The 57,671-nt window shown below is 62.1% G+C and carries 50 protein-coding genes and 3 pseudogenes (2 of these 53 running past the window's edge); 25 read left to right on the top strand and 28 right to left on the bottom strand.

The genetic code is table 11. From position 1 onward, the window contains the following. On the bottom strand, positions 1–223 hold the start of the coding sequence (locus tag PQR32_RS00770) for a M20 aminoacylase family protein (RefSeq protein ID WP_408221675.1). 968 nt of this gene lie to the left of the window's left edge; only the first 223 of its 1,191 coding nucleotides appear in the window; it begins with the start codon at positions 221–223; its stop codon lies beyond the left edge, outside the window. Positions 224–356: 133 nt separating this feature from the next. Between PQR32_RS00770 and PQR32_RS00765 the strand changes: the two genes are divergently transcribed. After that, a complete protein-coding gene (locus PQR32_RS00765) occupies positions 357–1,265 on the top strand; it encodes a LysR family transcriptional regulator (RefSeq protein WP_408221674.1) in 909 nt (302 codons plus the stop codon). Between the two features lie 6 nt (positions 1,266–1,271). On the opposite strand, the gene phnN is transcribed toward PQR32_RS00765, so the two are convergent. The 3 genes from phnN to phnF are packed head-to-tail and all read right to left on the bottom strand — an operon-like array spanning position 1,272 to position 3,306. Beyond that, complete coding sequence (gene phnN / locus PQR32_RS00760) at positions 1,272–1,826, bottom strand: phosphonate metabolism protein/1,5-bisphosphokinase (PRPP-forming) PhnN (RefSeq protein WP_408221673.1); 555 nt, start codon at positions 1,824–1,826, stop codon at positions 1,272–1,274. Between the two features lie 2 nt (positions 1,827–1,828). Further along, the gene (locus PQR32_RS00755) at positions 1,829–2,551 is read right to left on the bottom strand and encodes a DUF1045 domain-containing protein (protein ID WP_408221672.1); all 723 of its coding nucleotides are present in this window, start codon (positions 2,549–2,551) and stop codon (positions 1,829–1,831) included. Beyond that, a complete protein-coding gene (phnF, locus tag PQR32_RS00750; RefSeq protein WP_106304879.1) occupies positions 2,548–3,306 on the bottom strand; it encodes a phosphonate metabolism transcriptional regulator PhnF in 759 nt (252 codons plus the stop codon). Before phnF ends, PQR32_RS00755 begins: the two co-directional genes overlap by 4 nt. A 181-nt stretch (positions 3,307–3,487) precedes the next feature. Between phnF and phnG the strand changes: the two genes are divergently transcribed. From phnG to PQR32_RS00715, 7 genes are all read left to right on the top strand, one after another. After that, a complete protein-coding gene (phnG, locus tag PQR32_RS00745; protein WP_408221671.1) occupies positions 3,488–3,985 on the top strand; it encodes a phosphonate C-P lyase system protein PhnG in 498 nt (165 codons plus the stop codon). Continuing rightward, positions 3,985–4,608, top strand: a complete 624-nt coding sequence (phnH, locus tag PQR32_RS00740) for a phosphonate C-P lyase system protein PhnH (RefSeq protein WP_408221670.1) — start codon at positions 3,985–3,987, stop codon at positions 4,606–4,608. Before phnG ends, phnH begins: the two co-directional genes overlap by 1 nt. Beyond that, entirely contained in the window at positions 4,608–5,750 is a 1,143-nt protein-coding gene (locus tag PQR32_RS00735) for a carbon-phosphorus lyase complex subunit (RefSeq protein ID WP_408221669.1), read from the top strand. The genes phnH and PQR32_RS00735 overlap by 1 nt, the downstream gene beginning before the upstream one ends. After that, entirely contained in the window at positions 5,747–6,679 is a 933-nt protein-coding gene (locus PQR32_RS00730; protein ID WP_408221668.1) for an alpha-D-ribose 1-methylphosphonate 5-phosphate C-P-lyase PhnJ, read from the top strand. Before PQR32_RS00735 ends, PQR32_RS00730 begins: the two co-directional genes overlap by 4 nt. Continuing rightward, positions 6,676–7,446, top strand: coding sequence for a phosphonate C-P lyase system protein PhnK (gene phnK, locus PQR32_RS00725; protein ID WP_408221667.1), 771 nt, complete (start codon positions 6,676–6,678; stop codon positions 7,444–7,446). The genes PQR32_RS00730 and phnK overlap by 4 nt, the downstream gene beginning before the upstream one ends. 8 nt (positions 7,447–7,454) lie before the next feature. Next, on the top strand, positions 7,455–8,219 hold the full coding sequence (phnL, locus tag PQR32_RS00720) for a phosphonate C-P lyase system protein PhnL (protein WP_408221666.1): 765 nt from the start codon (positions 7,455–7,457) through the stop codon (positions 8,217–8,219). Positions 8,220–8,313: 94 nt separating this feature from the next. Continuing rightward, positions 8,314–9,447, top strand: a complete 1,134-nt coding sequence (locus PQR32_RS00715; protein WP_408221665.1) for an alpha-D-ribose 1-methylphosphonate 5-triphosphate diphosphatase — start codon at positions 8,314–8,316, stop codon at positions 9,445–9,447. Between the two features lie 61 nt (positions 9,448–9,508). On the opposite strand, the gene PQR32_RS00710 is transcribed toward PQR32_RS00715, so the two are convergent. From PQR32_RS00710 to PQR32_RS00690, 5 genes are all read right to left on the bottom strand, one after another. Continuing rightward, positions 9,509–9,955 carry a lytic transglycosylase domain-containing protein gene (locus PQR32_RS00710; RefSeq protein WP_132382234.1) on the bottom strand — a complete coding sequence of 149 codons (447 nt, stop codon included), beginning with the start codon at positions 9,953–9,955 and terminating at the stop codon, positions 9,509–9,511. 18 nt (positions 9,956–9,973) lie between these two features. Then, complete coding sequence (locus tag PQR32_RS00705) at positions 9,974–10,366, bottom strand: hypothetical protein (protein ID WP_408221664.1); 393 nt, start codon at positions 10,364–10,366, stop codon at positions 9,974–9,976. An 11-nt stretch (positions 10,367–10,377) separates the two neighbouring features. Beyond that, a complete protein-coding gene (locus tag PQR32_RS00700; protein WP_408221663.1) occupies positions 10,378–10,686 on the bottom strand; it encodes a hypothetical protein in 309 nt (102 codons plus the stop codon). A 406-nt stretch (positions 10,687–11,092) separates the two neighbouring features. Beyond that, on the bottom strand, positions 11,093–12,907 hold the full coding sequence (locus PQR32_RS00695; protein WP_408221662.1) for a diguanylate cyclase domain-containing protein: 1,815 nt from the start codon (positions 12,905–12,907) through the stop codon (positions 11,093–11,095). Then, entirely contained in the window at positions 12,907–14,055 is a 1,149-nt protein-coding gene (locus PQR32_RS00690; protein ID WP_408221661.1) for an extracellular solute-binding protein, read from the bottom strand. The genes PQR32_RS00695 and PQR32_RS00690 overlap by 1 nt, the downstream gene beginning before the upstream one ends. A 481-nt stretch (positions 14,056–14,536) precedes the next feature. Between PQR32_RS00690 and PQR32_RS00685 the strand changes: the two genes are divergently transcribed. The 3 genes from PQR32_RS00685 (at position 14,537) to PQR32_RS00675 (ending at position 17,317) form a co-directional block, all read left to right on the top strand. Further along, on the top strand, positions 14,537–14,779 hold the full coding sequence (locus tag PQR32_RS00685) for a hypothetical protein (RefSeq protein ID WP_408221660.1): 243 nt from the start codon (positions 14,537–14,539) through the stop codon (positions 14,777–14,779). 379 nt (positions 14,780–15,158) lie between these two features. After that, the gene (locus PQR32_RS00680) at positions 15,159–15,941 is read left to right on the top strand and encodes an ABC transporter substrate-binding protein (RefSeq protein ID WP_408221659.1); all 783 of its coding nucleotides are present in this window, start codon (positions 15,159–15,161) and stop codon (positions 15,939–15,941) included. Positions 15,942–16,201: 260 nt separating this feature from the next. Next, positions 16,202–17,317 (top strand): succinylglutamate desuccinylase/aspartoacylase family protein, encoded by a 1,116-nt coding sequence (locus PQR32_RS00675; RefSeq protein ID WP_408221658.1) that lies wholly within the window; start codon positions 16,202–16,204, stop codon positions 17,315–17,317. A gap of 120 nt (positions 17,318–17,437) precedes the next feature. Here the strand turns inward: PQR32_RS00675 and PQR32_RS00670 are convergent, their stop codons facing one another. Beyond that, entirely contained in the window at positions 17,438–18,244 is an 807-nt protein-coding gene (locus PQR32_RS00670) for a MetQ/NlpA family ABC transporter substrate-binding protein (RefSeq protein ID WP_408221657.1), read from the bottom strand. Between the two features lie 295 nt (positions 18,245–18,539). Here PQR32_RS00670 and PQR32_RS00665 point away from each other — a divergent pair, with 295 nt between their 5' ends. After that, positions 18,540–19,706: a porin gene (locus PQR32_RS00665; protein WP_408221656.1), complete on the top strand. Its 1,167-nt coding sequence runs from the start codon at positions 18,540–18,542 to the stop codon at positions 19,704–19,706. Between the two features lie 11 nt (positions 19,707–19,717). Here PQR32_RS00665 and PQR32_RS00660 read toward each other — a convergent pair whose 3' ends face one another. Beyond that, complete coding sequence (locus PQR32_RS00660) at positions 19,718–19,957, bottom strand: hypothetical protein (protein ID WP_408221655.1); 240 nt, start codon at positions 19,955–19,957, stop codon at positions 19,718–19,720. A gap of 41 nt (positions 19,958–19,998) precedes the next feature. Here PQR32_RS00660 and PQR32_RS00655 point away from each other — a divergent pair, with 41 nt between their 5' ends. After that, positions 19,999–20,814 carry a class II aldolase/adducin family protein gene (locus PQR32_RS00655; RefSeq protein ID WP_408221654.1) on the top strand — a complete coding sequence of 272 codons (816 nt, stop codon included), beginning with the start codon at positions 19,999–20,001 and terminating at the stop codon, positions 20,812–20,814. Positions 20,815–21,043: 229 nt separating this feature from the next. Here PQR32_RS00655 and PQR32_RS00650 read toward each other — a convergent pair whose 3' ends face one another. Beyond that, positions 21,044–21,616, bottom strand: coding sequence for an OsmC family protein (locus tag PQR32_RS00650; RefSeq protein ID WP_408221653.1), 573 nt, complete (start codon positions 21,614–21,616; stop codon positions 21,044–21,046). Between the two features lie 472 nt (positions 21,617–22,088). Here PQR32_RS00650 and PQR32_RS00645 point away from each other — a divergent pair, with 472 nt between their 5' ends. From PQR32_RS00645 to PQR32_RS00635, 3 genes are all read left to right on the top strand, one after another. Continuing rightward, positions 22,089–23,591, top strand: coding sequence for an efflux transporter outer membrane subunit (locus PQR32_RS00645; RefSeq protein WP_408221652.1), 1,503 nt, complete (start codon positions 22,089–22,091; stop codon positions 23,589–23,591). Between the two features lie 132 nt (positions 23,592–23,723). Then, positions 23,724–24,875, top strand: coding sequence for an efflux RND transporter periplasmic adaptor subunit (locus PQR32_RS00640; RefSeq protein ID WP_408221651.1), 1,152 nt, complete (start codon positions 23,724–23,726; stop codon positions 24,873–24,875). A 12-nt stretch (positions 24,876–24,887) separates the two neighbouring features. After that, the gene (locus PQR32_RS00635; RefSeq protein ID WP_408221650.1) at positions 24,888–27,965 is read left to right on the top strand and encodes an efflux RND transporter permease subunit; all 3,078 of its coding nucleotides are present in this window, start codon (positions 24,888–24,890) and stop codon (positions 27,963–27,965) included. Between the two features lie 10 nt (positions 27,966–27,975). On the opposite strand, the pseudogene PQR32_RS00630 reads toward PQR32_RS00635, so the two are convergent. The 14 genes and pseudogenes from PQR32_RS00630 to PQR32_RS00565 all read right to left on the bottom strand — a co-directional run. Continuing rightward, a pseudogene (locus PQR32_RS00630) lies at positions 27,976–28,341 on the bottom strand (alkaline phosphatase family protein); the annotation flags it as partial. Between the two features lie 543 nt (positions 28,342–28,884). After that, a pseudogene (locus tag PQR32_RS00625) lies at positions 28,885–29,952 on the bottom strand (TAXI family TRAP transporter solute-binding subunit); the annotation flags it as partial. A gap of 325 nt (positions 29,953–30,277) precedes the next feature. Beyond that, positions 30,278–30,868: a PqiC family protein gene (locus PQR32_RS00620; RefSeq protein ID WP_408221649.1), complete on the bottom strand. Its 591-nt coding sequence runs from the start codon at positions 30,866–30,868 to the stop codon at positions 30,278–30,280. Continuing rightward, a complete protein-coding gene (locus PQR32_RS00615) occupies positions 30,865–32,481 on the bottom strand; it encodes a PqiB family protein (protein WP_408221648.1) in 1,617 nt (538 codons plus the stop codon). Before PQR32_RS00615 ends, PQR32_RS00620 begins: the two co-directional genes overlap by 4 nt. Then, on the bottom strand, positions 32,474–33,739 hold the full coding sequence (locus PQR32_RS00610; RefSeq protein ID WP_408221647.1) for a paraquat-inducible protein A: 1,266 nt from the start codon (positions 33,737–33,739) through the stop codon (positions 32,474–32,476). Before PQR32_RS00610 ends, PQR32_RS00615 begins: the two co-directional genes overlap by 8 nt. Further along, positions 33,736–35,235 carry an efflux transporter outer membrane subunit gene (locus tag PQR32_RS00605; protein ID WP_408221646.1) on the bottom strand — a complete coding sequence of 500 codons (1,500 nt, stop codon included), beginning with the start codon at positions 35,233–35,235 and terminating at the stop codon, positions 33,736–33,738. Before PQR32_RS00605 ends, PQR32_RS00610 begins: the two co-directional genes overlap by 4 nt. Before the next feature lies 1 nt (position 35,236). Beyond that, the gene (locus tag PQR32_RS00600; RefSeq protein WP_408221645.1) at positions 35,237–38,452 is read right to left on the bottom strand and encodes an efflux RND transporter permease subunit; all 3,216 of its coding nucleotides are present in this window, start codon (positions 38,450–38,452) and stop codon (positions 35,237–35,239) included. Positions 38,453–38,465: 13 nt separating this feature from the next. Beyond that, on the bottom strand, positions 38,466–39,707 hold the full coding sequence (locus tag PQR32_RS00595) for an efflux RND transporter periplasmic adaptor subunit (protein WP_408221644.1): 1,242 nt from the start codon (positions 39,705–39,707) through the stop codon (positions 38,466–38,468). A gap of 17 nt (positions 39,708–39,724) precedes the next feature. Then, complete coding sequence (locus PQR32_RS00590) at positions 39,725–40,132, bottom strand: hypothetical protein (protein ID WP_408221643.1); 408 nt, start codon at positions 40,130–40,132, stop codon at positions 39,725–39,727. 29 nt (positions 40,133–40,161) lie between these two features. Then, on the bottom strand, positions 40,162–40,638 hold the full coding sequence (locus tag PQR32_RS00585) for a YMGG-like glycine zipper-containing protein (protein WP_408221642.1): 477 nt from the start codon (positions 40,636–40,638) through the stop codon (positions 40,162–40,164). Between the two features lie 88 nt (positions 40,639–40,726). Further along, positions 40,727–41,296, bottom strand: a complete 570-nt coding sequence (locus PQR32_RS00580) for a lipid-binding SYLF domain-containing protein (protein WP_408221641.1) — start codon at positions 41,294–41,296, stop codon at positions 40,727–40,729. 150 nt (positions 41,297–41,446) lie between these two features. Beyond that, positions 41,447–41,833, bottom strand: a complete 387-nt coding sequence (locus PQR32_RS00575; RefSeq protein ID WP_408221640.1) for a response regulator transcription factor — start codon at positions 41,831–41,833, stop codon at positions 41,447–41,449. A gap of 163 nt (positions 41,834–41,996) precedes the next feature. Further along, positions 41,997–42,632 carry a response regulator transcription factor gene (locus tag PQR32_RS00570; RefSeq protein WP_408221639.1) on the bottom strand — a complete coding sequence of 212 codons (636 nt, stop codon included), beginning with the start codon at positions 42,630–42,632 and terminating at the stop codon, positions 41,997–41,999. Further along, a complete protein-coding gene (locus PQR32_RS00565; RefSeq protein WP_408221638.1) occupies positions 42,629–44,431 on the bottom strand; it encodes a two-component system sensor histidine kinase NtrB in 1,803 nt (600 codons plus the stop codon). Before PQR32_RS00565 ends, PQR32_RS00570 begins: the two co-directional genes overlap by 4 nt. Before the next feature lie 710 nt (positions 44,432–45,141). Here PQR32_RS00565 and PQR32_RS00560 point away from each other — a divergent pair. From PQR32_RS00560 to PQR32_RS00545, 4 genes and pseudogenes are all read left to right on the top strand, one after another. After that, a pseudogene (locus PQR32_RS00560) lies at positions 45,142–45,342 on the top strand (acetoacetate decarboxylase family protein); the annotation flags it as partial. 552 nt (positions 45,343–45,894) lie between these two features. Continuing rightward, a complete protein-coding gene (locus tag PQR32_RS00555; protein WP_408221637.1) occupies positions 45,895–46,191 on the top strand; it encodes a hypothetical protein in 297 nt (98 codons plus the stop codon). A gap of 47 nt (positions 46,192–46,238) precedes the next feature. Then, positions 46,239–47,111: a DUF2092 domain-containing protein gene (locus PQR32_RS00550; RefSeq protein ID WP_408221636.1), complete on the top strand. Its 873-nt coding sequence runs from the start codon at positions 46,239–46,241 to the stop codon at positions 47,109–47,111. An 11-nt stretch (positions 47,112–47,122) separates the two neighbouring features. Continuing rightward, positions 47,123–47,914, top strand: a complete 792-nt coding sequence (locus PQR32_RS00545; RefSeq protein WP_408221635.1) for a hypothetical protein — start codon at positions 47,123–47,125, stop codon at positions 47,912–47,914. A gap of 181 nt (positions 47,915–48,095) precedes the next feature. Here the strand turns inward: PQR32_RS00545 and PQR32_RS00540 are convergent, their stop codons facing one another. Further along, on the bottom strand, positions 48,096–48,380 hold the full coding sequence (locus tag PQR32_RS00540) for a hypothetical protein (protein ID WP_408221634.1): 285 nt from the start codon (positions 48,378–48,380) through the stop codon (positions 48,096–48,098). 242 nt (positions 48,381–48,622) lie between these two features. On the opposite strand from PQR32_RS00540, the gene PQR32_RS00535 reads away from it, so the two are divergent. Continuing rightward, on the top strand, positions 48,623–49,663 hold the full coding sequence (locus PQR32_RS00535) for a transporter (RefSeq protein WP_408221633.1): 1,041 nt from the start codon (positions 48,623–48,625) through the stop codon (positions 49,661–49,663). 51 nt (positions 49,664–49,714) lie between these two features. Here the strand turns inward: PQR32_RS00535 and PQR32_RS00530 are convergent, their stop codons facing one another. Then, complete coding sequence (locus tag PQR32_RS00530) at positions 49,715–50,476, bottom strand: bestrophin-like domain (protein ID WP_408221632.1); 762 nt, start codon at positions 50,474–50,476, stop codon at positions 49,715–49,717. 355 nt (positions 50,477–50,831) lie between these two features. On the opposite strand from PQR32_RS00530, the gene PQR32_RS00525 reads away from it, so the two are divergent. The 4 genes from PQR32_RS00525 to PQR32_RS00510 form a co-directional block, all read left to right on the top strand. Beyond that, the gene (locus PQR32_RS00525; protein ID WP_408221631.1) at positions 50,832–53,348 is read left to right on the top strand and encodes a dermokine domain-containing protein; all 2,517 of its coding nucleotides are present in this window, start codon (positions 50,832–50,834) and stop codon (positions 53,346–53,348) included. Positions 53,349–53,722: 374 nt separating this feature from the next. Next, positions 53,723–54,313 (top strand): hypothetical protein, encoded by a 591-nt coding sequence (locus tag PQR32_RS00520; RefSeq protein ID WP_408221630.1) that lies wholly within the window; start codon positions 53,723–53,725, stop codon positions 54,311–54,313. A 431-nt stretch (positions 54,314–54,744) separates the two neighbouring features. Beyond that, positions 54,745–57,510, top strand: a complete 2,766-nt coding sequence (locus tag PQR32_RS00515; protein ID WP_408221629.1) for an MGH1-like glycoside hydrolase domain-containing protein — start codon at positions 54,745–54,747, stop codon at positions 57,508–57,510. Between the two features lie 109 nt (positions 57,511–57,619). Then, positions 57,620–57,671, top strand: the start of a protein-coding gene (locus tag PQR32_RS00510) for an SDR family oxidoreductase (RefSeq protein ID WP_408221628.1). 809 nt of this gene lie beyond the right edge of the window; the window shows 52 of its 861 coding nt (coding positions 1–52); its start codon is at positions 57,620–57,622; the stop codon falls past the right edge of the window.

The raw sequence follows: 57,671 nt of genomic DNA, 5'->3' as shown, positions 1-57,671 counted from the left end.
GCTTGCCGTCGCCCACCTTCAGCGTGCCCACCACGCCCGTCTGGCCGACCCCGCGCGTGACCTGCCAACCCCATTGCTCGAGCTTGTCGGCGACCAGCGCGCTCGTCTGGTGTTCCTCGTAGGCCAGTTCCGGATGGTGGTGGATGTGATGGCGAATCTCGCGCAGGCTCTCGGCGGCGGGCGCCAGGTCGGACACTTCGGTAAAACGCGCGGCTTCGCTCATCTCTAGGGCTCCATGGATTCAGGCCGCATGAAAATGCGGCAAACAGGCGAGCACTATAGCCACGCCGTTTTGTTCGAATAAGATGCTGTTTTTTTCACCCCGATTAACAACCGTTATATACGGGATTACCCCAATGAAGCTGCAGCAGTTGCAAGCGTTCGTCGCCGCCGCCCATCATCGTAGTTTGCGCGCCGCCGCGCGCGAGCTCGGTGTGACGCAACCGGCCGTCACGCATACGATCCGCGAACTCGAAAGCGCGCTGAATGCCGAGTTGATGGTGCGCAGCGTGCGCGGCATCGAATTGACGGCATGCGGGCTCGCTTTGCTGCCGCGCGCCGAGCAGTTGCTGGGCGATATGCGGCGCACGGTCGAAGCCGTCGAACAGGTGAAGGGAGAACTGGCCGGCAAGGTGAGCGTGGGCACCATGCCGTCGATCGCGCTCACGGCGCTACCGCATGCGGTCTCGAAGTTTCGCCGGGCGATGCCGCTCGTCAATCTGCATCTGGAAGAAGTGACGATCCCGGACGCCGTCGCGCGTTTGCGCAACGGCGCGCTGGATATCGCGGCGATCCATCACGTGCAGGCGCTCGACAGCGATCTGGTGCAAGCGCCGCTCTACTCGACGCAGTTTGTCGTGGCCATGCGCGCGGGGCATCCGCTTGCCAATGTGACGCGCCTGCATGAGTTGCTCGACGCGGAGTGGATCGTGACCGTGGGCGCCGATCACTTTCCGCACAGCGTGATGATGGCAATGTTCAACGCGCACGGCTTGCCGGTGCCGAAGCGGCTGGTGCGGGCGCCGTCGTCGTTCGCGGTGACGCTCGGCCTGGTGTCGCAAACCGATGTGATCGGCTGCTTCACGCGGCCGCTTGCGCAGATGGTCGCGCCGCTCGGCATTCGCGTCGCGCAGATCGAGGAGGCGCTGCCGAGCTACGATCTCAGCATCATTTCGCGGCGCGATCTGTTGCCGACGCCGGCCGTGCTGCAGTTCGTGTCCTGTCTACAGGAGGCGACGCGCGAGCACATGGCGGCGGCCGGATAGTACGGCTTACTGAACGTCGGCTTCCGCCTTCAGGAACGCAATCAACGCATGCCCGGCTTCGTCCAGCTCGCCTGAATTGTCGATCGTGGTGCAGCGCACGCCATCCGGCAACGAGAACGGCGCGCGGCGCGCGAGCCGCGCCGCCACCTGTTCCGCCGACTCGCGCGCCCGCGCGCCGAGCCGGGCTTCGAGAATATGCGGCGCGGCGTCCACGTGCACGACCTCCGTGTTCGGATAGCGCGCCAACGTGTGCTGCAAATGCTGGCGCGAGCCATTGACGACCACCGTGCAGCCGCGTGCAAGCCACGCATCGAGTTCGATACCGATGCCATAGCGCAGCGAGTGGCTCGACCATTCGAGCGCGAACAGGCCGAGCACGGAACGCGCCGCGAACTCTTCGACGCTCAATGCCACATGCGCCTCACCATTGCCGCTCGGCCGCGTGATGTAGCGATGCGCGAACAGAATCGGCTCGCCCATCAAGTGCTTGCGCGCGAACTCCAGCAACGAATCCTTGCCCGCGCCGGACGGCCCCATTACGTAGATCAAACGACCTGTCATTGTTATTTCACCTCGTCGGTCCGGAACGGCACACGTTGCCACAATACGAACGGCTCGCCGGGCGCCGGTTCGACGAAGAGCGCGGCGTGATCGACAAGCAACGGCCCGAGCGCGGACATTCGCGCTTGCCACCATGCGACCAGCGTGGCGCGCTCCTGCGCATCGGCGAGCGAACTGGAGAGCGTCATGTGAAAACGGAATTCGTCGAACACGTACGGATAACCCCATTCGATCAGCAGCGCGCGTTGCCGTTCGCTGAGCGGGGCCGCCAAACGGCGCGCCAGGTCGGCCGCGGATTGCCGCGCGCGTAAGGCATCGAGCGTTTGCAACGCACTCGTGGCCACGTCGCGAATGCCGGCTTCGCCTGGCGCATCGGCAGGCCGCAATGCAACGAAATCGCCGAGCGTCGCGGCTTCCACCGGCAACGCGAATGCGCTTTGCGTCTGCGCCCATTCACGCGTGGCTTGCAATACGTGTGCCTGCGTCACGCCGTCGGCGAGTCGAAACGGCGCGACCAGTGTGCCGTGCCAACCGTAGCGGCGCGGCGCTTCGGTGAGTTCTGCGAGGGGACGCGTCAAGTCGGGAGGTTGCGGCGCTTCGCACCGCTCGCCGCTCTCCGCGTCGCGCGCTAGCCACGCCGACCCGGCCTGCCACCACGCCGATTCACGCGACGGCGCGTAATACACAGCGAAACGAGCCTCGGCGCTCCATTCCACGCCGCTCATAAGTCGTGCTCCACCAGCAGTTGCACGCGGTCGGCGGCAAAGTGCGTGAAGCCGTATTTGACCGGCGTGCCTTGCAGATCGACATCGACGTTTTCGACCCACAGCACCGGTTGCTGACGGTTGATATTCAAACGCCGCGCCACCTCCGGCTCGGGCAACACGCTGCCGATACGGCTCCACTTGCGCAGATAGTCGTTCACGCCGAATTCCGCCATGGCCTTGGTGATGCCGCCGGTGCGCTCCAGCACTTCCGGCAGATCCGCGAAACGCGCCGCGGGATACCAGTTGCGCGCGAACGTAAGCGGCACGCCGTCGGATTCATGCAGCGATTCGATCCGATAAACCGAAGCACCGGCGCGCAGACTCAGCGCCTTCGCGACGCTCGGCTCGGCCTTCACGCGCGCGGCCGACAACATCGTGCCCGCCGCCGCGTGATGCTGCTGGCGCAAGTTTTCTGTAAACCGCGTGCGGCGGCCAATCGTATAGTCGATGGCGCCGGGTTGCACGAAGGTGCCGCGCCCCTGCTCGACGCTGACGAGGCCTAGCGCCGCAAGACCCAGCATGGCCCGGCGCACGGTATGCCGGTTCACGTCGAAGCGTTTGGCGAGTTCGCCCTCGCTCGGCAGGCGCCCTTCTTCGCCGAAGCCGCTGGCGGCGATTTCCGCCGCCAGGATCTGCTCGATCTGCCGCCACACGGCAACGCCCGCGCCGCGTTCGAGCATCGTGCCCGGCGTCGCGTTGTCGTTCGATGTCATGGTGCTGTCATTCCCTTGGGTTCAAATATTCGCTATGACGTGCATTGTAGTGCGCAAGCCGTGATGGAAATATGAAACGGCCGTCATGCGCTACACGGCTCGACAAGCATACCCCTAAACGTCTAGACGTTTAGATGAATAGATGGTCAAATGTCTACTCGCTGGATCAACAGGAAATTCGATGAGTGCCACTTCCGCCTCGCCTTCCTCCGCTCCGCCATCGGCTGTCCGGCGCGCATGGATGGCCGTCCTGGCCCGCACGCCGCGCGCCGATCTCGAAGCCGGGTTAGCGCGCGCGCTGCATAACATCCCCACACCGACATATGACTGGCTGCGGCCGCCCGAGATCGGCCTCGCGATGGTGCGCGGGCGCGTCGGCGGCAGCGGCGATCCGTTCAATCTCGGCGAAGCCACGGTAACGCGCGCCACCTTGCGGCTGCGCGCGTCGGGCGACGCTGCCGCGGCGGTCGGCGTGGCGTGTCATCTGGGCCGCGACCGCCGGCGCGCCGAACTGGCTGCGCTCGCGGACGCGCTCCTGCAAATGCCTGAGCATCACGCCGTCTTGCATAAGCAACTGATCGAGCCGTTTGCCGCGCAGCAAGCCGCGAAACGTGCCGGGCGGCAACAGGACGCCGCGGCCACGCGCGTCGAATTCTTTACGATGGTCCGGGGCGACTGATGGAAAACACACAGATTGCATTGTCTACCGCGTTATCCACCTTAGCACCGGGTTTCGCCGACCCGGTGCACGACACCCAGGCGGTGTTCCGCACCCTGCTCGACGCGCTGTCGCGGCCGGGCACGGTCGGCGTGGTCGAGAACGTTCTGCCCGAAGTGCGGGCCACGCGCGCCGAACTCGCCGGCTTCGCCGCGCTGCTCGCACTCTGCGACTACGCGACGCCCGTGTGGCTCGCACAACCCGATACGGCCCTGGGTTCGGCGTTGCGCTTTCATACCGGCGCGCCGCTCGTCGACGAACCGGGACAAGCCGCGTTTGCCTATATCCACGACGCCGGCGCGTTGCCGCCGCTGGAGAGCTTCGCACTCGGCGCCGCGGAATCGCCCGAGCAATCGGTCACGCTGCTGATTCGCGTCGAAGCGCTGACGGGCGGCGCGCCGGTCGTGCTGAGCGGCCCGGGCATCCAGCACACGGCGACGATTGCGCCCGTCGGCCTGCCCGGGCATTTCTGGCGCGAACGTGCCGCGCTCGCGCCGCTCTTTCCTTGCGGTGTCGATTGTTATCTCGTCTGCGGCGCGCGCCTGATCGGCCTGCCGCGCACAACTCAAGCGAAGGTGAACTGATGTACGTTGCCGTCAAGGGTGGAGAACGCGCGATCGAAGCGTCGTGGCGTCTGCTCGACAAGGCTCGCCGCGGGGACACGCGGCTGGCCGAACTCAGCGTCGCGCAGATTCGCGAACAATTGCGCCTCGCAGTGGCGCGTGTGATGACCGAAGGCTCGGTCTACGATGAAGAACTCGCCGCGCTCGCCATCAAGCAAGCCGCAGGCGACCTGGTCGAAGCGATCTTTCTGCTGCGTGCGTATCGCACCACGCTGCCGCGTTTCGGCTACACGCAGCCGATCGATACCGAAGCGATGCAGGTAGAGCGCCGCATTTCGGCGACCTTCAAGGACGTGCCCGGTGGACAGTTGCTGGGCGCGACTTACGATTACACGCAGCGTCTGCTGGATTTCGCGTTGCTCGCTGACGGCCATGCCGATGGAAATGCGGCAGTGAGCGTGGCGCCGTCGTCTTCGAGCCAAACCACCGCGCCTGAATCAGAAGCAATGCCGCGCGTCGTCAGCCTGCTCGACAAGGAAGGGCTGATCGAACAGGAACGTCCCACGCCGAACGCGCCGGAGCCCGGCGACCTGTCGCGCGAGCCGCTCGCCTTTCCCGCGAGCCGCGCCACGCGCCTGCAAAATCTTGCGCGCGGCGACGAAGGCTTTCTGCTTGCGATGGGTTACGCGACGCAGCGCGGCTACGCGCACTCGCATCCGTTCGCGGGCGAGATCCGCTTCGGCACGATCGCCGTGGAAATGGAACTCGACGAGCTAGGCGAAACGGTCGAAATCGGCGACATCGACATTACCGAATGCCAGATGATCAACCAGTTCGCCGGCAGCGGCGATGTCCCGCCGACGTTCACACAAGGCTACGGCCTCGCGTTCGGCCACTCGGAACGCAAGGCAATGGCGATGGCGCTCGTGGATCGCGCGTTGCGCGCCGAAGAACTCGGTGAAACGCTTGCCTCGCCGACGCAGGATATCGAATTCATGCTCTCGCATAGCGACAACGTCGAAGCGTCCGGTTTCGTGCAACATCTGAAGCTGCCGCACTACGTCGACTTTCAGTCGGAGCTGGAACTCGTGCGCCGCTTGCGCGCCGAGCACGCTACGCAGAGTGAGGATCAACCCAACGCTCAGCAGGAGCAGGCAGCATGAACGCGCCCGACACATCTCTCGCCATCGCGTCTACCGCGTCATACGACAGCGCCGCCGATGGCTACAACTTCGCGTACCTCGACGAACAGACCAAGCGCATGCTGCGCCGCGCCTTGCTCAAGGCCGTTGCGGTGCCGGGTTATCAGGTACCGTTCGCCTCGCGTGAAATGCCGCTGCCGTTCGGCTGGGGTACCGGCGGCATTCAGGTGACCGCGGCGATCATCGGCAGGCAGGACACGCTGAAGGTGATCGACCAGGGCTCCGACGAAACCACCAACGCGGTCAACATCCGCCGCTTCTTCGCGCGCACCACCGGCGTGGCGACCACGCGCCGCACGGTCGACGCGACGATCATCCAGACCCGTCACCGCATTCCCGAAGCGCCGCTCACCGACAAGCAGATTCTCGTCTATCAGGTGCCGATGCCCGAGCCGCTCTTTCGCCTGGAACCGCGCGTCGCCGAATGCAAGAAGCTGCATGCGCTCGCCGATTACGGCCTGATCAGCGTGAAGCTCTACGAGGATATCGTGCATCACGGCAGCATCGCGACCACCTACGACTACCCGGTGATCGTCAACCATCGCTACCTCGCTTCGCCCTCGCCGATTCCGAAGTTCGACAACCCGAAGATGCATATGAACCCCGCGCTGCAATTGTTCGGCGCCGGCCGCGAACGGCGCATTCACGCGATTCCACCGTACACGCCGGTGCGCAGCCTCGACTTCGACGATCATCCGTTCGAAGTGCAGAAGTGGCAGCACGCGTGCGCGCTGTGCGGATCGACGGAGAGCTTCCTCGACGAAATGATCGTGGACGACGCCGGCAAACGCATGTTCGTCTGCTCCGATAGCGACTACTGCCACGAACGCCGCGGCGACGCGGACCTCGATCTGCCGTCGCGCGAAGCACGCAAAGGAGAGCCCGCATGACGCCGCTCCTGAGCGCCCGCTCGCTCACCAAACAATACGGCGGCCGCAACGGCTGCAGGAACGTCAGTTTCGATCTGTATCCGGGCGAAGTGCTGTGCATCGTCGGTGAATCCGGCTCGGGCAAGACCACGCTGCTCAACACGCTCGCGCTGAAAACCGCGGCCGACAGCGGCTCGCTTCACTACACGGCCACGCATGGCGACCAGCTCGACCTGCTCGCGCTGTCCGAACCGCGCCGCCGCTTGCTGATGCGCACCGAGTGGGGCTTCGTCCAGCAGAATCCGCGCGACGGACTGCGCAGCGGCGTCTCGGCCGGCGCGAATATCGGCGAGCCGTTAATGGCCGTCGGCGCGCGCCACTATGGCGATATCCGTTACGCGGCCACACAGTGGATGGAGCGCGTCGAACTCGACGCCTCGCGCATCGACGAATTTCCCGGAGCGTTTTCAGGCGGCATGCAGCAACGCCTGCAGATCGCGCGCAATCTCGTCACCAGTCCGCGGCTCGTCTTCATGGACGAGCCCACGGCCGGTCTCGACGTGTCGGTGCAGGCGCGTCTGCTCGATCTGCTGCGCACGCTGACGTCCACGCTGCATCTGTCGGTGCTGATCGTCACGCACGATATCGGCGTCGCGCGTTTGCTCGCGCATCGATTGATGGTCATGCAGGGCGGCGAAGTCGTCGAGGCGGGGTTGACCGATCAGGTGCTCGACGATCCGCAGCACCCGTACACGCAAACGCTGGTTTCCTCGGTTCTGCCGGTTTGAGGCTCACAATGCGATCCATTGAAACAAGCAGTGAAGGGCGCGCCGGCGAGCGCGCGTTCATCGACAACGCGGCGCTGATGCTGCGCGCGGTCGGCATCGGCAAGACGTTTATTTTGCATGGCCAGGGTGGCGTGCAAATCGAAGCGCTCGCGGACGTCTCGCTCGAGGTCGAGCGCGGCGAGTGCGTGGTGCTGGTCGGGCCATCGGGCGCGGGCAAGAGCACGCTGCTGCGCTGCCTGTACGGCAATTATCTGGCGAGCAGCGGCTCGATTGCGATTCGCGATGCGGCGAATGACGGCCAGCCCGTGCCGATCACCGGCGCCGAACCGCACGACGTGTTGCGCCTGCGCCGTGGCGTGGTCGGTTACGTGAGCCAGTTTCTGCGCGTGATTCCGCGCGTGGCGACACTCACGCTCGTCGCCGAGCCGCTGCTCTCGCGCGGCGTGCCGGAAGACGAAGCGCGTTCGCGCGCCGCCGCCTTGCTGGCCAGATTGAACGTGCCGGAACGTCTGTGGTCGCTCGCGCCCGCTACGTTCTCCGGCGGCGAACAGCAGCGCGTGAACATCGCGCGCGGTTTGATCGCGGAGCATCCGCTGCTGTTGCTCGATGAACCGACGGCCTCGCTCGACGCGGAAAACCGCGACGTGGTCGCCGATCTGATCGTCGAAGCGCGTGAGCGCGGTGCGGCGATCGTCGGCATCTTTCACGACGAAGATACGCGCAACAAGGTGGCCACGCGCCGCCTGGAACTGCAGCCGCCGCTGCGTCACTAAGCAACACGAAACAGCACTACACTGACGCATGCGGCGTCAATGCGGAAACACCCACACAGCCACACTCAAGTCTGACTGACTACGGAGCAAGTCGATGTTGATCAGGAACGCTCGCATCGTGACGCGAGACGAAGTATTCACCGGCGTGCTACGCGTCGAAGACGGCGTGATTCGCGACGTCGAGCGCGGCACGACCACCGCGCTTGAAGCCGAAGATTGGGACGGCGACTATCTGTTGCCCGGCCTGATCGAACTGCACACGGACAATCTCGAGAAGCATCTCGCGCCGCGTCCGGGCGTGCAATGGAATACCGATGCCGCCTTCGTGATCCACGACGCGCAGGTGGCCGCGGCCGGCATCACCACCGTGTTCGATGCGCTCGCCATCGGCTCGCGCACGAACGTGGGTCTGCGGGGCCGCGATCTGCAGACGCAGTGCGCCGCATCGCTGACGCGGTTTTCCGAGCGCAAGCTGCTGCGCGCCGAACACTTTCTGCATCTGCGCTGCGAAATCGCCACCGCCGACGTGGTGGAAGTGTTCGACTCGCTGTGCGCGCATCCGTTGCTGCGGCTTGCCTCGGTGATGGATCACACGCCGGGTCAGCGTCAGTGGCACGACCGCGAGCAATGGCGCCGCTTCCAGGAGCGCAACGGCAAGCTGAGCGACGAACATGTCGCGACCGCGCTAGCAGAACTGTCGGTCGAACAGGCGCGTTACGCCGATGCGCACCGCCGCGAGATCGTCGCGCGCTGCAACCGCCTCGGCATTCCGGTGGCCAGCCACGACGACACGCTGATCGAACACGTCGAACAGGCCAAGCAGGAAGGCATCGTGCTCGCCGAATTCCCGACCACCCGCATCGCCGCCGAGGCCGCGCGCGAGCACGGCATTTCCACCATCATGGGCGCGCCAAACATCGTGCGCGGCGGCTCGCATTCGGGCAACGTGTCGGCGCTCGAACTGGCGCGAGCCGGCTTGCTCGATATCCTGTCGTCGGATTACGTGCCGTCGAGCCTGATGACCGCGGTGTTCGAACTGGTCGACAAAGCCGGCTGGAGCTTGCCGCGCGCGATGGCGACGGTCTCCGCCGAGCCGGCGCGCACCGCCGGTTTGCACGACCGCGGCGCGATCGAAGCGGGTTTGCGTGCTGACTTCGTGCGCGTGACGATGCTCGATAAGTTGCCGGTGCCGCGCGCGACATATCGCGGCGGGGCACGAATCGTTTGAAGGCTTTTTTATAGGGCTTTTATCGCTCGCCGGGCGCGCGGTGCGCACCTCGCGAGCATCCTCAAGGCGTGGACGGCAACTGCCCCCACGCCACCAGCACCTTCTGAATTCCACGCGCGTAGGCATCGCGCTGTTTCGGCGTTTCCGAGTGGTACGCGCCGATCGCGCGCCACGTATTGCCGTGCTTGACCATCTTCTGCTTCAGCAGCCAGGCCGCCACGTACACGTTCACGCACGGATCGATCAGCGCGCGATGCGGCACGCCTTCGCGCGCGAGGTCGTCGAAGTGAATCGAGTTGATCTGCAACTGACCTACATCGATCGAGCCATTTGCGTTCTGCCGTATCGCGCTCGCGTCACCCTTCGATTCGTACCACGCAAGCGCTCGCAGCACCCAAGGATTGACGCCTTGATAAGCTGCGGCTTCGTTGAAGCAGTCGTCGGCTGCTTGCGCGACGCCGCACACCGACAGGCAGGCGAGCGCAATAAGGAAGATCTTCAAGGACATGACGCATCCTTCCGCCAGTTAGCGAAAAAGAGTGGCGAGCGTCGGGTCGCCGCCAGATTGACGGGTCAGCGCCTGATCGATCTGTCGTTGCACGGAGTCGAGATAGGCACGTGAGGCGTCCGACACGACGATGCGCACGACCGGGCCCGGCGGACTTCTGTGCTCCTGCGCCTGACCCGTCACATGCGGCTTCTTTCGATGCGTAGCGGGCTTGAGCGGCAAGTCGTCGTCGCCCGCGGCTGGCGGCGGGAGCATCGCGAGCGATGGCAACGGCGGATAAACCTTGTCCGCCGCGGCAGGAAATGCGGCGGGAAATGCGCCGGCGGATTGCGGGTCCGCGCCCGGCTGGCCAGCGAAGGCCGGCGCGCTCAGGAGCGTGGCCAGCGCGAGCAGAATGATACGAACCGTCACGGTGCCCTCCTTCATTGAACCGTCCTGATCGACACGCTATACGGCTGGCCCAAACCGGCGGTGCGGTTCTCGAAGTTCACGCGCGCCGTGCGCTGCGAGGGCACGCCCTTCCACACCGCCTGATTCAGGTACGCAAAGTCCTGCCCCAGCGCGGTCACGAGAACGACCGTTGGCTGCGACTGCGCCGCCGCCAACGCGCCCGCTTTGGCGAGCACGGCGGTGAGTTGCGGATCGCGCGCGCCGAGCGCGTCGGGCGGAATGTCGAAACTGATCACCTCGTTCGGCGCCTTGTCCGTATGGGCCGCAGTCGGCGGAGGCATCTGGGCGCATCCGGCGAACGCGAAAACGGCAGCCAATAACCCTATCTGTCGCTTCACGGAAGTCTCCCGTCAAATCCGTTGCTATATCGGAGTTTTCGGCAGGCACGCGCCAAAGTTGATATGGCGGAAACGCTTCGGCGCAAATCAAAAAGACTTGCCTCAAGATCGGCGCAAACGATTGCTTCGACTCTCGGCGAAGCGGGGATCGAGGCAAAGTTGCCTCGCGATTTTTGGAGGGAGTGAGACGCGGGTGGCCTGATCGGAAAGCCATTTGCAAGCAGGCAGGAAGCTCCTGGTGAGGTTGAAAGCGCGGAACCAGCCGTAGCAAGCGCGCTCGGCGCATCGGCCGCATCGGCCGCATCTGGCGGATCAAGCGGATCAGGCGCATGAGACGCATGCGCCGCCCTCACGCCGTCGGCTCGGCCTCGCGCCCTTCCGTTGCGCCAACGCCTGACTGCGCGTGCGCCTGCTCGAACTGTTCGCGGCGACGCATTTCGAGCACATCGTGATAGCGCATATAGGCGCAGCGTCCGCCGGATTTGGCCGCGTACATCGCGGCGTCGGCGTTGAGCAGCAGTTCTTCGGCCGTGCCGCTGTCGTCGGGGAACTGGCTGATGCCGATGCTCGCGCCCACCGTCATGCCCTGCCCGTCCACCCGCAGTTCTTCGTTCAACGTCACCATGATCCGCGATGCGATCGCGGGCGCCGCCTCCGCCGAACGCGGCCCCTCGATCAACACGATGAACTCGTCGCCGCCCAGACGCGCCACCACGTCCGCGGAACAGAGCAGCTGCTTCAGGCGGCGCGCCACCGCGACAAGCACCTTGTCGCCGACGGCATGGCCGAACTGATCGTTGATCTGCTTGAAGTGGTCCAGGTCGACGAACAGCACGGCCAACCCTTCCTCACGGCGCGTCGCTTCGTCGATTGCGCTTTCGAGCTTCTCCATGAACAGCACGCGGTTCGGCAGTCCGGTCAGCACGTCGTGCGTGGCGAGATGCACGAGTTCGCGCTGCTTGGTGTGCAGCACATCCATCTGCGATTTGATCTCGCGGCGCAGCCGGTCGAAGCAGCGCGCCAGCACGCCGATCTCGTCGGTCCGTTTGAGCGGCAGCGTTTCCATGGCGTGCTCGGCGAACAGATGCGTCGCCGCGTACGCAAGAATGTGCAGCGGCTTGGTCAGCGCGCGCGCGAAGAGAACGGCGAGGAACAGCGCCAGCACACTGAATATCAGCACCATGCGCACGATTCTGTTGCCAAGCAGATTCGCACCGGACAAGACGTCCTCGAGCGGCTTGGCAAGACCGAGCACGATGAAGCGGTTGCCCTCCAGATCGCCGAACGGCCTGCGCACGAAAGCGAGCACCTGGCCGGCGGCCTGCTGTGGCCGCCCAAGGCCGTTGACCAGCACCTCGCTTTGCGTCTGTTCGAAAAGCGGCTTGGTGACGGAGAAACTGTCCTGCATCAGCACGCGCCGGCCGCGATCGAAGCCGAAGGTTTTCGACGCATCTGGATTAACGAGGAAATCGCCCCACTCGTTAGCCAGATAGACCTGATAGTCGCTCGGCAAATCGCTTTGCAGGCGCTTGAACAAACTCGCCAGATCGATGTCGATGACGATCACGCCCACCACCGCGCCATTGGCGTTCGACACCGGCGTGCCGAGCCGCAAGGTCGGCTTGCCCTCCGCGGCATGCGTGCCGTACTCGTGGTTGACGGAGATCGGCGAGGTGTAGATGCGGCCCGGCGAAAACGCCAGCGTGTCGAACACGTACGCGAACTGGCCTTTCTCCTGCAGCTGGTTCCCTTCGACCCGCACGAGGCCGTCCGCGTCGCGGTCGAAGCGAACCAGTTCGAGCCCATAGTGCTGACGCGTGATCAGACGGACCTGCAGGTACTCGGGGTGATGCACCATGAAACTGGAATACACCTGCGCCAGCCGTTCGCGCGCCACGTTCGGGCCGACGCCGTCGTCGGTCTGCGCAACCTCCGCCGTGGACGGCATGCTCGCGAGCACCAGCGCGTCGGCGGCGACATCGTCGATCGAGGTGGAAAAGCGCTGGCCGAGCAATTCCGTCGACGTGAGCAGGCTGCGCTCGGCTTCGTTCACGAGCATCGTGCGGTTGGCGCGATACGCGTAATAGCCGGTCGCGCCGGACGCGAGCACGCCGATGCACGCAAGCAGCACGGATAGTTTGAAGGTCAGCCCCGGGCGTATCATCAAAAACGCTCCGACCGGTCCCCGGACACGATTCTGGCCCACAGCTCCTCGCGCCGCTGAATATCTTCGACCGGGCCGATCCACACGATACGCGCGTTATCGCTGTTTTCCGCAGGCGCCGTCAACGTGTTGGCGAGTCCCTGGCGTTGCGTCAGCAAGGCGCTGACGTCCGGTTCGAGCATGTAATTGATCCACGCGAGCGCCAGCGGCTGGTCGGCCGCCGCGCGCGTCATCGACCAGCAATCCAGCCACGCGAGCGCGCCTTCGTCGGGAATCACGTAGCCGACGTCGGCGCCCGCGCGGCGCAGCAATTCGACCTGCTGGGTGCCGTAGTTGCCGAACATCAGCGCAGCCTTATGCTGGATGAAAAACGCGGTCGCCTCCTCGGGCAACGTGTAATAGGTCAACAGATTGCGGCGCAGATCGACGAGCTTGTGCGCAATCTCGCGCATCTGCCCGGCATCGAGTTGAAAAGGATGGGGGTAGCCCAGCGCCAGCGCCGTGAACGAGAAATTGTGCTGCGCGCTGTTGAAGTCGAGCACCTTGCCGCGGTAGCGCGGATTCCATAATTCGCGCATGGAGCGCGGCGCCACGGCGACCTGCTTGCGGTCGTAGATCAGACCCATCGACGAATACGTGAACGGAATGGCGTACGCCTTGCCGCCCGACGTGAGCCCGCCGATCGACGCGAGCGCCTGAAAGCGCGGCAATTGTTTTTTGGTGTTCGGCAAGCTGGCGAGATCGAGCGGCGCCAGTAGATTCGCCTGCGTGTAGCGCTGGATTTCCGCGGTATTGGCGGCGAGCACGTCGAAAGGCGGCGCGTTTTTGACGTGCATCTGGGCCCACAGCGCCTCGTCGGAATCGACCAGCGTCACTTCCACTTTGGCTTGATAACGCGCCTCGAAATTCCTCACGACGTCGGCGTCCGCGTAACCGGGCCATGCCAGCACGCGCAGAATCTTTTCATCGGCTTTAACCGGCGAGGCCGAAAAAACGCCCAGGCAGATAACCGCGCCGATCAGAAATGTTAAAAATCCCGGACAAACGCCGCGACACGACAACCGTGCGCGCGCCAGGGCGGCAGCGATTCGTGGATGGAAGAATCGTTTACAAAAGCGCTTTTCATCTGCCGTCAACATCATGTGCATAACCAACACCGTTTAGCAGAAGGCCTTTCCGACGAACGCAAACACGCGGACTCGATCCGCGGACGGGGTGCTCGATGACTTTCTTCAGACAGATACGCTCGATGCTGCGTGTAGCGGAGCGCGAGGAGCATCGATGATAGCGCTAAGGAAACCATTTTTGGTTTTTGGCTCAGCCAGAGCCAAAAAAATATCCGGTCGGACGTGATGCAGCAAACCCGCTCATCTGCATTTAACGGCACTTGATGCGGAAACTTTAACTCGCCGCTGATCGATTGAAATGCGCGCAAGCGCTGTAATAGCGCTTGATAGTCCGCGCTTAATATCGCGAATTCGGACGTCGCCAGCGCCGCTTCTAAAGAACCCCCGCGCGGATGCCGATAAACTCTCTTGCCCAGTCCGCCGCCGGCGGTCGACGGCAGCGTCGCCGGATGCCGCGCGGCCTGTCTTCCGGGCAGTCGAAGAGTTGGACAAGAAACAGACAATGCGCTTGAGCAAAACAGAGTGGATGTGGGTGGCCGTCGCGGCCGGATCGATTGCGTGCTTCGGCAGTTGGCTTCAGGGTGAACTGAACCGGGCCGCGCTCGCGCGCACTGAAAGCGAGACGCAGGACATGCGCGGCACCTGCGCGGGCATGTCCGCGCAAGACGCGCAGAGGATGGACAAAGGCGAACTATGGTGCGGCGAGGTCGGCGCCGGGCGCGCGGATCCGCTGGGTAAGGAGTAAATAAGGAGTAAATCGCCGGTTTTTAGTCCGCCCGCGCCCGAGCGCCTTGAATCGCGCATCATTCGGCCGACCACCGTAATACGGACGCAATTAGCCAACTTCATTACTACGCGATTACATTGCGAGGCGCGCGGCCATCCATCCAATACGCATCGCAGCCGCTTTTGAATCTCCACCACATTCGGGCTTTAAAAGCTATCCTCACGCGCCATCCGGTGTTTCACTAGCTACCCAATCTTTTTGAACTGATAAGCTTGGCGCGCGCTGCTGGCCGCCCCGGCTGGCAGCTTCAACCCAAGCCCGGTCGTGAGTCGCGCCGGGTGCCCCGCAGCGGTACAACCGCATGCGGGCGTATTTGAACTACACGAGGAGTTAAACAGTGAAAAAACTGCTAGCGGCTTTGACGGTTGCTCTGCTTGCTACCGTCTCGATTGGCGCACACGCTAAAGATTGGTCGACCGTCCGTTTCGGCGTTGACGCCAGCTACCCTCCGTTTGAGTCGAAGGGCTCGGACGGCAAGCTCGTTGGCTTCGATATCGACCTCGGCAATGAAATCTGCGCGCGCCTGAAGGCCAAGTGCGTGTGGGTCGAAAACGACTTCGACGGCATGATCCCGGCGCTGAAGGCGAAGAAGTTCGACGGCGTGCTGTCGTCGATGTCCATGACGCCGCAACGCGCCGAGCAGATCGCCTTCTCGAACAAGCTGTTCAACACGCCGACGCGCCTCGTGGCGAAGAAGGGTTCGGGCATCCTGCCGACGGCCGACTCGCTCAAGGGCAAGACGGTTGGCGTGGAACAAGGCACGATCCAGGAAACCTACGCGAAGACGTACTGGGAAGCGAAGGGCGCGAAGGTCGTGCCGTATCAGAATCAGGATCAGGTTTATGCCGACTTGCTGTCGGGCCGTCTGGACGCAGCGCTGCAAGACGCGGTGCAAGCTGAAATCGGCTTCCTGAAGACGCCGCGCGGCGCCGGCTTCGAATTCGTCGGCAAGAACCTCGACGATCCGAAGATCCTCGGCAACGGCGCAGGCATCGGCATGCGCAAGGAAGACACCGATCTGAAGGCGAAGGTCGACAAGGCGATCGCCGACATCATCAAGGACGGTACGTACAAGAAGCTCGAGAAGAAGTACTTCGACTTCGACGTGTACGGCGGCTAAGTTGGCAACCAAGCCAGCCATGCGCGTCTGACGACGCGCCTGCCGGTTTGCAGAAACGGGCTCCGCCAGATGCGGAGCCCGTTTCATTTGCGGCGCCGCATAAAACCACACACTGCGTCATATCGGCTAAGATCGTGCGATCGAGGCGCCCAGGAGGCGCCACCCGCCGGCCCCGAGACTGACCGGCCGCCAGCCAAGTTTCCCCACTGTTATCAACGAGATAGCGCGGCATGCCCCACCTGGCCGCGGATTTGAAAACCATGCAAACCCAAACCCATCCGCTGATTGCCCCGACGCTCGGCACCGCCCGCAACCTCATGAGTTTCCATTACGGTCCCGGCGGCGGGCAGAAGATCTACATCCAGTCGTCGCTGCATGCCGACGAGCTGCCCGGCATGCTGGTGTCATGGGCGCTGCGCCGCAAGCTGGGCGCGCTGGAAGCGGCCGGCAAGATTCGCGGCGAAGTCGTGATCGTGCCGGTGGCCAATCCGATCGGCCTGAATCAGCACTTTCTCGGCCATCTGACGGGGCGCTTCGAAACCAACACCGCGCAGAACTTCAACCGCAATTTCCACGATCTGTCGGCGCTGGTGCAGCCGGTGATCGAGTCGCGCCTGACTGACAACGTCGACGCCAACCGCACGGCAATCCGCACCGCCATGCGCGAGGCGCTCGACGCGCAGAAGCCGGCAACCGAACTCGAATCGCAGCGCCTCGCGCTGCAAAAGCTCTCGTACGACGCCGACGTCGTGCTCGATCTGCATTGCGACTGGGAAGCCGCGATGCACCTCTACACGAACCCGGATCTGTGGCCGGAAGTCGAGCCGCTCGCCTGCTACCTGGACGCCAAGGCCTCGCTGCTCGCGCTCAATTCGGTGGGCAACCCGTTCGACGAAATCCACAGCTTCTGCTGGTCGGATCTGCGTGGCCGCTACGGCGACCGCTTCCCGATTCCGAACGGCTCGATCTCGGTGACGATCGAACTGCGCGGCCAGCGCGAAGTGTCGTACGAGTACGCCGAGCATGATGCCCAGGCGATTATCGAATACCTGACCTCGCGTGGCGTGATCGACGGCACGGCCGCCCCGCTGCCGACGCTCGAATTCGCCGCCACGCCGCTTGCCGGCGCCGAGCCGATTGTCGCGCCGATGAGCGGCGTGCTGGTGTATCGCTGCGAAGTGGGCACCTGGGTCGACATCGGCCATGAGATCGCCGATATCGTCGATCCACTCACGGAGCAAGTCGTCACGCTGAAGAGCAGCGTGGCCGGCGTGCTGTACGCCCGGCATTTGACACGCTTTGCGACGGCCGGCCTGGAGTTCGCGCGCATCGCCGGCGCGAAGGCGTTCCGCAGCGGCTCGTTGTTGAGCAACTAAGGCTTGAACCGCGAGCTGTGCCGCGTTATCGCGCAGCGCGGCTGTAAAGCCTTGAACCGAAATGTAAATCGCCCGCTATTCAGCGGGCGATTTACATTGCAACGTCTTGTCGAACGCTGATCAGAAGGCCGGAATGATCGCGCCTTTGAATTGCGTATCGATGTACTTGCGCACTTCGTCAGACTCGTACGCCGCCACCAGCTTCTTCACCCACGGCTGATTCCGGTCCTGCTCGCGCACCGCGATCAGATTCGCGTACGGGCCCTTGAGGTCCTCGATCGCGATCGCGTCTTTGGTCGGCTGCAGGCCGGCCTTGACCGCGTAGTCGGTATTGATCGACGCCGCGTCGAGGTCGCCGAGCGCGCGCGGCAGCTGCGCGGCGTCGAGTTCGACCAGCTTGATCTTCTTCGGATTCTCAGCGATATCCAACGGCGTTGCATTGACGCCGTTCGTGCCGACGCCCGGCTTCAACTTGATCACGCCGTACTTCTGCAGAAGCAGCAACGCACGGTTGCCATTCGAAGGATCGTTCTGGATGCCGACCTTCGCGCCTTCCGGCAAGTCCTTGAGCGACTTCAGTTTCTTCGAATAGAAGCCCATCGGCGACACGTAGGTCAGGCCGACGTTGACGATCTTGTAGCCGCGCTGCTTGATCTGGCTGTCGAGAAACGGCTGGTGCTGAAAACCGTTGGCGTCGAGGTCGCCGGCGTCGAGCGCCGCGTTCGGCTGAATGTAATCGTTGAATTCGATGACCTTGACGTTCAACCCTTCGCGCGCCGCCACTTTCGTCACGACCGACCAGATTTGCGCGTCGGGACCGCTCATCGTGCCGATCTTGAGTTGTTTGTCGTCCGCGTGCGCGAACGTGGCCGTCAGCGAGATGGCCGCGATAGCGAGCAGATTCTGGATGATTGTCCGGCGTTGCATGCGTTGCCCCACGTGGGATTTGTTGGTAGGCGCGCATCGTCGCACGCGAGCGCGGCGCCCGAAACCAATCGTTTTTCACACGCTTATATGCACGATCCGGAAAAAGCTTATACGCGCATGCCCTGCGTGATTTGGGCTGGCGGCGCCATGTGAGTGTCGCGCCAGCGCGACAGATTTCAAAAATAACCCATGCTGTCACATACCTTACTCTGCGTTCCCTTAAATTGCGGGCCATCGCACGACCTTACCGAAGAGTTCGGCGTCGCGATCGCTTAATTTTTAATCGGAGAAAGTCTTGAACAAGAAAGTATTGACCGCCGCTACTCTCGCCGTCTTCGCCACCGCCGCCCACGCGCAAAGCAGCGTCACGCTGTATGGCTTGATCGATGCCGGTATCAGCTACGTGAACAACTCGAAGACCGCAACGGGTCACGACAACCTCTTCAAGTACGACGACGGCGTTGCCCAAGGCAGCCGTTGGGGCCTGCGCGGCACGGAAGATCTGGGTGGCGGCCTGAAGGCGCTGTTCGTGTTGGAAAGCGGCTTTAACAGCGGCAACGGCACGCTCGGCCAGGGCGGCGCGCTGTTCGGCCGTCAAGCGTATGTCGGTCTGTCGAAGGACGGTATCGGCTCGCTGACGTTCGGTCGCCAGTACTCGTTTTCGACGGACTATCTGGGCGGCAACTACTCGACCGGCGGCCAGACCGTCGCGGGTAACTACGCTTACCACATCAACGACGTCGACCAGTTGACCTCGAGCCGTATCAACAACGCCGTCAAGTTCAGCAGCGCGAATTTCGCGGGCCTGACCTTCGGCGCGATGTACGGCTTTTCGAACCAGGCTGGCGCATTCGGCGGCGCACCGGCCACCGGCACGACCGCTGCACCGGTCGCCGGTTCGTCGCGCGCTTATAGCTTCGGCGTGAACTACGCAAACGGCCCGTTCGGCGTCGGCGCAGCGTACACGGACATCCGCTTCCCGGGTCAGTCAACGCCGGCGTTCCCGACGGCCATGGCCAACGTGACGACGGGCACGGTCCGCGATCTGCGCACGTTCGGCGTCGGCGGCCGTTACTCGATCGGCGCAGCGACGCTGTGGGCGTTGTACACGAACACGCGCTTCGAGCCGATCACGGGTGGTTCGACGACGTTCGCCGCCTATGAAGCAGGCGCGAAGTACGCATTCACGCCGGCTCTGACGGCAGGCGCGGGCTACACGTACATGCACCTGAGCAACGCGAACACGGGCCACTGGAACCAGGCGGACCTGAGCGTCGACTACGCGCTGAGCAAGCGTACGGACGTGTATGCACTGGGTATCTACCAGATCGCTTCGGGCCACAACGCGGCAACGGGCGACGTACAGGCGCAGATCGGTTCGAGCACGAGCTTTTTCAACACGTCGGGCACGGGTTCGGACAACCAGTTGGCGTTCCGCGTCGGTATCCGTCACAAGTTCTAAGCGAGTCTCTCTCAGTGGGGAACGCGAGTTTCCTGCTGGATCGAGGTTCTTGAAAAACGCCCTGCGGGGCGTTTTTCTTTTTGGGCGAGTTCTTTTTTATCTGGGATCATTCGCCCCGTCGCTTTCGCTCCCGATAAAGGCACCAGGCGATGCGCGAGCAGGTACGGCCCGACGCAATGGTCCTCGCCGACGATAACGGCGTATTGTTTACCGAAGCCGCGACGCTTGCCCGCCTCGCCGCCGGCGAACACTACGCACGCGACCGCAAGTGCGAACCTCGGAGCCTTTTCAAATGCAAACGACGCAATTACCCGATCCTGCGCTGGAACCGCACGCTGCCCGCAGCACGCGATCCGATAGCGAGCAGCACGTGCGGGAAGAACTGGCCGCGCTTTACCGGCTGGTCGCCCATTTCCGCATGACGGACATGATCGACACGCACATTACCGCCCGTCTGCCGAGCGCGCCGGGTGAGCCGGCCGCCTTCCTGATCAATCGCTATGGTGTCCTGTTCCACGAGATGCGCGCTTCGGATCTGGTGAAGATCGATCATCAGGGCAAGGTCGTCGACGAGCGCGCGCAAACCGAGCCCGCATTGTTCCGTGTGAACGCCGCGGGCTTCACGATTCACTCGGCGATTCACGCCGCGCGGGACGACCTGCATTTCGTGATCCACACGCACACGGCCGCCGGAACCGCCGTATCCGCTCAGGAACAAGGCCTGCTGCCGATCAGCCAGCATGCGTTGAAGTTCTACGGCAAGCTCGGCTACCACGATTACGAAGGCATCGCGCTGGAACTCGGCGAACGCGACCGTCTGGTCCGCGATCTCGGCACCTGCAAGGCGATGATCCTGCGCAATCACGGATTGCTGGCAGCAGGCGCCACGGCCGCCGAAGCATTCCACGAGATCTACTTCCTCGAACGTGCGTGCCAGGCGCAGATTCAGGCGCTGGCCGGCGGCAGCGCCTTGCGCATTCCGCCACGCGAAGTCTGTGAACTGACCGCGAGCCAGTTCGATCGCGAGGATTCGACGGAAATCGCGGAACTGGCATGGCAAGCCGCGCTCCGTCTGATCGACGACCCGAAATCCGATTACCGCCGCTAGCCTGATTTTCCTTGTCATTGCCTTTGCGCTCAGCGCTCGATGCCCGGGCTGAGCACCGCCGACCGCATGCCTTAACTCCGCAACACGCACGCGGCATGAGCGAAGCCGGCTATCAGTGAGGCGCAACAAAATTCAACACCGGGCACCTGGCGAAAATCTGGATTCGATTCGCCGCTGGAAGGCGGCGCGACCGAAACGATTCGCGTCGCGCCGCCCTGCATCGCGAAGTTCACCCGACCAGAAGCGTGGACTTCAAGGGGACGGCATTCGCCAGATTGTAGAAGTTGGGAGAAGTGGCCATGACGGCGTCGTGGATTTCAGCGAACTGTTCCTTGGTGCCGCTGCCCTTGATACGAACGGTGTAACGCAGGCTCTCGTAGCCGTTTGCCACGTTCGGGTCGATCCCAAGAAAGCCTCTAAGGTCGATGTCGCCCTCCGTTTCAATCTCGAGAGATTCGAGCGTGATCCCGCGAACAGCGCACTGCGCCACATAACCCACCGTCATGCAAGCGTTCAGCGCCGCGATCAGATGCTCCTGAGGATTGGCGAACTGGTTCGAGCCGCCGAGTTCGAGAGGCTCATCGATATCGATCGTGAATCGACGCGACACGTCCTGCCCTCCGATCGCGAATCCCTTTACCTCGGAGTGGCTCCGGGCCTGGCCCTGCCAGGTCGTGGCAACGCGCCAACTGGTGGTGGCTTTCGATGCATCGCCCTTGACGCCCTCGATCAGGGAGAACAGGTCGTCGACGTTGAGGCCGTTGACGACATTCGCTTCATGGGTCTGTGCATTGGTATTCATGTTCCATCTCCTGTACAAAACGTGGATTGTTCAGCTTCGGCAATTCTCATTGCGGAGTGGCGAGCGCAGTCTGCATGCGCACGCCCTGGTCTGCGTGATGTCACGATCGCTACCGGCCCAGAACCAGGCGGCTGACCTGGCATTCCGGTGGCTCAAATGTACGATTCGAAGAGTCGGCGTTCTATGATCAGGTCGCCGTAAGATATGACCGAAACGCCTGATCAGATTTGACGTGTGTGAATGAATGTTGCGCCGGGCATGGCACGGAGCATGTCAGCGGTCGTCGAGCGCACTGCCTACGTGATCTCGTGTGCGAGCGCAGCAATCGACCGTGCTAGGCTACGCGTAGCTATCGTCCCGCATGGTAGATTCCGGCGTCAGGCAGGAAAAGAAACACCGAAAGTTCACGTTGCCCGAATATCCGCGTCCGCTCGCTCGTTTAGTCAAAACGCAGGCGATATAAGGTGGATCGATGATCGACGTTAACCAGCGTATTGGCCGGCAGCGGCGCCTGTGCGTCGCGCTATGCGGCTGCGCCGCAGTGGCCGGCTGCATGGTCGGTCCTGACTACCGCTCTCCCCCCGCGCCAGCTACCGACACCTACACTGCCTCGCCGCTGCCTGAACAGACGGCCTCTTCGCCGGGTGCCGCCGGCTTGCCGCAACGCTTCGTGCCGGGACAGGACATTCCCGCCGCCTGGTGGGCGCTCTTTCATTGCGAGCCGCTCGATACGCTGATCCGTCAGGCACTCGTCAACAGTCCGAACATCGCCGCGGCGCAAGCGGCCCTTCGGCAGGCGCGCGAAACCTTCTCCGCGCAAGCGGGCGGCACCCTTCTGCCCAGCGTCGACGCACAACTGGGCGCCACGCGCGAAAAATTCAACGGCGTCACGCTAGGCGAGCCCGGACTCGTCGATGAGTTCAATCTCTACAACGCATCGGTGAACGTCTCGTACAAACTCGACGTGTTCGGCGGCACACGGCGCGAACTCGAAGCGTTGCACGCGCAAGTCGATTACCAGCGCTTCCAGTTGCAGGCCGCCTATCTCGCGATATCAGCAAACATCGTGACCGCGGCCGTCAAGGAAGCGTCACTGCGCGCCCAGATCGAGGCAACCGGGCGGATCGCCGCGCAAGAAGATGAGCAACTCGGCGTACTCGGCAAGCAGTTCGAACTGGGGGGCGTGGGCCGTACGACGGTACTGGCGCAGCAGACCCTGTTGGCGCAGACCCGCGCAACGCTGCCGCCGCTGCAACAACAACTCGACCAGGTGCGCCACCAGCTCGCCGTGCTGGCCGGCAAACTGCCCAGCGACACCGCGTTGCCCGAATTCAGGCTCGAGATGTTTTCGTTACCCGAGACGCTGCCTGTCAGTCTGCCGTCGGCGCTGGTGCAGCAGCGGCCCGACATTCTCGCCGCCGACGCCGTGCTGCATCAGGCCAGCGCGCAAATCGGCGTGGCCACCGCGGCGATGTATCCGCAGATCACGCTGTCCGCCAGCTACGGCGCCGAGGCCTTGACGCCGGCCCAGGTATTCAAGGCGGGCAGCACGATCTGGAGCCTCGGCGCCGGCCTGCTGCAACCGGTCTTCCACGGCGGCCAACTGAGCGCGCAGAAGCGCGCGGCGGAGGCGGCGTACGAGCAGGCCGACGCGCAATACCGCGAAACGGTGCTGCTGGCGTTTCAGAACGTCGCGGACTCGCTGCGCGCGCTCGATCACGACGCGACCGGCCTGAAAGCGCAGACGGATGCCTGGCGTGCCGCCAACGACTCGCTGGAACTGACGCGTGGGCAGTATCGCGTCGGCGGGGTGAGCTACCTGTCGCTTCTCGATGCCCAACGCCAGTACCAGCAAACGGTGGTGAGCCTCGCGCAGGCCCAGGCAGCCCGCTACGCCGACACCGCGGCCCTCTTCCAGGCGCTCGGTGGCGGCTGGTGGAACGCCGCGCCGGCCACCGCCGCAACGACGCATTGACGCATTGACGCATTGACGTACCTTCGACCGGACACTCGCTTCACCGCTCTTTGCAACACGCGCCGTCAGAAACGAAGGAACGAATGGACGAATCGTCCCGCGCTTCGCCCAATGCCGTGCAAGGACATCACGATGACCGAAAGAAAACCGATGACAAAACGGATGGTGATCATGCTGATCTGTGTCGGCCTGCTGCTGGCCGCGCTCGTCGGCTTCAACGTGTTCCGCACGCATATGTTCGCGAAGTTCATGGCGGGCAACTCGGCACCGCCCGCTACCGTCTCGGCAGTCGTCGCCGGTTATCAGCAGTGGCAACCGCAGCTTGCGGCGGTCGGCAGCCTGCGCGCCGTGCGCGGTGTCGATGTCACCACTGAAGTCGCAGGCCTCGTGCGCGAGGTGGCATTCAACTCGGGGCAGGAAGCGAAAGCCGGGCAAGTGCTCGTCAGACTCAACGCCGACAGCGACGTGGCGCTGCTCCAGTCGCTGCAGGCAGCCGCAGAACTCGCGCAGACGGTCTACACGCGCGACAAGGCGCAATACGACATCAGGGCGATCGCCAAGGCGCAGCTCGACGCGGACGCCGCCGACCTGAAGGGCAAGAAGGCGCAGGTCGCGCAACAGGCGGCGCTCGTCGACAAGAAGACCATTCGCGCGCCGTTTGCGGGGCGCCTGGGCATCACCACGATCAATCCGGGGCAGTACCTCAATCCGGGCGATGCGATCGTCACGCTGCAGGCAATCGATCCGATTTACGCGGATTTCTACCTGCCGCAGCAGCAGCTCGGCCAGCTCGCGATCGGCCAGACCATCGTGGTCGATACCAATGCGTACAGCGGGCAAACGTTCGTGGGCAAGATCCAGTCGGTCAGCCCGAAAGTCGACAGCACCACGCGCAACGTGCAGATCGAAGCCAGCGTGGACAACCACGAGCGCAAGCTGCTGCCGGGCATGTACGCGAACGTGAAGATCGACGCGGGCGCCGGACAGCGCTACCTGACGCTGCCGCAAACCGCCATCACCTACAACCCCTATGGCGCGACCGTGTTCGTCGTCAAGCCGGGCACGCAACCCAACGCGCAGGGCAAGGCGCTGCCCGTCGCGCAGCAGGTGTTCGTCACGCCTGGCCCGACGCGCGGCGATCAGGTCGCGATCCTCAAAGGGGTCGACGCCGGCACGCAGGTCGTGACGAGCGGGCAACTCAAGCTCAAGAACGGCACGCCGCTCGTCATCAATAACAGCGTGCAGCCGACGGACAATCCGAACCCGACGCCTCAGGAACAATAGAGAGGCCGCGCGATGACCTTCACCGATCTCTTTATCCGGCGCCCCGTGCTTGCTTCGGTCGTCAGCCTGCTGATCCTCGTGCTCGGGCTGCGCTCGCTCGCCGCTCTGAAAGTCAGCCAGTATCCGCAGACCGAAAACGCCGTCGTGACGATCAGCACGGCCTACTACGGAGCGAATGCCGACACCATTGCCGGCTTCATCACGCAGCCGCTCGAGTCGGCGATCGCTCAGGCGCAAGGCATCGACTACATGTCGTCGACGAGCAGCACCGGCGTCTCGACCATTACCGCAACGCTGCGCCTGAACTACGACGCGAACCGCGCGCTGACCGAGATCAATACGCAGATCGGCTCGGTGCGCAACCAGTTGCCGCCGCAGGCGCAGCAGCCGGTGCTGACGGTACAGACCGGGCAGACCACCGACGCGATGTACATGGGCTTTTACAGCGACGTGCTGCCGAGCAACAACGTCACGGATTATCTGTTGCGTGTCATCAAGCCCAAGCTCGATTCGATCGAAGGCGTGCAGACCGCCGAAATCCTCGGCGGGCGGCAGTTCGCGCTGCGCGCGTGGCTCGATGCGACGCGGCTCGCCGCGCACGGCGTGACGGCCGCCGACGTCTTCACGGCGCTCGGCAACAACAACTATCTCGCGACGCTCGGCACGACGAAGGGGCAAATGGTCAGCGTCGACCTGAACGCGGGCACGGACCTCCATACCGTCGACGACTTCAAGCAACTTGTCGTCAAGCAGAAGAACGGCGCGATCGTGCGCCTCGAAGATGTCGCGAACGTCGTGCTCGGTGCCGACAGCTACGACTTCAACGTGGCGTTCAGCGGCAAGCGTTCGGTGTTCATCGGCATCAAGGTCGCGCCGGACGCCAACATTCTCGATGTCGCCAAGCGCGTGAAGGCCATCTTTCCCGGGCTGCAGAAGCAGTTTCCGACGGGCATGACGGGGGAGATCGTTTATGACGCAACCGATTTCGTCAACACGGCGATCGTCGAAGTCATCAAGACGCTGGTCGAAGCGCTGCTGATCGTCACTGCGGTGATTTTCCTGTTCCTCGGCAGCTTGCGCGCGGTCGTCGTGCCGCTGATCGCGATGCCGTTGTCGCTCATCGGCACGTTCTTCGTGATGCAGTTGCTCGGCTATTCGATCAATCTGCTGACACTGCTCGCGTTGGTGCTCGCGATCGGGCTCGTGGTGGACGACGCGATCATCGTCGTCGAGAACGTCGATCGCCACATGAAGGAGGAAGGCAAGGCGCCTTTCGATGCCGCGCTGATTGCCGCGCGCGAACTCGGCGGACCGATCCTCGCGATGACCGTCGTGCTGATCGCCGTGTATGCGCCGATCGGTTTTCAGGGCGGCCTGACGGGCGCCCTCTTCACCGAGTTCGCCTTCTCGCTGGCCGGCGCGGTGACGGTGTCCGGTGTGATCGCGCTCACGTTGTCGCCGATGATGTGCTCGCGCTTCTTTCGCGCGGAGCAGGAATCGGGGCGTTTCGCGCGCTTCGTCCACCGCCAGTTCGAGCGCGTTCATCGTGGTTACGGCCGGCTTTTGCACGCGACGCTCGACACGTGGCCCGTATTCACCGTGATGGGCGCGCTGCTGCTCGGCGGCACGGTCTACCTGTTCATGACGTCGAAATCGGAACTCGCACCGCAGGAAGATCAGGGGATCGTACTGTCGCAGATCCAGGGGCCGCCGAACGCGACCATCCAGCAGATGCAGACGTACGCGGACCAGGTATTCGACATATCCAAGGCCTTCCCTGAATACTCGCAGATGTTCCAGCTCACCGGCGCACCGACACTCAACCAGGGGATCGGCGGCGTGCTGTTCAAGACGTGGGATCAGCGCAGCAAGGGCGCGACCGCGTTGCAGCAGGAATTGCAGCAAAAATGGAATCAGATTGCCGGCGCGCGCGTCGCGGCGTTCCAGTTTCCGCCGCTGCCGGGCTCGCAGGGCTTGCCGGTGCAGTTCGTCATCAGCACGACCGAGCCTTTCGAGAACCTCAACGAGGTCTCACAGGCAGTTCTGCAACAGGCCCGCGCGAGCGGGATGTTTTTCTTCGTCGACAGCGATCTCAAGCTCGATAAGCCGGAAGCCACGCTCGTCGTCGACCGCGACAAGGTCGCCTCGCTCGGGCTCTCGCAGAGCGACGTCGGACAAGCGCTCGGTTCAGCGCTCGGGGGCGGCTATGTCAACTACTTCTCGATTGCCGGGCGCTCGTACAAGGTGATTCCGCAGGTATTGCAAACCGACCGCCTGAATCCTTCGCAGGTGCTCGATTACTACCTGCGCACGCCGGACGGCAGTGTCATACCGGCTTCGACGATTGCGCATCTCGAACACAACGTCGTGCCGGAATCGATCAACCACTTCCAGCAACTCAACTCGGCGACGATCTCCGGCGTGATCGTGCCGGGCGTGTCACAAGGCGAGGTGCTCGACTTTCTGCGCAAGGCGACCTCGCAGGCCGCGCCAGCAGGCTATTCGGCGGATTACTCGGGGCAATCGCGGCAGTTCGTGCAGGAGTCCGGCGGTTTCGTGATCACGCTGATGTTCGCGACGATCATCGTGTTCCTTGCGCTCGCGGCGCAGTTCGAAAGTTTCCGTGACCCGATCGTGATTCTGATTTCGGTACCGATGGCGCTGTTCGGTGCGCTGATCTTCATCAATATCGGCTTGACGACGCTGAACATCTACACGCAGGTCGGGCTCGTCACGCTGATGGGGCTCGTCAGCAAGCACGGCATTCTGATCGTCCAGTTCGCCAACGAACTGCAACACGCCGGCAGATCGAAGCGCGAAGCCCTGGAAGAAGCAGCCGGCGTGCGGCTGCGCCCGATTCTGATGACGACGGCGGCGATGGTGCTCGGCGTCCTGCCGCTCGTGGTCGCCTCGGGAGCAGGCGCCGCGGGCCGCAATGCGATGGGGCTCGTGATCTTCACGGGGCTGTCGATCGGCACGCTCTTCACGTTGTTCGTGGTGCCCGCGATGTATATGTTTCTCGCCGCCGATCATCATCAGGACGTTGGAGTGCCGAAGGCCGGTCAAGGCAATGCGGCGGATCAAGCTTGACGCCTGGTTGCTGCGGACTCGGGAAGCCGAGAGCGTCCGCCTTCGTCCTCAGCTCCGCGAACCGGCCGCCCACCGGGCTCACTGCCGTGTCGGGGACGGTGCTTCCCGGCGTGACCTGACTCTTGTCCAGTTCTCCGATGCCGGTCACGACCGAAGCGCCAGCGGACGCCGACGCTGCGCACGCCGCGCCGAAGACGCCCTGCGTGACGGCGATAGCAGGCGCGTCGGTGCGTGGCGCGTCCGCCAGATCCAACGCATACGCCAGGTTGACGGTTCCCGGATCGCTTCCCCGCGCGCCGAGCGGGTCAAGTCCGAAGCGCCAGGCAAGCAGTTGAAGGATCGAACTGGGATCGAACGGATAACGCGACACGCTGCAACATCGGAAATACCGGCCTCAAAGGGACTGCCGCGGATGTGCACGGCATACTTGTTGACCGAAGGTACGAGATCCTTGACGAAGGAGCGCGAACATATTTTTATCTCATCGAACGAGCGCGAAACTTCATCGACATGAGGGAATCCTGGCCGATCCTCGATATCAATGCGACAGTCAAGCTATGTTTGCAGTTCGGCGTTAAACATCCCTGCATGAGATCTTCCCCGAGCCATTCAGCTTCGATTTTTTGATCACGGAGTCTGGCACGACTGGACTACATAATTTGTTCTCGGTTTCCGCGTGAAACTCGTTCCCTGCACGCGCGATGAGTCCACGCCGCCAGTGCGCCTGTTCTCTGCCGAGCCGAAGTCATCGTTGCAGCTGGCCGCACTGTCTTTTTCGCAGAAAGCGATGCAATCATCCTTGTGATTAGGGGCGATATTGCTTTTAGCGGCCAAGCTGGCCAATATGAACTTGCTTATGACTTCTATACCACGATCTTCCAGATTCTAAAGGAGGCGTCGCCTGTTACAGGCAAGTTTGCTATCGATTGACCTGTCCGGCAATTCGGGAAATCCGATCCCTTACGACGCCAAGCGCCTGCTTGAGCGCGTACACATCCTGAAAATAGCGTTGCGGTATCCGTATCTGACTGGCGTGTGCATCGATGTCCTCAATTTCGTCGCGCCATTGCGTAATCTGGTCCCGGGTCGGTTGCCTGTTTCTCCATATTTCATCTTCCAGCGATTTGATTTCCCGGTACCAAACCTCCAGCCGCTTCTTTATCCGCGCCTCCGCCATGCGCGGCAACGCCTGCAGCAAGCCCAGCATTAAGGCTATGAACGGCACCAGCACCAGCAGACGTCTTTCGACAAAGCTGGCCAGCCAGAACGGAAGGTAGCGCTGCAGGAACGGAGGACCGGATTTGAAGTAGCGTGTGCTTTCGTCCGAAACGGGAAATTCATCGGTGTTCAGGTTGGGAAACGCGCCGTGCGGCGTAAAGTAATCTTCGGCGCCGTGGACGGTTCTGGCCGCGTCTAGCAGCAGGTAGACCAGTGCGGGATGCAGGGTGTCTTTCGACACGAGCAGAGCGGTTGCGGCTAACAGGGTGACGTCAGCTTGCGGAAGATCATCGACTATGCTGATCGAGGCGCGGGAAAAAACGATTTTGGAGAGAGACGGGAATTTTTGCACCAGCGCGTCGGCCTGGGCAAAACCCATCAGTTTCAGATTGCTGTTGAGTAGTGTGTGCTGCATCGGAGCGTCGGGCCTGCCTATAAAAAAAGCAGCATCCAGCTTGCCGTCTTCAAGGCCTTGATATGCCGTGACGGCATCCATTTGCATCAGCGAGGTATTGTCGCGAGTGACGCCGCTATAGGAGAGCAATACCTGGGCGACGTTGAGCAGTCCGCTGCCGGAGACGCCGATGGCGATCCTTTTGCCGCGCAGTTGCACGAGCCGGTTGACGGTCATGTCGCCACGATAGAACACCCAGATCGGTTCATATGAGACGGCAGCGATGGTCTGCAGATGATCTGTTTCTTTCGGACTGGTGGTGCCTGATTGAATAAAGCCCACCTCGTATTCGCTATCCGGATTCTTCAGCCGTTCACAAGTAGGCCGCCGACAACCGGCTCGGGGCAATCGGCATCGTGACGTCACCCCAGTCCGCTTTTCCGTCGACGCGCAACTTCTGCGCGAGCGTGGCGCCCGCGCCCCGCACCTTGCGACAGCGTTCAGCGATCTACGGGAACGGCGGCGCGAGGTTGGCCCCTTGAGTCGTATGGCAAAACATGCAGTATTGCTCGTCGATCAATTCTGCGACGCCGGCTCCGCCAATGCGCCCCCGGCCGCCGGTTCCAGAACGACGACGGCCGCGCAACCCATGCACCGTGAAACCGTCTCAAGCATCCGATAAGAGACCTCCGTTCAGGCGTCAGTCGACGGTTGTCGGCGGACGGATTCCGGCCGCGATCGCACTGCTCACGGTGGCGAGCGCTCTGCTCCAGGCCACCACTGCCGCATCGTAGCCCGCGCCTGCGCAGGGCTCGCTCGCGATCGTGCGGCCGGTTATCGGCGGCGCTTTGCCGGGTGGCAGCACCGACCACAAGACATCGACAGTCGCGACATCGCCGAGCGAGGCGTCGAAGCGCCGGACATCGATACGCACTCGCCAGGCCGCCGCCGCGTCTCCACCAATCGGCGAAGTCGACACGAGAGGGCTGTTCAGCAACTGCGAGAGATCGGCGACCACTACGCGCGGGATCTGGCTCTTCAACGGCTCCGCCCAGCGGGCGAATTCGTCGATATTCACATGGTTCGCGCCGGCACGAACCACGATCTGCGGCCGGTCGACGAGTTCGGGCACGCTGACCGCCACTACCAGGACAGTGACCGGCGAACCGCGGGTGGCGCTTTCGCGCGGCGCCTCCGCGCTCAATGTGTAGAACTCCGCCTTCGAACTGGCACAACCAGCGAGCGTGATCATCGTCAGCGTAATGGCGAGACATAGGGACAGGCGTATCACTTTTTATCCTCCAGCTTGCCGCGGATAAGCGCCTCCGGATGGCGTTCGAGGTAGTCCGCCAGTGTGCGGAAAGCCGCTGCGGTGCGCGCCAGTTCGGTCATGGCGTCCGAGGTGCTTTGCGCCAGCGGGGAATCGGGCTGTAGTGCGCCGTTCGCGGAGTTCAGCGCCGTCTGCGCGGCGGCGAGCGTGTCGCGTGCCTGCGGTACCACTTCGGTCCTCAACTGCTTCAGCAGGGTATCGGCGTCGGCTAGCGTCTTCTTCGCGTTCTGGCCAATCCCTTCGAACGGAATCTGGTTCAGCTTGGTGAGCAGACTCGTCAACGAATCCTGCAGCGACTGCAGGCCACCAGGTATGGTTGGGAGCTCGGGCGGCGTGGCGGTCCAGTCGACCTTCGTCTTGGGCGCGTTCGGGAAAAAGGCGAGCGTAACGTAGAGTTGCCCGGTCAGCAGGTTTCCGGTGCGCAACTGTCCTCGCAGGCCATGGTCGACCAGCGTTTGCGCAAGTTTCCGAGGATCGTCGCTCATCCTGCCGCTCCCTCCCTTCCTGAAGCGCGACGTGAAACGCTCTGGAAAGAGCCGTATCTCGACCGGGATGCTGAACTGTTTGGTGACGGGATCAAACCGCGTATTGATTGCCGCGACTTCGCCGACCACGATGCCGAAAAAATCGACCGGCGCGCCGACCGCCAGACCCCGCACCGACTCCCTGAAAACCAGCACATAGCTATCGACGATCCGATCGTGTTGCCTCATCGCCTCCGCGCGATCGTGGAACAGCGTGAACTGGGTGTTCGCGGCGGCCTGCACGTCATCGGCCGTTTCGTCCGGCGCCTGGAATGCAAGCCCGCCGATCAGGATGGCCACCAGGGACTCCGTATTGACCTTGACACCCGTTGTATCCAGCGACACGTCGATCCCGCTCGCCTGCCAGAAGCGAGTGTCGACCTTCACGTATCTGTCGTAAGGCGCGTTGACGAAGACATGCATCGTTACGCCCTTTCCATTCGGGTCGAGCTGGTATGAAGTGACCTGTCCGACCTGCAGCCGTCTGTAGAAAATGGGCGAGCCGACATCGAGCGAGCCCATGTCGGCACCTTTCAGTATGAACTCGCGGCCCGGCACGCCGATGGCGAACACGGGCGGTGTCTCCAGGCCTGTGTAATCGCGCCTCGTCTTCGCCGAGCTGCCTACGTCCATGCCAATGAAGGAACCAGATAGCAAGGTGCCAATACCCGATACGGTTCCGCCCGAAATACGCGGACGTACGACCCAGAATCGCGTGTCGTCTACCAGCAGGTTTGTGGCATCTTTGGACAGTTCGGCCGTGGCAATCACGCGGCGGTGATCGCCTGACAACGTGACGCTTTTGACCACACCGATATCGACGTTCTTGAACTTGATCTTGGTCTTGCCCGCGTCGAGCCCCTCGCCGGTCTCGAAGCTGATCGTGACCGTCGGGCCCTGCTCCATGATCGCCTTCACCGCCAGCCACCCGCCAATGAGCACTGCGATCAGCGGTACCAGCCACACGATCTGCATCCGCCAGCGCGAGCGTGGTGTGGCAACCGCTTCAGGAACGTCCGGCGAACCTGGTTGATCGGGGGGTCTAGCCATGATCGGGCTCCGCCGCGTCCCAGATGAGGCGCGGATCGAACGACATTGCAGCGAACATCGTCATCACGACCACGGCGCCGAAAGCTACTGCGGCCGGCCCTGCATGGATGGTCGCGAGCGCATTGAACTGGACGAGTGCGACGAGAATGGTGATCACGTAGATATCGAGCATCGACCAGCGCCCGACCAGTTCCACTACACGGTAGATGCGGGTCCTTTGCTGCAACATGGCGACCGAGCGACGCTGCGTCGAGATAACGAGGAACATGATCGCGATGATCTTGAGCATCGGGACAGCGATGCTCGCGATGAACACGATGACGGCAAGGGGCCACGAGCCCGACGTCCACAGGTACACGACGCCGCTCAGAATCGTGTCCTTCTCCGAGCCGAACAGCGAGCTGGTGTTCATCACCGGCAACATGTTTGCCGGGATGTACAGCACCATCGCGGCGATCAGGAATGCCCATGTCCGTGTGAAGCTCGCCGGCTTGCGATCGTGCAGATGCGCTCCGCAGCGCGGACAGCTGGCTTCGTGCAGGTGCGCGTCCGCCTTCGTCAGCAGCCCGCAGCTATGACAGGTCGTCAACCCGCTCGCCATTGCCGTGCGTGCCCGTGGCGCCTCAAGTGCGTCCGCGTTCACTTCACCCCTGTAGCGGTCGTCAGCGCGCTGCCAGAGTTCGTGTGGATCGAACGCCGCACTGGCCGCCACGAGTATCAGCATCAACGCGCCGAACGTCCAGAGCGCGACGCCCGGCACGACGCTCGCAATATGCGCGAGCTTGACCAGTGCGACCAGCATGCCGAGAATCAGCACCTCCGTCATACCCCAAGGCCGCGACAGATGCAGCAGACGAAAGACGATGTCGGCGCGATAAGGACGGCGATTCAGCCACAGCGGCAACAGGATGTACGCCATGCTGGACATCTGCAGCAACGGCATCAGGAAGGTCGTCACAAGCACGAGTCCCGCGATCGGCCACATGCCGTCCCGGTACAGGATGCGAACCGCGCCCAGCAACGTGGTCTGAACAAGATCGCCATTCACCGACAGACCGACGATCGGATACGCATTGCCGATCGCGAACAGCACGATCGCCGTGAGTGTGAAAGCGAGCGCACGATCAAGGCTGTCCGGATGGTTACGGTACAGCTCCGCACGGCAGCGGCAGCAGCGCATCACGCCCTCGCCCGTCAATGCCGCCTCTCGTTGCAGCAGGTCGCATTCGTGGCAGGCAATGAGGCGCCCGGCGGTCATTTGGGCTGCTCCGCGATGGCCTGGCTGGTTGCGGGAGCCGCAGCCCCGTGCTGCATGACCTGCCCCGTCATGCGCTCGGCTTCGACGACCCAACCGCCGCCCATCGCCTTGTACAAACCAATCAGAGAGCTGAATACCAGGCCGTTGGTCTGCGTGTAGCTGAGTTGCGCGTTGAAGAGACTGCGCTCCGCGTCGAGCACCTCGATGTAGCTCGTGTAGCCGCCCTCGTAGCGCAATCGCGCGAGCCGCGAATAGGTCCGCAACGCTTCCACCTGACGGCCCTGTACAACCAGTTGCTCGCGGGACTTCTGCAGTGCGATCAGCGCGTCGTCGACTTCCTGGAAAGCCACCTGGATCGACTGCTCATACTGGAACAGCGCCTGTTGCTGCTGTGCTTCCGCCTGGCTCACCTGGCCACTGATGCTGCCCGCGGTAAAGATCGGCACCGTCAGCGAGCCTGCGTACGACCAGATCCGTGCCGGCCCGGTGAACAGTTTCGAGAACTGGCCGCTCGCCGTTCCGAACAGGCCCGTCAGTGAAATGGACGGAAAGTAAAGCGCGCGCGCGGCGCCGATCAATGCGTTGGCGGCGATAAGGTTCTGCTCGGCCTGACGCAGATCGGGACGGCGCTGAAGCAGATCGGAAGGCAAGCCTGCCGGCACCGGCGGCACCTCGAGCTCCGTGAGTTCGCGGCCACGCAGAATCGGGCCCGGATTGCGACCGAGCAGCACCGACAACGCGTCTTCCTGCTGGGCGATTTGCGTCTCGATCTGCGGGATTGTCGCGAGCGAGGCTTCGTATTCCGACTCGCTCTGCGCGAGTTCCATCTGCGACACGTCGCCGCCTGAAAAACGCGCCTGAAATACTTTCACCGAGCCGGCACGGCTTTCGGTCGTCGCCTTCGCGATCGAGAGTTGCTGGTCGAGGTCGCGCAAATTGACGTACGACGAGGCAACCGACGCCACCAGCGACAGGATCGTCGCGCGCCGGCCTTCTTCAGTTGCCAGCAGGCTGGCTCGCGCCGACTCGGTCTGACGTCTCACCTTGCCGAAGAAATCGATCTCCCATGCGGCCGACAGCGGCGCCTGAAACTCGTTGAATACGGGGTTGACGCCGGGTGGCAGCGTCGGCAGCCCGGCAATCGATGAGCGTTGACGCGATGCTTCAAAGCCCGCGTTGACCTGCGGAAACAGGGCCGAGCGCGTCGTCACGAACTGGCCAAGAAACTGGTCGACGCGCGCCGCGGCGATTTTCACGTCCTTGTTGTCGGCCAGCGCGGCGGCAATGAGATCGTTCAGCACGGGATCCCCGAATTGCTCCCACCACATCGCGTTGGCAACATCGGCCGCTTCGCCAGGTTCGAAGCGGAAGGTTGCCGGCGTGGGCACCGTGGGCCGCACGTAGTCCGGACCGAGCAGACAGCCGCCCAGACCGAGGCCCAGCCCTGCAAGCAGCAGGGCCGATATCGAACGCATGAGGATCGCGGAGCCGCGCATGTCAGTCGTCCTCGCGCCGGGCGGACGGTTTGGTGGTCGGCACGCCTGAGCCGGACGGCGCGACAGGCGGCGTTCCATCGCTCGAACCAGGCTTCTTCTTGCTGCTTCGTTCCGACATCGTTTCGAGCACGTAGAAGAACATCGGAATGAAGAACACCGCGATCACCGTCGCACCGAGCATGCCGCCGATCACACCCGTGCCGATCGAATGCCGGCTGTTGGCCGACGCACCCGTTGCAATGGCAAGCGGCACACAGCCGAGAATGAACGCGAGCGACGTCATCACGATCGGCCGCAACCGTTCGGTCGCCGCCGTAACGGCGGAGTCGTACACCGACTCGCCGCCTTCGCGGTTCAGCACCGCGAACTCGAAGATCAGGATCGCGTTCTTCGCGGCAAGGGCGACCAGCATCGTCAGGCCGATCTGGAAGTAGACGTCATTCTCGAGGCCGCGCAGCAGGATCGCGAGCAGCGCTCCAAACAACGCGAAAGGCACTGCCATCAATACGCCGACCGGCAGGCTCCATTTCTCGTATTGCGCGGCGAGAATCAGGAACACCATGATGAGACCGAACACGAACACGAGGCTCGACGTGCCCCCTGACTGCTTCGCCTCGTAGGCTTCGCCGCTCCAGCCGACACCGTAATCCGACGTCATCACTTCACCCGCGACATCTTCCAACGTCGAGATGACCTGCCCCGAGCTATAGCCCGGCGCGCCGTTGGCCGTGATCTTCACTGCGGGGAAGTTGTTGAAGCGCGTGATGAGATCGGGACCCGTCACGTACTGGGAGGTCACGACAGCCTTGAGCGGTACCATGCTGTTGGTCTTGCTGCGCACGTAGATCTGGTTCAGATCCTGCGGCGTCAACCGGTACGCTGGTTCAGCCTGAAGGATGACCTGCCACAGGCGGCTCGACCGGTTGAACTGCGATACGTATAGCGAGCCAAACATGGTCTGCATCGCGCTATACACTTCCTCGACCGGAACGCCGAGCGTTTCCGACTTGTCCCGGTCGACGTTGACGAGCAATTGCTGCGACGACGCATTGAAGGTCGATGTCACGCGTGCCAGTTCGGGTCGTTTTTTTGCCTTCTCCAGAAATCTGTCCACCACGTCCGCGAGTTGCGCGGTCGTGCCGTCGCCCTTGCTCTGAATCCACATCTCGGTGCCGCCTGTCGTTCCGAGGCCTGGTATCGACGGCGGATTGACAGGCAGAATGATGCCCTCCTTCACTTTCGACAGGTTCTCGTACGCGCCGATCAGCACCGCCCGTGCGTTCTGCGTGCGGATGTTGGCCCATTTGTAGCGTTCGTCGAAACTCTTGAAGCCGATGAAGAACGTGCTCGCGTTGTTCTTGTTCTGGCTGTCGAGCAGACTGTAACCGTCGACGATCGTCACGCTGCCCACCGCCTCCTGTTTCATGAAGTAGTCGGTGACGTGCTGCGATACTTCGCCCGTGCGATCGAGGCTTGCGGCGTCCGGCATGATGATCGCGCCGAGCAGATAGCCCTGGTCTTCGGGCGGCAGAAACGAAGACGGTATCGAGCGCATCATGACGACCGCGAGCGCGATCATCCCCACAAACAGCAACAGTGCCACGACGAACCGCTTGATGACCAGCTTGACCGCACGCGTATAGCTGTTCGTCATCTTTTCGAAGCTGTTGTCGAACCACCTGAAGAAGCCGCGCTTTTCGTGATGGCCGGGCTTGAGCAGCAATGCGGCCAGCGCCGGCGACAGCGTCAGTGCGACCAGCCCCGAGAACACCACCGAGATCGCAATCGTGATCGCGAACTGCTTGTACAACTGGCCAGTGATGCCGCCGAGGAACGCCACGGGCACGAACACCGCGCACAGCACGAGCACGATCGCGACGACCGGGCCGGAGACTTCGTCCATGGCCCGCTTGGCGGCGTCTTTTGGACTGAGCTTGTGCACGTTCATGTTGCGCTCGACGTTCTCGATCACGACAATCGCGTCGTCCACGACGATGCCGATTGCGAGCACCATGCCGAACAGCGTCAACATGTTGATCGAGAAACCGAGCGCCAGCATGCCCATGAAGGTGCCGACAATCGATACGGGCACCGCCAGCACCGGAATCAGCGTTGCGCGCAGGCTCTGCAGGAACACGAACACGACGATCACGACCAGCACCAGCGCTTCGAAGAAGGTGTGCACGACATCCGAAATCGATGCGCGGGTGAACTCGGTTGTGTCCATCGCGATGCTGTATTCGAGCCCCTCCGGAAACGTCTTCCTCATCTCGGCGAGCGTCGCACGCACCTGCTTCGACACGTCGAGCGCGTTCGCGCCAGGCTGCTGGTAAACGGCCATGACGGTCGCCGGTTTGCCCTGATAGCGGCTGCGGATCGAATAGTCCTTCTGGCCGAGCGCCGCGCGGCCGATGTCCTTCAGACGCACGATCGCCGCGCCGCCGCTCGCCGCGCGAATGATGATGTTCTCGAACTCGGCGGGGTCGGTGAGCCGGCCCGTAGTCGTGACCGCGAACGACTGCTCAACGGGCGAGCCGGTCGGCGACTGCCCGAGGCGGCCGACCGCGAACTGCTGGTTCTGATTCGCGACGGCTCTCTGCACGTCGCCTGCCGTAATACCCAGTTGCGCCATTCGATCGGGCTTTAGCCAGATCCGCATCGCGTAGTCGGGCGTACCGAAGATGGCCGACTGATTGGCGCCCGGAATGCGTTTCAACGCATCGAGCACGTAGATGTTCGCGTAGTTGGCGATGTAGGTCGCGTCGTAGCGATCGCTCGGCGAATAGATCGCGATCACCATCATGAACGCCGACGACTTCTTCTGCACCTGGATGCCTTGCGCCTGCACCGATTGCGGCAACTGCGGTAACGCGAGGTTCACACGGTTTTGCACATCGACCTGCGCAAGTTCCGGGTTGGTGCCGATCTGGAAGTACGCGTTGACGGTCAGGTTGCCGGTCGATGAGCTCGACGAGCTCATGTAGATCATGTTGTCCGCACCGTTCACCTGCTGCTCGATCGGCGCGGCCACATTGTTGGCGACCACGTCGGCGCTCGCACCCGGATAGGTGGCGGAGATCGTGATCTGCGGCGGCGTGATGTCCGGGTACTGCGCGATCGGCAGATTGAACATCGCCACGGCGCCGCCAAGCGTGATGACAATCGATATCACCGACGCAAAGATCGGACGGTCGATGCAGAAGTGGGACAGGTTCATGTCGCTCGCCCGTTTATTTTGCCGCGACCGTACTGGATAGGCGCGCCTTCGAACCGATGCTTCCCTCCTCTGGTGCGTCGACTGCTGCAGCGGGTGCGGGCGATGCCACAATCTTCAGCGGTGTATCGGCGGTAACGCGAAGCGCGCCGTCGACGACGATCCGCTCGCCGGGCTTCAATCCCTGCGTGATGAACCAGTCGTCGCCGTGCCATTCGCCGACCTCGACCACACGCTGATGAGCTTTCGAATCGTTGTCGACGACCCACACGAAGTGACTCTTCGAGCCTTGCAATACCGCGCGCTGCGGCACGAGAATCGCGTTCGGGCGCACCGCACCGGACACGCGTGCACGCACGAACTGTCCGGGCCGCAGAGTGCCTTGAGCATTTGCAAACGACGCTCGAACCAGGAACGTACCCGTTTCCGTGCTGAACGCAGGGTTCGTGAAGTTAATATGGCCCTGATCGGGAAACTGGCTGCCGTCGGCCAGCAGGACAGTCACGATGAAGTCGTTATTAGCGGGAAACCGAAGATCGCCCTTGGTGATCTGGTCGCGATATCTGAGCAACTCGTTCTCGGAGATGCTGAAGTTCACCCACATCGGATCGAGCTGGTAGACATACGTCAGCAAGCCGGCCGGTCCGGCCGTCACATAGCTGCCGTCCTGTTGTCTCGCGAAGCTCGACAGACCGTTGAGCGGCGATTTGATGGTTGTATAGCTGAGGTTGAGCTCTGCCGTCTGCACCTGCCCCTGGGCGGCGATCACGGCCGCTTGCGCGCTCTTCTCGTTGCCAGTGGCGTCGTCCAGATCCTTCTTGCTCAAAGCGTTCTGCGCGGCGAGCGGGATCACGCGCGCGAGGTTCGCCTTCGTCACATAGAGCCGCGCCTGCTGCTGCGCGAGCTGGCCCTTGGCCGTCTGCAGCACGGCTTCAAATGGTTTCGGGTCCATCAGGAAGAGCGTCTGCCCGGCATGGACCAGTTGCCCCTCGGTATAGACCCGCTTATCGAGAAAGCCGTCCACGCGGGCGCGAATCTCCACTTCGCGCGAACTCTGCGTTTGCGCAGTGAATTCGAAGTCCACGGGCGTATCGTGCGGCTCCGCCTTCATCACGGTCACTTCGGCGACTCCAGCCTGCGGCGGCGCAGCCGGCTTGTGACAAGCCGCGCAGAGCGTCAGCGTGGCGAAGACGAACACTCGCCGCAGATCGCACGTCGGACACCGTTGCAGGAATGCGTGAAGCGTTGCGTGTTTCATCGGATCACCCGTCGCAGCTACATGGCGGTGCAAGCACCGAACAGCACCAGGGCGTCTTCACGGTTGACGAGCGTCACGGCTATCGTGCCGTCCTCCCTGTCGAGCACAATCGTCCACCCGAAACTGAATTCGGTCCCTTGCAGGAGAATCTGACTCGCGTCGGTTTGCATGAAGCGGATCGGTGTCACACGTTGGGGACCAGTAACGGTCTTTTTCGCGAAGTCGATGCGCAGGAATTGCGGTGCGCCCAACTCCGACGGCAACGCACGCAGACAGACTTCCCCTGGATCGCAGGCGTGGGCATCGATGGTGGCGCATAGCAGCGGCTTGCTGCCGTCGAATTCGGCAGCGGATAACGTGGCCGAACAGAGCCCGCTCAACACCGCGATAGCCGCCAGGGGAAGACGTACGCATTTTCTGTTCATGGGTGCCTCTCCTGCTGCTTGCGATCTTCTTATTGCACTGTGTACCCACGGCCAGTCATGCACGCAGCCGTCGCGCGGTTATACGTGGCCAACTGCTGGGATACCTGTTGCTGATTCGACTGGCTCTGGGCGGCAGCCGCCTGTTGCGTGCGGTGCCTTCTTATCCCGCCCGCCGCCGTGCCGACAACCGCACCAATCGCCGCGCCCTTTCCCGCATCACCCGCAATCGCCCCACCTACTGCGCCCAGCGCCGCGCCACCCGCCGCGCCTTTCAGCACCTGACCTTGAGGCGGCGGTGCGCCAGGCTGCATGGAAGCCTGCTGCGCGAGCACAACGGGATCGACACCCGTGGTCTGCTTTGCCCATAACTGACAATCGGCAGTGTCGCTCTGTTGACGCTGAGGGCTTTGTCCCTTCGCCGGATAAATGATCGGCTGCTGAGCTTCGACTGAGCCCACCAGCGCCAGCATCACAAGCCCGGCTGAAACTCGCATCAGGGGTTGCATGGCGAAACGCCTCCAAGACAACGCAGTTTCGGCGGCTGCTCACCGGCAATCGATGCCGGCGCGAGCAGTCCCTCGGTCAATCAGGGATTCAGGGGCTGACTTTGGTGATCTTCTGGCCTTGCACGCCAGCACCGGCCATCAGACCGGACTGACCAAAGATGAATGCGTAGACGTCGGATTGCATGGTGGTCGTCGTCAACGACCTCGCCGCACCTTCGTCCAGGACAACGACACTCGGCCCCATGCCGACGGACCAGCCGTCGCTGCTGTTCAGGTAGCTGAGTGCTGCCGGTGTCATCAGGAACATCGCCTGATGGAAGCTTTGGGCCCCAGCCTGAAGGCCGTATGACACGGCCCTCGCGTTGTAATAGCCCAACACCTTGCCGTCCGGGCCGAACATCACGCCGTCTCCTCCCTGCGCGCCAACCAGAAAGCCCGCCTTCAGGATGTCCGGAAACACGAGGACGGCAGTTGCCTTCGTCGCCAGTTCGCCCGCCTTGGGTGTGGTCGCAACCAGCGTCCGATACGCATCGCGTGCTTTCTGTTCCAGCTCGGGACGCCCTGAACTGGACGCGGAAGCAGAGGGGTTCATGCTCGAACAGGAAACTGCCGCGAGCAGGACTGGAATCATTGCCATCAGGCGGACAAACTTGAACATGATCGGACGCTCCATTCAAAAGGAGTCACTACGTGACCGGGTCCCGGAGCGACCTGCGCCGCGCTTCAGGTACCAGTAGTATTGGTAGCAGACCTGTCCGATGACAATTGAACTTTGGTCTAATACCGGGTGGATCCGCACGTGTTCCGACTACGACGGCTCTTCTCCTTCGAGGGCCGCACGTACAGTTCGGATGAACAGATCATCGTTGAACGGCTTGAGAATGAAGGCGACCGCACCGCCTGCAAAGGCGCGTTCGCGCGCGCTGATGTCATCGTGAGCGGTGACGAAAATGACAGGAGTACCACTGCCGGACAGACGCCGCTGGACCTCGAGTCCATCGAGCCCAGGCATCTGCACATCGAGAATGACGCAGTCAGGGCGATATGACGGCATGGACGACAACACGTCGAGAAACGCGTCGCCGCTTGTGAACGTTTCGGCAGCGATGCCGACTGAGCGCAGAAGTCTTTTGATCGCTCGGCACACCGATTCATCGTCATCGACGACGACAACGAATGATTTGAGTTTTCCCATTGCACGTAGTCCGGTGTCCGGGAATGCACGGGGCAGTGCACTCCCCCAAACCATAGACTACGAGTCAGGCGCCAATACCGATAGTGGACCTTGGTGCAATGTGGACGCCAGAAAGCGTCATGGCATCCCCGGACGACGCGGCGTTCGGGCCGCTGGCAACCGCTCAGCGATCCGCATGTGATTCCACGACGCCTGAAAGGCCGACCTTGTCTGCGAAGCGAATGAGTTGGGCCAGCGATGTGGCTTCCATCTTGGCCATCACGCGCCTGCGATGAACCTTGATCGTCTGTTCGACCGTTCCGAGTTCGCTTGCCACCTGCTTGTTCAGAAGGCCGATCACGACGAGTGCCATCACTTCGCGCTCGCGCGGCGTCAACCGCTCGACGCGATCACGAAGAGAGTCGAACTCACGCCGGTTCGCTCGCGTTCGCACCGCGCACGCGAGCGCCTGTTCAATCGCTCGCAGCAAGTCACTATCGGACACGGGTTTGGGCAGAAAATCGGTTGCCCCCGCCTTCATCGCGCCGACACCCATCGCGATGTCACCGTGCCCCGTGATGAAAATGATCGGCAGCGCCGCATTGAGTTCGCGCGCCAGTTCCAGCCCGCTCAGATCCGGCAACTGGATATCCAGCACGAGGCACGCAGGACAGGCATCGGCCGGCATCCTGTCGAGAAATGCGCGTGCCGAACTGAACGTTTCCACCCGATAGCCCGCTGACTTAATCAGACGCGCCAGCGCGCGGCACACGGAATCGTCGTCGTCGACGACGAATACAAGCGAAGCGGAATCTGTCATGGCCTGTATCGCGATTCATTCTGCTCCGTCGCATCCCCAACTGGCAATGCGATGAAGAATGTCGCGCCTCGATCGATGTTGTTTTCGGCCCAGAGTCGCCCGTGGTGCATGTCGATGATGGTGCGGCTAATCGACAATCCCAAACCGAGGCCCTGGGGTTTTGACGTAAAGAATGGCTTAAAGATCTTGTCCAGCTTGTCGGCGGTCAGTCCATGGCCGCGATCCTTGATGGCGATGCAAACCGTATTGCTGCTCTCGCGCATGAGCGTCACGGATACGATGCGATCGACGGACGGCACCTCACTCATCGCGTCGAACGCATTGAGCAGGAGATTGAGCATGACCTGCTGCAACTGCACCTTGTCGCCACGCACGGGCGGCAGATCATCCTCGAGGTCAAGCGTCACGCGCATGCCACGCACGATCGCATCGCTGCGCACCAGCAGGACCACGTCGCGAATAATGCCAGCGAGATCGAGTGATACGACTTCCAGATCGCCTTTCTTGACGACCGCGCGAATGCGACGGATCACTTCGCTCGCGCGATAGTCAGCCTGTACGATGTCGTTCAGAATCTCTCTCACTTCGTCCAGATCGATGGGGTCCGCCGTGAGAAACCGCTGCGCGGCCTGCACGTTGCTCAGGATCGCAGTCAGCGGCTGGTTCAGTTCATGGGCCAGGGATGACGCAAGCTGGCCCACTGTGGACACCCGCGTCAGATGCGCGAGATCCCACCGGTTGCGCTCCAGTTCGTGTCGCTCGGTTGTGTCGATGATGAATGCGAGCGTGACGCTGGCGTCGTCGAAGCGAAACGCATTCAGACTGATCTCCACCTGAAATTCCGTGCCGTTGTTGCGCCGCGCAGACAACTCGCGCAATGGCGTCCTTTCATGAGATTCCGGCAATGTGAACAAGTCGGCTGTGAGCGGAACATCGCTGTCTACATGCAGAGTGGGCACGAGCAGCTCAACTGGCATGCCTATCAACTGGTCGCATTCATATCCAAACAGCCTGGCGGTTTGTGGATTGGCCATCAACATCCGGCCACGCTCGTCGAGCATCAGAATCGAAATAGGCAACAGCGCGAGCGCCTCGCGAAAGTACGTTTCGCCGCGTCCTTTTTCCTTCACGAGCACATCAGAATCGTTCAACCCTGCGGATCGTCCGCCGCTTTCATGAGACTGGCGGCGAACCGATCGTGCGGAAGCCGTTGCATGGACTCTCTCCGTTATTGGACGCTCCGCGCGCGCACATTGACCTGCTTCTGGCGAAATCGCTTCTTCCGCCACTTGATGCGGCTCCACGCGGCTCTCTGCTGACGAAGCGGCTCGCGATACGACGTCGCGCGGACCGGCACCAGCGGACATCGTGAAAACCTGCGGACGCATCGCAGCTACGCGCGTCATCGCGTGCTCGACATAATCCGCAAGCTTTGGCGGTTTAAGACTAGGGATCGCTAGCGCCATTCGCCGGCGCCTCGCAAACACCATCAACAGCAACAAGATGATGGCGGTTTCCAGAACAATGATCGCTGGCATGACGATGCTCATGGCCGGAATTCCTCTCAAAAGCTTGCGCCGAGAGATGGGCTGACGGAAAAGCTCGCTCTGGATTTCGACGAGAGACAACGCGCCCTGACCCGAAGGCTTATTTCGCCGCTGCACGTTGTGTAGCGGGCCAGAAGTCAGGACCGTCATTCGCTTGCCAGCGCGTTTTTTCAGGCAGCGTGTTTGCCGGATTCCCGGTTCGTCACTTTGCAGCGCGTCGTCCTGCGACGATGCAGTGAGATCGGCCGACACAGGACAAAATGCAGGCGTGACCAGCCGTATGACAAGGCAGGTAACTACTACACACGAAAATAGAACTGATCGGCAAATTAATCGTAGTCCTGATGTCAGTAATAGTAAATGTCCAGTTCGTGCATTCTTCGATCGATTCATGGCGATGTTCTGGAACGCTGAACATCAACCGTATTGAACCAAGGGCCAATTGTTCACGCGCGGCGTCGCACGTAGTCTGAATGCGTGAGATTCGAATCGGCAAGGACCTGTGTCGTCCCGGCGTCCGGACGTTACTGGTAAACCTGCATGCGCCGAAATGGGAATAGCAAGTAATTAGCTTCAGTATTGGCGTTACGTGCGGCGACGCTGGTCCCGCTAGCGGCGATTTCAGCCCCACAGAGAACAGGGTGATAAAGGCACGCCGAGCAGGCCGAAACTGGTCGCGCTCTATTGCGCATTGCGAATCAGTCAGCTCGCGCATGCCCGATTCCGCACGGTTGCGCACAGGTATCTTCGACCTGGGACACTCATGACAAATGCCCACCCCGTTGTACATACACTCGCAACCTCGAGCTGAGGCAGGTTCGACCATACGTCGTGGTCCTTCAGGGAGGAGGTGCGTTGGGGGGCCTACCAGGCCGGCATCCATGCGGGCCTGACTGATGCTGGCGTCGCGCCCGACTGGATCGCGGGCGTATCGATTGGCGCGATCGACGCCGCTCTTATCGCGGATATGCGAGCCCGTGCGTTATTTTTGCGAGGACGTGACCGTGAAAGGCGCGCGGGATGGGCCGGCCGCACTTGAGCTGTTCCATCACGCGCTCGCACCGGTTGCGGCTTTGCCTGTGCTTGAAGTGATATCGGGCGTGCACATCCTGACGGACCTGACGCTCGGGTTGGGCACAGTCGTCCATGACTATCTCGCGTAGTAGGACTCGACGTCCCTGTTCGATGATGTCGAAGTAAGTGGATCGCGAGTTCGACGAACCGCTGACACGACGCGGCAAGGTCCGCCGCGTGTTCAAGCGCCTCAAAACCATTGAGTCGTGCCTGCACGCACAGAGCCGCGCATCAGACCGACAGCTATGCAGAGTGGTTTTGCGTCGTGCTGCGCACCATCGCCGACAAGCCGGGCGCCCACCCCGGCGGGTCGAAATGAACCGAACTGCAGAATTCCCAAGCTCTCAACGCGGCTTCCCGATGTTTTGCCGGGCAATGTCCGCTTCGCTGAACGCAGCGAAGCGAAACCGGGACGTTCGGGCACGTGCAACGAGGCAGCGGTTTCCGCACACACATTAGACCAAGGTTCAATATCGGTGCCCGCACTAGTTCCCTAATCTGTCTCTTGAGCACGTGCGTTTGGTTGCCCTTTCCAGGACTCGGCTTGCGTAAATCAGGAACCAGGTCATTGTTGCGAAAGCGGTGATCGCGACGTTTTTTCTCCGCTGATGACCCATTGATGGCTATGTGAGGGCGATGTCATGAACAAGCGTCTCTTATGGTTTGCGATCGTACCGGCGCTGCTGTTCGCGGGAACGGTCGCTGCACAATACCCGGTTCTGGATATGGTTGCCGGCAAGCTCGTTCAAAAATATCAGCAATCGTCATGCGAGCAGTTATGGCAGGAAAAAGCCCAGCAAAAAGGCCGGCCCAAGCCGGAGAAGGAGCAGCAGGCCATAGAACTGCTCCGCAGCGATCCGCAGATGCGCGCCGCGTTCATCGACAAAGTGGCTGCTCCGATTGCCAGCAAGATGTTCGAGTGCGGCATGATTCCGTGATCGTCGCCGGCTTGCGCCCCTGAAATGGACCACCCGTCGAGGCCGCGATGACATACGCGAAATTCCTGTGCTGCCTTACCGTCTCCGCGCTTGGCCTATGCCTGATGGCGACCGGTCATACCCAGCAGCCGGAGAAAACGCAGCACACGGCTAAGGTAGCGGCCAGGCCCGCGAAGGCCGCCGCGCCGGCGTTCCAGCCAGGACTCGAACCGCGCGCGATCGACGTCCTCAAAGCGGCGTGCGCTCGCCTGGCCTCCGCCCGATCGATGACATTCACGGCAGTCGTATCCTATGAGAGTCCGAGCCGCCTCGGTCCTCCCCTCGTCTATTCGACCAGATCGGAGGTGACACTGCAGCGGCCGGACAAGCTTAAGGTCATCACCCTCGGTGACGGGCCACCCTCTGAGTTTTACTACGACGGCAAGGCGATGATGGCGTTCTCACCCACGGATAATCTGGTCGCCGTCGCCGACGCGCCACCGACGATCGACGCCGCGCTGAAGGCCGCCTTCGATTCCGCAGCGATCTATTTTCCGTTTTCCGATGTGATCGTGGCGGATCCGTACAAGGACATCGCCGACGGACTGAAAGTCGCTTTCTATATCGGTCAATCGCGCGTAGTCGGAGACACGACCACGGACATGGTGGCCTATATCACCGGGGACGTGTTCGTGCAGATCTGGATCGGCGCGCAGGACAAGCTGCCGCGCCGCGTCTATGCGGTCTACCTTAACGATCGGGCCCGGCTGCGTCATGTGCTGGAACTGTCCAACTGGCAACTGGATGTGACCATTCCCGCCGACAACTTCGTGCTGGCCAAAGCGGCGGACGCGGCACACATCGCGTTCGCGCGCCCGGATGCCAGTGAGGCGCCCGGAATGAAGCCGCCACCGCGAATGAAGCCGCCGAAGACTCAATGAGGGTAAGCATCATGAAGACCGTCGTCATCCGTCTCCTCAGTGTGCTCATCCCGACGCTCGCAGCCGGCCCGGCGGGCGCGTGGTCGCACGCTAACGCTTATGGTGGCAGCACATCGCACGCGCCCGGTTCGGCGTCGACCACCCGCACCGACTTCGCAGGCGGCAGCGAAACACACACGTATGGACAGGGCACGACCGCGACAGGCCGCTATGGCGATACTGCAACTCATCAGGAAGGGTCGGGACAAACGACCGCTACCAATCGCTACGGCGGGAGTGCGACCCATACGTACGGTCAGGGCACCACCGCTACAAACGCTTACGGGGGCACAGCCACCCACGCTACGGGATCCGGTTATACGACCTACACCAGCTCTTCAGGCGCGACGGCGTACCACAGTCCCTACTATGGCGCGACGTATCCCGCTTACCATCCGCCGACCGTCGTGAATAATTATGGATCGAGCTGTTACAACTGCGGCGGCTGGTCCACAGCGGGCGCAGCCGCGGCAGGCGCGGTAGTCGGCGTAGCAGCCGGTGCGGCCATCGCGTCAGCTAACACGGCCGCAGCGACAACCAACGCATACAACGCCGGCGTGGCAGCCGGCAGCGCTAATGCGTACAACACCGCTGCGGTTGCCAGCACACAGTTCGCGATGGGTTCGGTCTACGCAGCGCTGCCAGCCGGCTGTATCTCGCCCAAGGTTCAGAGTGGCACCTACTATTTGTGCGGCAATACGTGGTTCAAACCGTCCTATGGTGCGAATGGCGTCTACTACCGCGTGATACCGCCACCCTCATGAACTGCCGCCGCTGATCAGTGCAGTCGCGTCTCGCGAAGCATCCGGATAACCCGTGTCGCAACGGCTGTCTGGGAAGAATCGGCGGATCAACATGCTGATGCGCCAGCGGTGGCCATAGCTCTTGCAGCAGAGTGAGTCCGTTGCGATGAGCCGCTCCGCATTCGAATCCGATCTTCTATTTTTAATTGCAACCTTGACTGTTGGCGCTGCGATAGCATGTTTTTCCACTCGGGCTCTTGTAGACACCCTTGCCGTTCTTCGTCTTGGCCTCTCCGCCCTTGCTTGTTTGCGTCGTCGTCACGCCGTTCTGATTCTTTTGAGCCCTCCACGCGTTGCCCGTATTCGCGTTATAGCCGCCGGCCGCCTGTCCGTTGTTGCACTCTGTCACGCCACGAGCGTTGGTAACGCACTCCGAGAACGCGTTCGAAGACAGCACTACACACATCAACATGAATAGAATTTTCATAGTCGCCTCCTGATGTGACCGGCGCAAGATCCTTGCGGCTTCCTCCCGACGGGACGACGCGGCCGGACTGACGCATATTCCAGTTTAGTCGCATTCACGCTCGCGCACATTGCACTTTTGTCGTATTGCGAGCAGCGATGATCTAGCCTTTTATACGTCAGCTTGCACATCGATCCTGGGCGAAACGTCTCCGGCGTTGTCGCAACGAAGCAATGCCGGAACGACACCAAACTACGTAATGAATGCTGCTCACGTCGCTGAACTCCTTGAGCGTCGACCCGAGGCGAAGTGTCGCGAAAATGCCGAAAACATCGATCGACTCCAACCACTTCTTCAGATCTGGCCGCCAGCCGAGGATTAAATTGGTGAAGAGTGCTGTCAGGGACCTTCGAAAGAAAGTTGCCTGCGTCACTTTGCTCTGGCCGGCACTGTCGGTGGCTCAGGAAATGGAGCCGCGCACCTATTCGGCTGCGCCGGTCGGAACGAATTTCGTGGTGCTCAACTACTCACGATCGAGCGGCGATGTCTCGTTCGACCCTTCGTTGCCGATCACCAACGTGCAGGCGAAGATCAATAGCTATGCAATCGGTTATTCCCACAGCTTCGGGATCGCCGGCCATACCGCTAGCGTTGCGATATCGATGCCGTATGCGAGCGCAAACGTGACGGGCGACGTCGAGGGTATGCCCGAGCATGCGTACCGTTCGGGACTGGGCGACGTCCGCTTCAGGTTTGCCGTGAATCTTCTCGGCGATCCGCCGATGACCCCGCAGGAATTCGCGCGGCGCAGCCCCGCCACCATCTTCGGCGCGAGTGTGAGCGTGGTTGCGCCGACAGGCCAGTACGTACCGTCCCGCCTGATCAACGTGGGAGCGAACCGTTGGTCGGTCAAGCCGGAGTTCGGGCTGTCGCAGCCGATCGGCAACTGGTTTGCAGAGGGCGCGGTGGGCGTGTGGCTCTTCACCGACAACAGCGATTTTTTCGGCGGTCGGAGCCGTAGTCAGAATCCAATGCCCGTGTTCCAATTGCATGGCGGCTACAACTGGCGACCCGGACTATGGCTCGCGGCCGACGTGACGTATTTCACAGGGGGCCGGACAAGCGTCAATGGCGTCCAGGATCAGGACCTGCAACGCAGTGTGCGCTACGGCGTCACGCTGTCGGTTCCGCTTGCCGAAAAGTGGTCGGCGAAGCTGGCGTGGTCGCGGGGGTTGATAACACGCGTCGGCGGCAATTTCCAGACGGTCTCGGTCGCGCTCCAGTATCGTTGGTTCAATCGTTGATGAGACTTGAGCAAAGTGACCGGCAGAGCAAACGCCTCCGCGATCGCGCGATTACTGCCCGATTATGGCCAGCGCGGCGCGCATGGGTCCAAGGGAGACTTTGACTATTCCGTCGAGCGGTGAATTCATTTCCAGGATCATGAAAATTGCTCCGGCTGCCGACAGCGCGCCCATGATAAGGACAGTGACAGTCGTACCGTTGCGCGGGGCGAACAAGCCAAACGTGCCAAAAATAATGGCCAGCCACAATACCAGGACGACTAGCATCGGCACCGGCATTGATGCTTTCTCCTGGAGTAAAGCCAGCCAGCGCGCGGTGTAAACCTCATCGATAATCTGCAACGCCTTTGCCTGCAATTGACTTTGCGCCGTGTTGTGCGGCGCGAGGTCTTCCACCTGACGCTGAAAGTCTTCCGCCTTGGCCACCGCCTCGGGGCCAGCCATTCGCGTGACTTGGGCCGGATCGCCGGCAGCGAGTGACGCGATCGACGCCGCAGTGTTGCGTTTAAGCTGGGCACGGATATCGCGTGTCTCCGGCCCATATCTGGCCAGCACGCGATCAAGACGCACGATGTTGACGGCGCTATGCACAATCTCCCCGTTCGTCGTGTCGAAAGAGCCTTTCGCCGATGATATGAGCAGACCAAGGACTAACGCGGCAAGAGTAGCGAGAAGGCCGGTCGTCAGTTTAACCATACTGATCGATTCGTCGCCAAGGTGGTGTTGCGGCAGCACGGCGCGCAGGTAGGAACATGCTAACGCGCTGCCGAAAACAACGATGAATACAATCAGTGCGACGACGAGGTGGTTCATCCTGCAATCCTCCGTCCCGGATAGTACGGGTAAACGCCCCGGTCTTCGAAGCGAAGCGCTTCCCGCGCCCGTGCTCCCGTGGGCCGACGTGCCTCGTGTTTCATGAAGCGCACGACTGACGAAGCTCAGCCATACCCGTCCCCAATCTGCATCTTGCGCGCAGCACCGCAGTATGCAATTGAACCAAGGTCCAATTGCATACTCGCAGTGGTACTCCTATCTTTCTAGGTCTGCGTCACTGACGGCGAAAGCGACCCATCCGCCAGACCCTGTGTACCCGTGTCGGGCAATTCGCATTCCGTCCCTGGCTCTGGTCGTACTGCGGAAATGTCATTGAGGCCGCCAGGAGCGAAACATGGCAACATCCAGACTGCCGGTTCGAGTGTTGATGCTGACATTGGCATTGTCGGCCGTGCAGCCGATCCGCGCCGCGACTCAAGATCCCGGCTGGCCGCGTGAAATTGTCCGGGAGGACGCGACCGTCATCTATTACCAGCCACAGATCGACGACTGGAAAGACTTCAAGGAAGTGACCGGTCGCATTGCGATAAGTGTGACTCCGCGTGGCGGCAAACCGCAGGTAGGCATTGTTGCGCTCCACATGCACACGGATGTTGACGTCGACAGCCGTAACGTACTTCTCAGCAATCCGCAAATTACCAGTACCACCTTTCCCGACACCGACCCCGCGACCGCCAAGAAGCTGGACCAGCTCGTGCGCAAATTTCTCAATCCGCAGGCGTCGCTGACCTTATCGGTTGACCGCCTGGTCGCGAGTGTGGAGAAAAAAAATGCTGCGCCAGTTGCTGCCGTCAAGAACGACCCACCGGCGATCTTCGCGAGTTTCGGACCGGCGGTCCTGCTCTTTGTGGATGGTGAGCCGGTGCTCGCGCCGATTCAGAATTCCGACCTCGCGTTTGTCGTCAACGCAAGCTGGCCGCTCTTCGTCGACAACGCCGCCCACCAGTACTACCTGTTCACCGGTCAGTCATGGATGACGTCGACCGACCTGAAAAGTGGATGGGCAGAAACGAAAACGTTACCCGCCAAGATGTCAAAGGTTCCTGCCGATCCCACCTGGGCAGACCTGAAGCCCTATATCCCGCCTCCCCAAGGACGCAAGGCCAAGGCACCGGGCGTGTTCTTCAGCAGTACCCCCGCTGAACTGATTGTCTTCGACGGGCAACCGGTCTATGCAACGATTCCCGGCACCCAGCTCGTCTTCGCGAAGAATACGGACAGCGATGTGTTCGTCTATTCACCGAACAAGACTTACTACTATCTGACCGCCGGCCGGTGGTTTTCCGCGCCCGGACCCACCGGGCCGTGGACGTTCGCGACGAATCAACTGCCGTCCGATTTCGCGAAGATTCCGCGCGACAGCGCTGCCGCCCGGGTCCTACGTTCCGTACCCGGAACACCTGAAGCGGACGACGCGGTGCTGCTCGCGCAGATCCCGACCACCGTCGAGGTCAACCCGGCCGCGGCGGCCGCTGCAGTCAAAGTTTCGTACAGCGGCGATCCTCAGTTCCAACCGATTCAAGGCACACCACTCTCGTACGCAACGAACACCCCCGACAAAGTGATCAAGGTGGAAAATCGTTACTATGTTTGCTCTCAGGGCGTGTGGTTCGATTCTTCATCACCATCTGGGCCATGGCAAACCACCACATCCGTGCCCAAGGTCATCTATACGATTCCGCCCAGTTCGCCCGTCTATAACGTGACCTACGTCACGCAACAGGTGACCCCGACCGGCGCCGTGCAGGCAAGCTACACGGCGGGGTATCTCGGAGTGTTCATCGCAGGCGCGGCGGTCGGCGCGATCATCGCACAAGGCAACGGGTACTACTATCCACCCTATGTCGGTGTGGGTCGCGGCCCCTATCCAGCCTACTATCCGCGTCCGGCACCCTATGGCTATCGTACTTACAACCCCTATACGGGAGCCAGTGGTGTGAGGGGGGGCGCTTACGGACCCAACGGCAGCGCACAATGGGGCGCATCGTACAACCCTCGCACCGGTACTTATGCACGCGGCGCGACGGCTTCCGGGCGGTATGGAAGCGGCGGCGTTGCGCAGGCTTACAACCCCTATACCGGCGCCTATGCTGCTACGCGTCAAGGGTCGAACGCGTACGGCCAATGGGGAAGTTCGGTTGTCACGAAAGGCAACCAGTGGGCAGCGACGCAGCACGCGACAACGGCCAGGGGCTCGGTCGGTACGTATCAGAATTCCGCAGGCGGCAAGGCAATTGCCGGCACGAATGCCAATGGCCGTGCGGTGGCGGGCAAATCTGCGGGAGGCGACATGTACGCTGGGCGTGACGGAAATGTCTACAAGAACACCAATGGCAGCTGGCAGAAATACGACAATGGCTCCTGGTCCTCGGTCAACAAACCCACGCCACAGGGCTCGCAACCGAAAGCACAAGGCGCTCCACAGCAACGCACGACCGGTGCCCAGACTGCCAACTCCGCCACCGCTCAACAAAGAGCACAGAGCGCCCAACAACAGCGCCCCACTGGCGCCCAGACGGCCAACTCCGCCGCCGCTCAGCAAAGACCACCGAGCGCTCAACAGCAGCGCCCCGCTGGCGCCCAGACGGCCAACTCCACCGCCGCTCAGCAAAGAGCACAGAGTGCTCAACAGCAGCGAACGGCGCCATCGGCTGCGAACAGGCCGGGCGGCGGTAATCCCCAAAATCCTGGGGGTGGCTATAACCGGCCCAGCGGACAGGCCTCCTTTGGTGAGCTTAACCAGGACATGCAGAATCGACAGCGAGGCGCCGCCCAGAGCCAACGCGTCGCCCAGGCCGACCGCGGCGGTGGTGGCGGTCGTGCCGGTGGTGGCGGCGGCTTTCGGCGATAGTGGCCCGCAACGGGGCTTACACGCGCATCACAGCAGGCCACCACATGACCTCCAAGGACATTCGACTCGTGGAACCGCGCGAACCGAAGATGCCCTGGAAGGATTGGCGAAGGTGTCCCGTGAAGTGGCAGCGGAAAACCGTGCGCGAGGACTATAGCGAGTCTGGGGATGCGTGGACCTATTTCAGCCACGATTCCGCTGACTCTTCAATCGGCTGCAGCAGGATGACGTGATGACGATCGATTCCCACTGTCGATGGTGACACTTCAGCGGCCGTTTGTTGCCGCTCGTGTCGAGTGCGCCTCAGCGTGCCGCAGCGAGGCCGCTCGTGTTCGCTTACCCGTTAAAGGTTCAGCATTTCAAAGGAGACGTTAATGAGGAATAGAAAATTTCTGGTCATCGCCGCCCTGGTGGCCATGACAAATGTAGCGTGGGCACAGTCGGAAACCCACGTGGAAGTGACCAAAGCGCCAGGTAAGGCAACCATTAGAGGAACCACCCGGGTGACCGCCACGGTGCAGGAAATCGACCCCGCGACGAGGACGGTCCTGCTGAAAGGCCCTAATGGCAAGCTCGTTGAAGTGGTCGTCGGTGACGAGGCGCGTAACTTTGATCAGATCAAGGTCGGCGATGTCGTTAAGACCGTTTACCGGGAAGCACTCACTCTCAGCCTCAAGAAAGACGGAGACGGCATTCGGTCTGTCGAGGAACAGCCGATGATGGAACGCGCGCCAGCTGGGGGCAAGCCCGGAGGCACCGTGGGCAGGCAGGTGAAAGTCGTAGCCGACGTCGTCAAGGTCAACTCAAAAAGCAAGACCGTCACTCTGAAAGGTCCCAAGGGCAACATGGTAGACCTGAAGGTGGAGGATCCCGCTCAGTTAGCAAATATCAGGAAGGGCGATCAGGTAGAGGCCGTGTACACCGAAGCCGTCGCCATTTCCGTGGAGCCGGCAGTCAAGCAGTAAGGGTCAGGCCGGCCACCTCCGCCGAAGGTGGCCGGCCTGGATCCTACCTGCATCGACCTGACGTCTCACGGTTACGGTGTCAGCGACACAAACTGTGCGATGGCGAGTATGTGCTCAAACGGCATGCCGAGTTTGCGCCGAATCAGTATCGACTGTCGCACGTCAAGGCCGCGTCGCTCACACCAGGGATGGACCTATGCAGCGGCCAATTGTCGCTGTATGTGAAAGCATGAACGCAATGGAAGGCTCTCATGCAGATCCTGCTGTTCGCGGACTGGGTCGCATGGCACTGCGTCGGCCCTTTGTTGACGCGAGCGAGGTTCTGGCGGTGTGTGGCCTTCTCGGATATCAGCGCACTGGCCCTCACGTACCATGCACGCGAACGGCAGCCAGTAGAAACACGACTTTTCCGGCTCGAAGGAGAGCACCCCATGACCAACGAAGCAGAGCAGAACCGGCTTCACGAAGCGCAGACGAATCGCGCGGCCTGGAAAAAGTGGGGGCCGTACCTCAGCGAGCGGCAATGGGGGACTGTGCGCGAGGACTACAGTGACAACGGCGACGCCTGGAACTACTTCACTCATGACCACGCCCGGTCTCGCGCCTACCGGTGGGGCGAGGACGGCCTCGGCGGTATCAGCGATGCCCACCAGACCCTGTGCTTCGCGCTGGCCCTGTGGAATGGGCGCGATCCGATCCTGAAGGAGCGCGCCTTCGGACTGACCAACAGCGAAGGCAATCATGGCGAGGACGTGAAGGAATACTACTTTTATCTCGATTCCACCCCGACGCACTCGTACATGAAGTATCTGTACAAGTATCCGCAGACTGCCTATCCATACACTGACCTCGTCGAGACCAATCGCAGCCGCGGCAAGCATGAGGCCGAGTACGAGCTGCTGGACACCGGCGTGTTCGACGACAACCGGTATTTCGACGTCTTTGTCGAATACGCAAAGGCGGCACCCGATGACGTGCTTGTGCGAATCGGCGTCTTCAACCGCGGGCCGGACTCAGCGCCGCTGCACCTGTTGCCGACCCTCTGGTTTCGAAACACGTGGTCGCAACCGGGGGGCGGTTCGAAGCCGATCCTCGAACGCGTCGAATCCTCCAGGCAAGCGACGGTCCGCGCCCGACACAGTGACCCGCTGTTTCAGGAATCGCTGGGCGAGTATTACCTCTACTGCGACGCCGACGTGCCGCTACTCTTCACCGAGAATGAGACCAACAACGCCCGCCTGTTCGGCACGGGCAATGCGTCGCCTTACGCGAAGGACGGTATCCACAACTTCATCGTGAATGGCGATGCCGCGGCGGTGAATCCCTCGCAGCAGGGAACCAAGGCGGCATTCCACCATCAGCTCAGTGTCGACGGCGGCGCGTCGCAGATTGTCCGGTTGCGTTTGACAACCCAGGCGCCCGGCGGGTCGTCCGCGCTGTTTGATGATTTCGACGCGGTATTCGCGGCCCGGCTTGAAGAGGCCGATGCCTTCTACGCGTCGATTACTCCGCTCGCCGTTCGCGATGACCCCGACCGTGCGAGTGTCATGCGCCAGGCGCTGGCCGGCATGCTCTGGACCAAACAGTATTTCTACTATGACCTCGGGCGCTGGCTTGCCGAGCACGGCGCGGGCAGCCAGTTGCCGCAAGCGGAACGCCGGCGGGTGCGTAACAGCGACTGGGTACACATGTTCAACGACGACATTATCTCGATGCCCGACAAATGGGAGTATCCCTGGTACGCCGCGTGGGATCTGGCCTTTCACATGATTCCACTGAGTATGGTCGACGCCGATTTCGCGAAGGAACAACTCGACCTGATGCTGCGCAACGACTACCTGCATCCGAACGGGCAACTCCCTGCTTACGAGTGGAATTTCGGCGATGTTAATCCGCCCGTGCACGCCTGGGCGACAATGCAACTTTACGTACTCGACAAAGAGCGCCGAAATGGCAGGGGCGATGTCGAGTTCCTCAAGTACGCCTTCTCCAAACTGCTGGTCAACTTTACCTGGTGGGTCAACCGCAAGGACCGCGCCGGCGCCAATGTCTTCGAGGGCGGCTTTCTCGGACTCGACAATATCGGCGTGTTCGACCGCTCTTCGCCACTGCCGACGGGTGGCTACCTGGATCAGGCTGACGGGACAGCGTGGATGGTGTTCTTCAGCCAGCAGATGTTGCGCATCGCAGTCGAACTCGCGCTGCACGAGCCGCACTACGAGGAGTTCGTCGAGAAATTCTTCCAGCACACCTTGTTCATTGCCGGCGCGCTAGACCGCGTCGGTGAGCGGCACGACGAGATGTGGGATGAGGAGGATGGCTTCTTCTATGATGTGCTGCGTCTGCCGGACGGCGGCGCCACGCGCCTCAAGGTGCGCTCGATCGTCGGGCTGCTGCCGCTGGCGGCGGTGGCCGTGTTTGAAGAAGACATTCTCGCGAAACTGCCGAAATTCCGGGAGCGTGCAAGGCTGTTCCTGGGACGCCACCCCGAACTCGCCGCCAACATTCACCTGCCCCAACAGCCCGGCGTAGCCAACCGCCGCATGCTGGCGATCCTTAGCGAGCAGAAGCTGCGCCGCATTCTGGCGCGCATGCTCGACGAAGACGAATTCTTTGGCCCCCATGGCATTCGCGCGCTGTCGCGCTTCCACCTCGAGTATCCCTACGTCTTTCACCACGCGGGACAGGAGCATCGCGTAGCCTACGTGCCGGGTGATTCCGATACTGGCATGTTCGGCGGCAATTCCAACTGGCGCGGGCCGGTGTGGATGCCGATCAACTTTCTGCTCTACACCTCGCTGTTACGTCTTTATGCCTACTTCGGCGAGGACTTCAGGATCGAGTGCCCGACCGGCTCAGGGCAGTTGATGACCCTGCTCGAAGTGGCGAAGGAACTGGGCGAACGGTTGAGCCGGATCTTCCTGCGCGATGGCGACGGCCGAAGGCCGGCGTACGGCGCGGCTCACAAGTTCCGTGACGACCCGCATTGGCGCGACCTGGTGCTGTTTCACGAGTACTTTCACGGCGACACAGGTGCCGGGATCGGCGCCAGTCACCAGACCGGCTGGACAGGCTGTGTCGCACGCATCATTCAGTCGAATGCCGTGCTGTCGAAGGACTTGCTGCTCACGCCGGGGGCAGAGGTGGCGATCTTGCGCGCGCTGAGAACCGAGCACACGGACCCGAAGACTCAATAGATAGGGCATCCTGCCATTCCCGAATGGCGACTTGGGCCGCGACGGCGACGAGCTCAGCGAAGCCCACGTGATGCGGCGCCTGCCAGACAGCTGAACGAAGGAATACATCATGCAGAATTACTACGCCAACAGAAACCTGCCAGAGCCCGCGATCCCGGCTT

This window comes from Paraburkholderia dipogonis (assembly GCF_046027395.1).
Classification (GTDB): Bacteria; Pseudomonadota; Gammaproteobacteria; order Burkholderiales; family Burkholderiaceae; genus Paraburkholderia; species Paraburkholderia dipogonis_A.
This window is presented reverse-complemented; position numbering and strand designations above follow the sequence as displayed.

Bases quoted from the DNA above. Each gene is read 5' to 3' on its own strand.
- PQR32_RS00765 (WP_408221674.1), top strand. From the start codon at position 357: ATGAAGCTGCAGCAGTTGCAAGCGTTCGTCGCCGCCGCCCATCATCGT.
- phnN (WP_408221673.1), bottom strand. From the start codon at position 1,826: ATGACAGGTCGTTTGATCTACGTAATGGGGCCGTCCGGCGCGGGCAAG.
- PQR32_RS00755 (WP_408221672.1), bottom strand. From the start codon at position 2,551: ATGAGCGGCGTGGAATGGAGCGCCGAGGCTCGTTTCGCTGTGTATTAC.
- phnF (WP_106304879.1), bottom strand. From the start codon at position 3,306: ATGACATCGAACGACAACGCGACGCCGGGCACGATGCTCGAACGCGGC.
- phnG (WP_408221671.1), top strand. From the start codon at position 3,488: ATGAGTGCCACTTCCGCCTCGCCTTCCTCCGCTCCGCCATCGGCTGTC.
- phnH (WP_408221670.1), top strand. From the start codon at position 3,985: ATGGAAAACACACAGATTGCATTGTCTACCGCGTTATCCACCTTAGCA.
- PQR32_RS00735 (WP_408221669.1), top strand. From the start codon at position 4,608: ATGTACGTTGCCGTCAAGGGTGGAGAACGCGCGATCGAAGCGTCGTGG.
- PQR32_RS00730 (WP_408221668.1), top strand. From the start codon at position 5,747: ATGAACGCGCCCGACACATCTCTCGCCATCGCGTCTACCGCGTCATAC.
- phnK (WP_408221667.1), top strand. From the start codon at position 6,676: ATGACGCCGCTCCTGAGCGCCCGCTCGCTCACCAAACAATACGGCGGC.
- phnL (WP_408221666.1), top strand. From the start codon at position 7,455: ATGCGATCCATTGAAACAAGCAGTGAAGGGCGCGCCGGCGAGCGCGCG.
- PQR32_RS00715 (WP_408221665.1), top strand. From the start codon at position 8,314: ATGTTGATCAGGAACGCTCGCATCGTGACGCGAGACGAAGTATTCACC.
- PQR32_RS00710 (WP_132382234.1), bottom strand. From the start codon at position 9,955: ATGTCCTTGAAGATCTTCCTTATTGCGCTCGCCTGCCTGTCGGTGTGC.
- PQR32_RS00700 (WP_408221663.1), bottom strand. From the start codon at position 10,686: ATGCCTCCGCCGACTGCGGCCCATACGGACAAGGCGCCGAACGAGGTG.
- PQR32_RS00695 (WP_408221662.1), bottom strand. From the start codon at position 12,907: ATGATACGCCCGGGGCTGACCTTCAAACTATCCGTGCTGCTTGCGTGC.
- PQR32_RS00690 (WP_408221661.1), bottom strand. From the start codon at position 14,055: ATGCACATGATGTTGACGGCAGATGAAAAGCGCTTTTGTAAACGATTC.
- PQR32_RS00685 (WP_408221660.1), top strand. From the start codon at position 14,537: ATGCGCTTGAGCAAAACAGAGTGGATGTGGGTGGCCGTCGCGGCCGGA.
- PQR32_RS00675 (WP_408221658.1), top strand. From the start codon at position 16,202: ATGCAAACCCAAACCCATCCGCTGATTGCCCCGACGCTCGGCACCGCC.
- PQR32_RS00670 (WP_408221657.1), bottom strand. From the start codon at position 18,244: ATGCAACGCCGGACAATCATCCAGAATCTGCTCGCTATCGCGGCCATC.
- PQR32_RS00655 (WP_408221654.1), top strand. From the start codon at position 19,999: ATGCAAACGACGCAATTACCCGATCCTGCGCTGGAACCGCACGCTGCC.
- PQR32_RS00650 (WP_408221653.1), bottom strand. From the start codon at position 21,616: ATGAATACCAATGCACAGACCCATGAAGCGAATGTCGTCAACGGCCTC.
- PQR32_RS00645 (WP_408221652.1), top strand. From the start codon at position 22,089: ATGATCGACGTTAACCAGCGTATTGGCCGGCAGCGGCGCCTGTGCGTC.
- PQR32_RS00640 (WP_408221651.1), top strand. From the start codon at position 23,724: ATGACCGAAAGAAAACCGATGACAAAACGGATGGTGATCATGCTGATC.
- PQR32_RS00635 (WP_408221650.1), top strand. From the start codon at position 24,888: ATGACCTTCACCGATCTCTTTATCCGGCGCCCCGTGCTTGCTTCGGTC.
- PQR32_RS00615 (WP_408221648.1), bottom strand. From the start codon at position 32,481: ATGGCTAGACCCCCCGATCAACCAGGTTCGCCGGACGTTCCTGAAGCG.
- PQR32_RS00610 (WP_408221647.1), bottom strand. From the start codon at position 33,739: ATGACCGCCGGGCGCCTCATTGCCTGCCACGAATGCGACCTGCTGCAA.
- PQR32_RS00605 (WP_408221646.1), bottom strand. From the start codon at position 35,235: ATGCGCGGCTCCGCGATCCTCATGCGTTCGATATCGGCCCTGCTGCTT.
- PQR32_RS00600 (WP_408221645.1), bottom strand. From the start codon at position 38,452: ATGAACCTGTCCCACTTCTGCATCGACCGTCCGATCTTTGCGTCGGTG.
- PQR32_RS00595 (WP_408221644.1), bottom strand. From the start codon at position 39,707: ATGAAACACGCAACGCTTCACGCATTCCTGCAACGGTGTCCGACGTGC.
- PQR32_RS00590 (WP_408221643.1), bottom strand. From the start codon at position 40,132: ATGAACAGAAAATGCGTACGTCTTCCCCTGGCGGCTATCGCGGTGTTG.
- PQR32_RS00585 (WP_408221642.1), bottom strand. From the start codon at position 40,638: ATGCAACCCCTGATGCGAGTTTCAGCCGGGCTTGTGATGCTGGCGCTG.
- PQR32_RS00580 (WP_408221641.1), bottom strand. From the start codon at position 41,296: ATGTTCAAGTTTGTCCGCCTGATGGCAATGATTCCAGTCCTGCTCGCG.
- PQR32_RS00575 (WP_408221640.1), bottom strand. From the start codon at position 41,833: ATGGGAAAACTCAAATCATTCGTTGTCGTCGTCGATGACGATGAATCG.
- PQR32_RS00570 (WP_408221639.1), bottom strand. From the start codon at position 42,632: ATGACAGATTCCGCTTCGCTTGTATTCGTCGTCGACGACGACGATTCC.
- PQR32_RS00555 (WP_408221637.1), top strand. From the start codon at position 45,895: ATGAACAAGCGTCTCTTATGGTTTGCGATCGTACCGGCGCTGCTGTTC.
- PQR32_RS00550 (WP_408221636.1), top strand. From the start codon at position 46,239: ATGACATACGCGAAATTCCTGTGCTGCCTTACCGTCTCCGCGCTTGGC.
- PQR32_RS00545 (WP_408221635.1), top strand. From the start codon at position 47,123: ATGAAGACCGTCGTCATCCGTCTCCTCAGTGTGCTCATCCCGACGCTC.
- PQR32_RS00540 (WP_408221634.1), bottom strand. From the start codon at position 48,380: ATGAAAATTCTATTCATGTTGATGTGTGTAGTGCTGTCTTCGAACGCG.
- PQR32_RS00535 (WP_408221633.1), top strand. From the start codon at position 48,623: ATGCTGCTCACGTCGCTGAACTCCTTGAGCGTCGACCCGAGGCGAAGT.
- PQR32_RS00530 (WP_408221632.1), bottom strand. From the start codon at position 50,476: ATGAACCACCTCGTCGTCGCACTGATTGTATTCATCGTTGTTTTCGGC.
- PQR32_RS00525 (WP_408221631.1), top strand. From the start codon at position 50,832: ATGGCAACATCCAGACTGCCGGTTCGAGTGTTGATGCTGACATTGGCA.
- PQR32_RS00520 (WP_408221630.1), top strand. From the start codon at position 53,723: ATGAGGAATAGAAAATTTCTGGTCATCGCCGCCCTGGTGGCCATGACA.
- PQR32_RS00515 (WP_408221629.1), top strand. From the start codon at position 54,745: ATGACCAACGAAGCAGAGCAGAACCGGCTTCACGAAGCGCAGACGAAT.